This window comes from Flavobacterium frigoritolerans, assembly GCF_025847275.1.
Classification (GTDB): domain Bacteria; phylum Bacteroidota; class Bacteroidia; order Flavobacteriales; family Flavobacteriaceae; genus Flavobacterium; species Flavobacterium frigoritolerans.
Window position 1 is genome coordinate 1 of record NZ_JAOZEV010000002.1, and the last position, 57,671, is coordinate 57,671.

A 57,671-nucleotide genomic window follows, 5' to 3' on the forward strand; every position below is an offset into this window, starting at 1 on the left:
CACTCCTGTTGCATTACTTGGCCCTGCATTTGATGCCGTGATAGTAAACGTTACATTACTGCCCACATTAGGAGTAGCATTGTTTGACACTTTTATAACTTTTAAATCAGCGTTACAACTTTCTGTCTGAAAATCTTTTGTAGTCACCGATGTGCCACCACAGTCTGTAGCTACCGAATACTGAACTTTAACGACACCTACTCCAGTAAAATTCAAAGTATTGGTCACCAAATTACCTGGCCCACTTAAAACTGTCAATGTACCTCCAGCTGGAGATGGCTCCAATACTACTGAAGATCCTACACAATAATTAGAATTAGGCCCTCCTCCTGTTGAGGCAGGTTGTATAACTGGTATAGATTCTACTCCACAAATTTGTACAGCAGCTGTAGCAAAATTATAAGCAGCTTCTGTTGTGCTGGCATTGGTACCATCTCCCATACTTCCTCTAATTCTGTGGCCCGCATAACCAAACTTTAGATCACATTTTCTCACAATCATAGAAGTGTGTCCACCAGTTTCAACAGCTAAAATATTGTCCGTAATAGAAATCCCATTCGGCATAACAGGATTAGCAGGATCTGCTACAACCCCTAATAAAGAATTATTATTATCACCAAAAGCATAAAGATTTTTGGCATTATTAATAATATTGACACTCGCATATTGTCTATCATGTTCTTGTGAACTAAACCATTTGATGTTATTCATAACTTGACCAGCAGCCGAGGTATAACGTGGTTGCACCCAGCTTAATCTGTCAGTTGTTGTCCAATCTCCTAATTGTCTTGATGAATTCTTTCCTAATGCATACAAATTTTCATCAGTTGACAAAATATAATATGACCTACTAGTAATACTTCCAGTAGATCCAATCATTTTTGGTATTACTCCTGAAGGCAAAGTCATTTGAATTGCTCTATTTTGAATTGGAATGATTGCTGAATTATTTCCTAACAATACATTTTCACCCCAAACATATACTGTACCATCAGATTTTAATGCCATTAAACCATTGACATTTCCTCTGCAGGCAACCACATTATCTAAAAACGGATTTCCACTAACAGCAGTAGTAACTTTATACCAAGTTAAGGCATCCCCGACACCTCCATTACCTCTTACATTAGCATTTTGAGAAATCACCCAAACATCTCCACTACAAGTTGTAATGACAAGTGTCTGGTAAGTAGCAAACATCATTTTAACATCACCTGGATTCACTCCTGCTGGCAATCCGTTTGCATTTCCTTGGATTTGTATTTTCTGAAATGTTGTACTCGAAGTAATAGATGCATCCAAAACAATTCCTTCCTTAGACCATGCATATAATCCATCAGTTGCCAAAATAACTCCCTGAACATTATTTGCTGAATTACTTCCCAAACCAGCCTTTAAAGGAATTGCAGTTCCCAATCCAGGGAAATTTGCACCATTAATTGTCAATGGTGCCAATACATTGGCGACTCCATCGTTTCCTACATTCTCACCCCAAGTTTGTAAAGATCCATCTGAAGTTCTTACAATCGTGGTATGAAAAGAAGATATAAAATTATCATATTCTATTGTCGCCGCATTATTATCCGAATCAACTCCAAAATTTGACAAATCTATATTTGGACACCCTACTGGTGGTGAAGAACACTGTGAATTTGCCGCATGGATAAACATGAATAACATGAAAAATACACATATTGAATATTTAGTTGCTGAGTAGTATTTTATCATAACTAACACTATTAATTTATTAATTGACGAAGATTATAGGTTTGAACCTGACTATTGAAGTCATAGAAATCGAACATTAGATATGTCTCCTTAGATATCCCCCCCGATACTTTGTACTTAAACAATTGAACTCCATTCTTAATCTCAATTGTTTCATTTAATGCTTTAGCCGTTAGCGAGGTCCCAATTCCTGTTATTGATAAAGCTGGCGCTGTTAAATTTGTAATCGAATTATCCTTTGTTGAAATTGTTATAGGGATACTGATTATAAAATCTTCATAATTTCGCCCTCTTTCCAATTTCTCTGTAAATTTTATTTTCGAAAAATCGAAAGATAATTTCACAGAACTCACCTTAACAATCATTTTATCCTTAAACAGAGGATGGCTGCATTCTTCATTATTTTTTTTGATTTCAATGAATTCTATTTCATATTCTCCAGGTTCTTGAAATACATAATCATTAATCTGACTTCCTGTTAAAGCCATCGCAATTCTCTCTTTCGAATTTATAATTGTCCATCTAACTGAAGAATCGAAATTTCCAAAATTGATCTTCTCTCCAAATGAAATTATCTTATAGAATTGCTTATTCGTTCTACTATTAAAATAATTATCATTACTTCTCTCGTTTTGCGCTCCAACCTGAAAACTTATCATAAGTAAGTTGAAAAGCAAAAAGTACTTCATCATAGTTTGCATAATTTAAGCTTTACATTTTGAATTAATAATTTTGATCATTTTACCGCATTTTTGTTCAACACCATAGCTGTTTGTAACATGCATACAAAGCTTATGATTTGTAGTTTATGAAAACATTGGAACTCTTTATCAATTACGTAAGAAAGAAATTATTCGTAATTGATAAAGAAATCAATACGCTAAAAATCAATTAGTTACAAGAAGCAAAAAGAAAATTACCCTCAACTAATTGAGACAGAAGGTTACTTTAAACACAGTAAAAAGCCATTTTATACTATAATAAATACATGGAGTTTATTGAAAAATGACTTGTAATTCCTAAAAAGTATGTTTAACCGGAATTTTCAATTCTTTCTTACAAACCTAAAATTCAAAAGACAATTAGACGAGATTGATAAGAATTCTACAAGAGAGATTGTTATATTATAAAATAAAAACTCGTTAAATAGCATAATACTATTTAACGAGTTTAACAGGCTGCGCTTCTCCATCTCAATCTTGACCGACACAATACTAAATCTCCAATTCCTGTGTATCATTAAAAAATCTAAGTTTCGATAAAATATATCTCTACTTTTAAACCATTCGCACCTTCTATTGAATTAAAACTTTTATTGATTTTTTTAAAGATCATCGACTATTAGAAATTTTAGACCTAATAATTTTTGATCTGGCAATTTTAGATAATGCTATTAATTTTTCCCAATTGGCCAAACTAAGAGACATTTCATAACCATTATGACTAATGTTCAGCCAAATTCCACAATGGTCATCTACACTAATAAAAACTTCTTGTTCTCCTAGATCATCCTGATCACAAAACAATTTTACTTTTTGAACTACTGTTATTCCTTTCATATGAAAAGTTTTTTATTAATCTCCATTACAACTTTCTATTAGTTGATCTATTCCTTTTGATAGTCCAAAATCACTTCCATTAAACTATTTCTACTTTTCATTAATACTCCATTTTGAGCTTTAAAATTGTTAGAATTCTATTTTAACGAAGAAAATAAATCGCACTCCATTTTACAAAACTTACTATTTTTTTATTGCGTAATTTAGAAAACAGCGATCCCTTAATCGTTAATTTATGTAGTGAAAATGTGGTTCTAATCCAAAAAATAAAGAAATTCCATAAAAAAACATTCCTAAAAACATAAAATCGCGCTAATCCTTTCTTTTTTTTAACACGAATTATACGTTAAAAAATGAGATATTCTTAAAATTTTATCCAAATATTGTTTATATTGCGCAATACGTAAAAAAACAAAGCATTTTAAAAGCTTTCATTAGATAGCTTTGTGAAGTATTTTCCGTAAAATAATTAAGTAGAATCAAAAACTTTTTAATTAAACTATTCCTCCTCAAAACAGACTGAAACAAAGCATTCAAAAATCAAACTCAGAGATGAAAATATTTTGTAATACCGATGCCTACCAATTTAAACAAAGACAATATTTCATAAAACATCCTAGTATTTGACACACATATAATATCTAAAATTCGTTTAATTTATCCCCTACCGTATGCGCCTAAAAATAGTATTCTACTTTTTAATTGCTAACTTATTACATTTTCAATGCTACGCACAAGACTCAGAATATGATAAAATTTATTCTGAAACTGCCCAAGTATTGGTGAGTACAAATCCAAAAAAAGCACTCACCAACACGAATTTATTATATAGAATTTCCAAAAATAATTCCGAGCGTATCAAAGCATGCATGCTCAGAGCTACTGTTCTACGACAATATGACATTAACAATGAAGCCATACGTTCACTAATGAAAGCAGATAGCTTAGCAACTATTGACAAAAATTATGCAATGTTATCACGGATCAACGGATTCTTATCTACACTCCATCGCGAGATTGGTATCCCCAGTTTGGGTAAAACATTTTTAGAAAAAGCACTTAATTCTAGTAAAAAAATAAAAGACAAAGATGAAATGTTCCGTTTTCAAGGAAACTTACATCAAGAGTTAGCCTATTATGAAATAGATGATCATAATTATAACAAAGCCAACGCATACCTTAGAAAGGGAAACAAATTATTTGAAAAAATAAGTTCCAACATAGACAAACCTTTTCATTTAGCTGTAAACAGTGAGGTCATAGCCAAAAACTATCTTGCAATGCATCAAGTAGATTCAGCACTAGTTTTATATAAAAAAGCTCTAAACCTACTCAGTGAATCGCAATCTCCAGAGAGCCCTTTAAAAGGATTCATCTATAATGGTTTGGGCAATGTCTACACTGCATATAAAGAATACCCAAAAGCAAAGGAAAACTATATCGAAGCTGAAAAAATAGCAGAAACTTCTAAATTTCACACCTTACAACATGAGGTATACAATTCACTTTTAAAATACTACAAACAAACTAAAAACAACCAAAAATATGTCTTTTACAGTGAAAAGTACAACGAATTCACCGACAATGAAGAAGGTAACCGCAAGCTCATTGCGGATAATTTAATTTCAACACTCCACGCCAAAGAAAAAAACAGCAACTCAAAATATAAAAAAATCAATTTGATTATTATTACTATTTGTATTCTAGCAATTCTAGTTACATTAGGGATTTACGCCTATAAACGAAAACAGGATTACAAAAAGTTCAAAGATTATATTTCAAAAAAAGATATACCACATCAGATCAAATTAGTAGCTACTCAAATTGACTTTGAGCCCAAAAAAGACACAACCAAAGAATACATGTCTCAAGAAACTGAAGAAAGTATTTTAAAAAAGATAGAAGAATTAGAACAACAAGAATATTATCTTGGGAAAGAGACATCATTAAATGTAATGGCAGCAGAACTAGGTATCAATCACCGCTATTTATCCTATGTAATCAACAAACACAAAGAAAAAGATTTCGCTAATTACATCAATGAACTAAGAATTAATTATATTGTAGACCGCCTACAAGCTGACCCCAATTTCCTTAAATACAAAATTAGCTATCTAGGTGAAAAATGCGGTTTTTCGTCTCATAGTCGTTTTACCATTATTTTCAAAAAAGTCACAGGCCTGTCTCCTCTAGCTTTCATTACCTATCTTAAAGAAGAACCAAAAGCAGATTCGAACAAAATAAGCTATCAAAACCAATTATAACAAATAATATAGAATTAGTTTAATCAACAAAAACTATATTGATCTAGCATAAATTTTACAAATGTTGACTCAATGGCAATCAAAAGTCTTTTCATAAGTTTGAAAAGACTTTTTTTTATGCTTCAACAGTGTCTTATATACAGATATAAACTACCTAAACATATTATATAGTATTAAAATGTTATCATTTTTACCTCCTACAATGCTCCATCCATTTGCCAATACATTTTATACAAAGATTTGATTAAATCTTATTACATGAAGAAATCAGCATAAACTCCCCCTCCCGATTACTAAAGAAAGAAGAATCTAGTAATAGTTACTAAAAAAACCTCCGTCTTTCGAAGTTTCAAGAATATACTATCATCAAAAGCCGAATCCTGAAAAGAACAATTAACTAACCTAAATCATTCTTTAAAATGCAATACAACTTATATCATAAAGACTCCCTTTCAAAACATTAAACAACAATCGATTGACAATCAGCTCTCTCTAAAAAGTTATTATTTCAAACCACACACAAATAAAAAAACAAAACCCGGAACAAACAAATTGAAATCATCTTTTGAGAATAATGCATAATTTAAAAATAGTACGCTGTCAAACGACGATTAATCAGGGTTTAACAAATGTTAACAAAATAGATTTTCAAAAACCATAAATAATCGTATTTTTACGGTTCAAAATTCAGAAAATAAATGGGCAAAATCATTGCGATTGCTAATCAAAAAGGAGGCGTTGGAAAGACTACAACATCTGTAAATCTTGCAGCCTCATTAGGTGTTTTAGAAAAAAAAGTATTACTAATAGATGCTGACCCTCAAGCAAATGCTACATCAGGACTTGGTATTGACGTAGAAGTTGTTGAGATCGGAACCTATCAAATACTGGAACATAGTCATACACCAAAAGAAGCTATTATTCAATGTACGGCTCCAAACGTGGATGTGATTCCGGCTCACATTGACCTTGTTGCTATCGAAATCGAGTTGGTCGATAAAGAAAACAGAGAATATATGCTAAAAAAAGCATTAGAAAGTGTTAAAGACGAGTACGATTATATCATTATTGATTGTGCTCCTTCATTAGGGCTTTTAACTTTAAATGCTTTAACAGCGGCTGACTCTGTAGTTATTCCAATTCAATGTGAATATTTTGCACTTGAAGGTTTAGGAAAATTACTAAACACGATTAAAAGCATCCAAAAAATTCACAACCCTGACTTGGATATTGAAGGATTGTTGCTAACCATGTACGATTCGAGATTACGATTATCAAATCAAGTTGTTGAAGAGGTTCAAAAACACTTTAATGATATGGTTTTTGATACCGTTATCCAACGAAATGTAAAATTAAGCGAAGCTCCTAGTTTTGGCGAAAGCATTATAAACTATGACGCTACGAGTAAAGGAGCTGTTAATTACATAAACTTGGCTCAAGAAATTATAAAGAAAAACAGTAAATAGTTTTTATGACAAAAGCGATTAAAAAACAAGCCTTAGGAAGAGGATTGTCTGCATTATTAAAAGATCCGGAAAACGATATCAAATCCGTAGATGATAAAAATGCTGATAAGGTTGTTGGAAATATCATAGAGCTTGAAATTAGTGCTATCGAAATAAATCCGTTTCAACCCCGAAGCAATTTTAATGAAGAATCGTTACGCGAGCTAGCCACTTCTATCAAAGAACTTGGTGTGATTCAACCTATAACTGTTCGAAAATTAGACTTTAATAAATACCAATTAATTTCTGGAGAACGTCGTTTACGAGCTTCAACATTAGTTGGCTTAAATACTGTACCTGCATACATCCGAATTGCAAATGACAACGAGTCGTTGGTTATGGCATTAGTTGAAAACATTCAACGTCATGACTTAGACCCGATAGAGATTGCACTTTCTTACCAACGTTTAATTGATGAAATACAGTTAACTCAAGAACAAATGAGTGACCGTGTTGGTAAAAAACGTTCTACAATTGCAAACTACTTACGTCTTTTAAAACTAGATCCGATTATCCAAACTGGTATTCGTGATGGTTTTATCAGTATGGGACATGGTCGTGCAATTATAAACATTGAGGATTTAGATGTTCAAACCGACATTTATCAAAAAATCGTTAGCCGTAATTTATCTGTACGCGAAACAGAAGCTTTGGTAAAAAATTACCACGAAAGTTTAAAACCAAAACCTGAAGGAAAGCCAAAAGCTTCTTCATTTGATATTGAAGAAGATCAAAAAAGTACATTTACAAATTATTTTGGCGCAAAAGTTGACATAAAAGTAGCTGGAAATGGAAAAGGAAAAATTACAATTCCGTTCCATTCAGAAGAAGACTTTGCCAGAATCATCAAATTAATTAACGGGTAGTGAATAAGATAATTCCCATAGGTCTATTATTTTTTCTATTAGGAAGCGCAACTGTTTTTGCTCAGTCAAAAAAAGAAGATGCTGCCTTGATAGCAAAGGACACCTTAAAGTCCAATGATATAGACCCGCTTACTCCTGCAAAAGCAGCTTTTTACTCAGCTATCTTGCCAGGTTTAGGACAAGCATACAATAAAAAATACTGGAAAATCCCCCTTGTTTATGGAGCCATCGGAACAAGTTTATATTTCTATATTGATAACAACAAGAAGTATCATCAATATAGAGATGCTTATAAACGAAGACTAGAAGGCCACAATAATGACGAATTTCAGTATCTAGACGATAGCAGACTTATTGCAGGTCAAAAATTTTATCAACGTAATCGAGATCTATCTGCCCTGGTAACCTTGGGCTTTTATGTTTTAAATATAATAGATGCAAATGTTGACGCAGCATTGATACAATTTAACGTCAACGAAAGATTATCATTACGCCCAGAAATTTATCCTGACGATGTAACATTAAGACCAAACGTCGGACTAACATTTAATTACCACTTTTAGATTGCAGTATTAAACTACACTTTTAAAATATAAAACAAACACACAAATGAAAATTGCGCTTTTAGGATACGGAAAAATGGGGCAGGTAATCGAAAGAATTGCTTTAGAAAGAGGCCATGAAATTGTCTTAAAAAAAGACGAATTCAATACTTACGAAGGACTTGAAACCGCCAATGTAGCCATTGATTTTAGTGTTCCAACAGCTGCAGTTGCAAACATTTCAAATTGTTTTAACAACAATGTTCCTGTCGTTTCTGGAACAACAGGCTGGTTAGAACATTATGATGAAATGGTTACTCTTTGCAATGAAAAAAAGGGAGGATTCATTTCTAGTTCAAATTTTAGCTTAGGCGTAAATATCTTCTTTGAAGTTAACGAGCATTTAGCCAGAATCATGTCTAAATTTGATAGCTACAAAGTAGAAATGGAAGAAATCCATCATACTCAAAAATTAGATGCTCCAAGCGGAACCGCTATTTCATTAGCCAAAGGTGTAATCGAAAATAGCCCCTACACCAACTGGACTCTAGACGAGGCAAAACCTACAGAAATTCATATCGAAGCCAAAAGAATTGGTACTGTTCCCGGAACACATACTGTAACATACAATTCAGGCATTGATAGTATAGAAATCAAACATACAGCACATAATCGAGAAGGTTTTGCTCTTGGAGCAGTAATCGCTGCAGAATGGCTTGCTGGAAAACAAGGTATCTTCACAATGAAAGATGTCTTAGAATTTTAAATAAATAACATTAGAAATATAAAAATTCGTTTATCGAAAATCTATATTTTAAACTTTAAAACAAATTAGTATGACACTATATTTATGGTTTGTATTCTTCTTAGCAGTGCAAGTTATTCACTTTATAGGGACTTGGAAATTATATGAAGCTGCAGGAAGAAAAAGTTGGGAAGCAGCAATCCCTGTATATAATGCGATCATACTAATGAAAATTATTGGCCGACCAACTTGGTGGACAATATTACTTTTTATTCCAATCATTAACTTGATTATGTTTCCTGTTATATGGATTGAAACCTTAAGATCTTTTGGAAAGAAATCTACTTTAGATACCGTCCTAGGTCTTGTAACTTTCGGTTTTTATATCTATTATGTAAATTACACTCAAAAATTAGTTCATAATCCAAATAGAAGTCTAGTTCCTGAAAGCAAAACTGCTGATACAGTTAGCTCACTTCTTTTTGCTATAATTGTAGCTACTTTAGTTCATACTTATATTGTACAACCTTATACAATTCCAACTTCTTCATTAGAAAAATCATTACTTATTGGTGATTTCTTATTCGTAAGCAAGTTAAACTACGGTCCCAGAGTTCCCATGACAACTGTTGCCTTACCAATGGTTCATGACTCTATACCAATGACTAAACAGAAATCATATCTAAAATGGCCACAATTACCATATTTTAGACTTCCTGCTTTTGAGCAAATAAAACGAACTGATATTGTTGTCTTTAACTGGCCAATGGATACAGTTTATAAGTTTTTTGATACTTCTGGAAGAAGAGCAGACAAACCAATTGATAAAAAATCAAATTATGTAAAAAGATGCGTTGGTATTCCTGGCGATAGCCTAGCGATAAAAGACGGAATCGTTTACATTAACGGAAAAGTATTAGTTTTACCAGAGAGAGCAAAACCACAATACTCTTACGCAGTTGCTTTGGATGGAAAAACTCCTATCGATTTTGAATCTTTATTAAGAGAATTAGACATTACTGATGGCACAGGTTTTAAAGATGATGTAAAAAAAGACACCCTTTATTTTAGAGCTTTAACTGAAGCCAGCGCAGCAAGATTAAGAAATGTTCCTGGTATTACTTATGTGAAAAGAGAAATTGCAAGAGGTGTAGATCCAGGTATTTTTCCACAATTGGATAATTGGAATGCAGATAATTTTGGTCCGATATACATTCCTCAAAAAGGAAAAACTGTTGCATTAACAACCAAATCTTTACCTTTTTATAAGGCGATTATAAAAGAATACGAAGGAAACGATTTGCAAGTAAACGGTTCTGAAATAAGTATTAATGGCAAAGTTGCAACAACATATACTTTTAAACAAGATTATTACTGGATGATGGGAGATAACCGTCATAACTCAGAAGATAGCCGTTACTGGGGTTATGTTCCAGAAAATCATATTGTTGGAAAACCAGTATTCATCTGGATGAGTTGGGACACTAATGGCAAAGGAATAAATAAAGTTCGTTGGGACAGAGTTTTCACTACTGTAAATGGTGATGGCCAACCACAATCGTACTTCAAATATTTCTTATTTGCCCTTGCAGCCTTTTTCATTGGAGAATATTTCTGGAAAAAAAGAAAAGAGAAAAAGAACCTATAGCAGCTAGGACTTAAAAAAATAATCTTGACTTAAAAAAATTGATATGACATTTTATTCGTGGTTTATATTCTTCCTAATTGTTCAAGTAATCCATTTTATAGGAACATGGAAATTATATGTGGCTGCCGGAAGAAAAAGCTGGGAAGCTGCTATTCCTGTTTACAATGCCATTGTATTAATGAAAATTATCAGTCGACCTACTTGGTGGACGTTGTTACTTTTTATTCCGATTATTAACCTGATTATGTTTCCTGTAGTTTGGATTGAAACGTTACGAACTTTTGGAAAAAAAACGACATTAGACACTATTCTAGGACTTGTTACCTTTGGATTTTACATCTATTATGTAAACTATACTCAAAAACTAGAATACAATGCCAATAGAAGTTTAAAACCCGAGAATAAAACCGCTGAAACATTTAGCTCGCTTCTTTTTGCTATAATTGTTGCAACTTTAGTTCATACGTATATTATTCAACCATTTACGATACCAAGTTCTTCATTAGAAAAAACATTGCTAGTTGGCGATTTTCTATTTGTAAGTAAACTGAATTATGGTCCAAGAGTACCAATGACAACTGTAGCTTTGCCTATGGTACATGATACAATTCCAGGATTAAAAAAGAGATCGTATTTATTTAATGATGATGTAACTCAAAAAAAGACTTCATTATTAAACAAGCTTCAACTACCCTATTTAAGGCTACCTGGTTTTCAAGAAATAAAACGCAATGATATTGTTGTTTTTAACCAACCAGCAGATACGCTTTTGGACATGAATAATTTTTCGCCAGATAGAAATTATTACAAACCAATCGACAAAAAAACCAACTTAGTAAAAAGATGTGTTGGAGTTCCTGGAGATACCTTAGAAATAAGAAATGGACTTGTTTTTATTGATGGAAAAGAAATGAAACAAACTGAAAGAGTTAGACTACAGTTTTCTTACACTATTAAATTCAAGGTTAAGTTCTCTTCATATGAAGAAATCGCTAATCTATTAAGACAATATGATATTACTGATGATGTAGGTTACGACCCTAAAACCGATAGCTATTACGTACAGGCAACTCCAGAAGCAGTTAGCAAGGCCAAAAACAATCCTTACATAGAAAGCCTAGAACTAAGAAAAGAAAACAAAGGCGATAGAGATCCTAAAATATTCCCACATAACAAAAATTACAACTGGAACAATGATTTTTTTGGACCACTTTATATTCCTGAAGAAGGAAAAACGATTGACATCAATTTAAATGTTCTTCCTGTTTATAAACGCCTAATTACAGAATATGAAGGCAATGATTTAGAAGTAAAAGTAAATCAAATTTTTATTAATGGTAAGGTTGCTACAACCTATACCTTTAAGCAAAATTACTACTGGATGATGGGTGATAACAGAGACAACTCAATCGATGCCAGATATTGGGGTTTTGTACCTTTTGATCACGTAATCGGAAAACCTGTATTTATATGGATGAGCTGGGATACTCACGGCAAAGGACTTAATAAAGTTCGTTGGGATAGAGTTTTTACTACTGTAGATGGTGAAGGACAGCCACAATCATACTTTAAGCATTTCTTGTTTCTTTTGGCTGCCTACTTTATTGGCGAGTACTTCTGGAAAAAAAGAAAAGAGAAAAAAGCATAATCCATTTATTCGTTGAACTGGTTAATTGTTTACTTAAATTAACCAATCAAACAAAAATCACATGAATTCACTATTACTTCCAACCTATTTCCCATCAATTAGTCACTGTGCTGTAATGGCACAATCTGAAACCATTACGTTTGAAATAGAAGATAATTTCCAAAAACAAACTAACAGAAATCGCACTTACATCTATAGCCCAAACGGAATACAATTACTAAACATACCTGTAAAGCATTCTAAAAATGCACATCAAAAAACCAAAGAGATTCAAATAGAAAATGAATTTGATTGGCAAAAGCAACATTTTAAATCATTAGAAGCAGCGTATAGAAGTTCACCCTTTTTTGAGTTTTTTGAAGATGATATCCGTCCTTTTTTTGAAAAAAAACATCAATTTTTAATCGACGTAAATTTTGAGACCTTGGATATTGTTACGAAATGCCTACGAATGAAATTAGACTACAATAAGACTACCGAATACTTTCATGATACAGATAGTGCTATTTTAGACTTTAGAGCCTTAGCAAACGGAAAAAAGGACACTAACGCATTTGAAACCTATACTCAGGTTTTTGATGACAAACATGGTTTTATAAATAACCTAAGTGTATTAGACCTAATTTTTAATGAAGGAAAGTATGCAATGGAATATTTAAAGAATCAGAAAATATAATTTTCTGTACTATTCCATAGAAAGTGTTGCTAAAACAGGAAAATGGTCTGAGTTCTCAAAATCTGAAAAACTTTCAAATTTCTTTACTTTCATTTTATTATCGGCAAAAATATAATCGATTCTCGCAGGATAGTAACGAAACTTATATGTAGCTCCAAATCCTTCACCTGCTTCTTCAAAACTATCCTTTAGTTTCCCTTTTATATTACGATATACGTATGAGAACGGACTATTATTCATGTCCCCACATATTATAAGAGGGTAAGTGCATTCTTTTTTATTCTCTCTAAAAATTTCTGCCTGCTCTTGCTGTTGCTTGAATGCCTTACTTATTCGAGAAAGAATACGTTGTGATTTTTCCTGATTCATCACATCAATATTTTCAGAAATTTCATCTACATCTGGCGAGATCTTAATCGACTGCAAGTGCATATTATAAACTCTTATAATATCCTTACCACGCTTAATATCGGCATAGATTACATTATTATTCGAATTAGGAAAAACAATATTCCCTTGATACAATATGGGAAACTTAGAAAAAATTGCCTGACCGGTTTTAATTTTATTCCCTTCCATAAATATGTATCTATGTGGATAAGCTTTTAAATCAATATGAGCTGAATTTGAAAATTCCTGAATACATAAAATATCAGGATTTTTTTCATCTATAAAAGCTTTTATATCAAGAGGGACGTCTTCTCTGTCAATCCATTTAAAAACATTAAACAATCGCACATTATAACTCATTACCGTAAAATCCTTTTCGTTTTTAACGTACTCTTTAGTCGAAAATTTATAGAATTTATTTATAAAAGTAATTCCCATCAAGAGAACTAATCCCGATAGAATCATTCGTTTCTTAAACTGAATTGCCCAATAAAAAAAGAATAACCCATTGAATACAAAAAACAACGGCATGAATAAAGTCAATACCGATAAAAGAGGAAACATCTTAGGAGCTAAAAATGGTAAAATATAAGCACTGAACGTCAATACAGTAAGTACTATATTCAAAAAGAACATTATTTTATTAAACCATGAAAGATTTTTCATCATCCTCTAATTAATAATTTTTATTTCCCAGCTTTAAATAAAAATTCTTTTTCTTCCTTTGTTAAACAATCATAACCTGACTGGCTAATCTTATCTAAAATTTCATCTATTTGCTGTTGCGTTTTGTCTTTAGTAACAATTTTAGAGGTCGTTCTTTGAGTAGGTACATTATTGTAATTTTTATGCACCTTTTTAAAAGGCGTCGATGAAGATTTCTTAAATAAATTAGTAAAAAAATCTAAAACACGAGTTACAATCTTACTTAAATCAAAACCACTTTGCAATAATTTAATAAAAACGAATCCAAAAACAGCACCAGCAAGATGAGATATGTGACCTCCCATATTACCTAATCGAAACTGCATTAAGTCTAATACTAAAATAACAACAGTAATATGCCATAACTTAACATTACCAATGAGCAACAAGCGAACCGGCATTAATGGTTGGTAAGTCGTTGTAGCAACTAAAATTGCCATAATAGCAGCCGAAGCTCCAACTACAGAAGAACTAAGACTTAAAAAATAAAAACTAAGCGCAAAGACTACTCCTGCAAAGATTGCACTTAAAATATACAATCCCAAATATTGCTTGTCGGTAAAAAAAGTCAAAAATAAAGAACTAGCAAAATTTAAAACCAACATATTAAACAACAAATGCAAAAAACCGTCATGGAAAAAAGCATAAGTAAGAAACGTCCAAGGTTTGAATAAAAAATCCGAAGGTTCTGACGACAGCGCCAGCCAACTCGGAAAAGCAAATTGCCCTATCGAAAACTGGTAAAAAAACACCAATGAAACTAAAAAACAAGCAATATTCCAATAAATTACTCGCTGAGCAATACCGCCCATTTTATATTGTAACTTTAAATCGTCTAATATATTCATATGTGTTTTTTATGTTTAAAATTTAGATAATGAAGCTAAAAAATTAATTCCAACGATTATTATTAAACTGCGTCTTTTTCCAATACCACATCATCAAATATCCTACAAGTGCTCCACCAACGTGAGCGAAATGAGCAATTCCTGTACCTCCGCTACCAAACAATGAATTTCCTTGGAAGCCTAAAAACAAATCGACTGCAATAATTCCTGGTACAAAATACTTAGCTTTGATTGGCACCGGAATAAACATAAGAGCTAACTCAGCATTAGGAAACATGAAAGCAAAAGCTACCAAAAGTCCGTATATTGCTCCAGACGCTCCAACCATAGGAGTCTGATTAATTATTGATGCATCAAATAAACTTTTAAAATTAACCTCGTTTAATAAATTAATTTTTCCTGCTTCCTCTAAAATTGGTTTAATACCATCCATAAACAAATCCCCACGATAACTCATACCATCGGAGAAATTAACGTTTAATACCTGGTGCAATGAAGTATCTGATAAACCTAAACCAGACGCTCCTTCTAAAGCACTCTGTATTTCATAATAATTAAAACCCAATTGTAGTAAAGCCGCACCTAATCCACATGAAATGTAAAAAAATATAAACTTTTTACCACCCCAAAAATGTTCTAAGGCCGAACCGAAAGAAACTAATGCAAACATATTAAATGCGATATGCATAAATCCTCCATGCATAAACATATGTGTAATAGGTTGCCAAAGTTTAAAATGATAATTCTCTGGAAAATAAAGCGAGAAATACTCATAAGAAACGGGTACTAGTTGTGAGCCCAGGAAAAAGATAATATTAATTATCAATAATTGTTTTACAACAGGAGTCATATTCATCATAAGGCAAATTTTTTATCTATATCTTCCACACGCATGGTGATGAAAGTTGGTTTTTGAAATGGAGAAATATTTGGATCCTTACAAGCAAAGAGTCCGTTTACTAAATTATCTTGTTCTTTTTCTGTTAAGTAAGTTCCTGTTTTTACGGCCATACTTTTTGCCATCGATTTGGCGATTGTATCATTTTGAGAAAAACTACTTTCAGGAATTCCATCTTGCAAATCACTTAACAATTGTTCTATAACCAGCGAAACTTCACTTTCGGTACTGTTTATAGGTATTCCCGAAATTACAATATGCTCTTCGGTTGTAGATTCAAATACAAAACCAGTATTTACAAGCGATAATTGCAATTCTCTTATAATTTCCATATCCGTAGAAGAATAAAACAAATTCAAAGGAAACAACAATTGTTGGCTTGAAGCCTGATTAACGGTCATATTATGCAAAAACTGTTCGTATAAAATACGTTGGTGCGCACGTTGTTGATCCACAATCACCATTCCGGATTTTATAGGCGAAACAATATATTTTTTATGTATTTGATAGGTTTTATGAACCGTTTGTTCAATTTCATCATCATTAAATAAAGACGAAGTTACCTCTTCATTCTCAAAAGACATCATTCCAATTTCCTCGGTGTCTTGCTTTAAACCTACATATAAACTTTCCCAACTAGCTGTTGGCTCAGGTTTCTTGTAACTAGAATATGAATTAGAGCCTGAGCTACCTGAACTAGATCCGCTACTAAAGCTAGATCCAGCATTAGAATAATGTTTATTTGTTTTATCATCAGTAAAGGGATTAAAAGTACCATCAACCTGAATTGTTGGTGTTTCTCCTTCTAAATCTTTATAATGATAAGGTGTATCTAAATTAGCATCACGATCAAAATCCAAAACAGGCGCTACATTAAACTGCCCCAAACTGTGTTTAATTGAAGCTCTTAAAATAGCATATAAAGCCTGCTCGTCATCAAACTTAATTTCAGTTTTTGTCGGATGAATATTAATATCAATAGTATTAGGCGGTACAGACAAATACAAGAAATAGCTCGGCTGTGCACCATCTTTTAAAATTCCATCATAAGCTGCCATAACTGCATGATGCAGATAACTACTTTTAATAAAACGATCGTTAACAAAGAAAAACTGCTCTCCCCTACTTTTTTTAGCAAATTCAGGTTTACTTACAAATCCTTTTATGGCTACGATTTCTGTTTCTTCATTTACAGGAACTAATTTTTCATTTGTTTTACCTGCAAAAACCCCAACAACCCGTTGCCTAAAGCTAGAAGGTGGCAAATTAAACATTTCACTTCCGTTATGATAAAAAGTAAAATGAATATTAGCATGTGCCAAAGCTACACGCTGAAACTCATCCATAACATGACGGAATTCAACCGTATCCGACTTCAAAAAGTTTCTTCGGGCAGGAATATTAAAAAACAAATTCTTAACCGCAAATGAAGTTCCTACTGGCAAGACAGCTACTTCCTGCGAAACAAACTTACTGCCTTCGATAACAATATGCGTTCCTAGTTCTTCCTGATCTTGCTTCGTTTTCATTTCCATATGAGCAATCGCAGCAATAGATGCTAACGCTTCTCCACGGAACCCTTTGGTATGTAACGAAAATAAATCTTCGGCCTGACGTATTTTGGAAGTTGCATGACGTTCAAAACACAAACGTGCATCAGTAACACTCATCCCAGAACCATTATCAATGACTTGTACCAACGACTTTCCAGCATCTTTGATGATTAATTTAATATCTGTTGCTTTAGCATCAACTGCGTTTTCTAAAAGTTCTTTCACCACCGAAGCAGGTCTTTGAACCACTTCTCCAGCAGCAATTTGATTGGCAACATGATCAGGAAGTAATTGTATAATACTCGACATTAAAAAAATTTTGGGTTTATGGTTTGGGTCCTTGGTTTAAAACCAAAGTGTACAAATTTAATGAATTTCTGCTGTCTTTTATGACTTAATGAATCATAAAAAAAACAAAAAACCTATACTATTTTTACACAGTATAGGTTTCAGTATTCTTACAAATGTGTTTTTATTTTTCTAGTTCCAATGGCTTGTCTTCTATTTGAAGTGCCCCAGTTGACAACAACGGTTGGTCTTGAAACTGATTTAAAGATGCTTGCTGACGGATGTACGCCATTTTTATAGCTGCAATAGCAGCCTCGGTACCTTTGTTACCATGAATACCACCACTTCTATCAATAGATTGTTGCATGTTATTATCTGTTAATACACAAAAAATAACTGGAATATCCGTTTGAACATTCAAATCTTTAATTCCTTGCGTCACACCTTCACATACAAAATCAAAATGCTTTGTTTGCCCTTGAATTACACATCCAATAACAATTACAGCATCAACATTTTGAGTTTGCAACATTTTTTTTGCTCCATATATCAACTCAAAACTCCCAGGAACATTCCATCGAATAATTTGTTGTGCAGGAACATGATTCTCAATGAATGTTTCAAAAGCGCCATTATAAAGGCCTTCTGTTATAGTGTCATTCCACTCAGAAACAACAATCCCAAATCGAAAATCTTTCGCATTTGGGACTGTGTTTTTATCGTAATCAGATAAATTTTTATTTTCGGTAGCCATCTTTACTATTTAAGATTTTAGTCCCGATAGGATCGGGATAGATTTCAGATTGCTAAAATACAAATCTTAAATCTAATTTTCTAACTCTATAAATTATTTATTGTGCTAATCCAATCAAAACATCTACAGAAGCTGCTTCTGGAGTCGCATCGTAATTCTCTTTAATATCTGTAAAATATTTAAGAGCATCTGATTTTTGACCTAAAGCCAAAGCTGTTTTACCTGCCTTAAGCAAGAAACGTGGCGTAGTAAAATCATTTTTATTTGATTCAGCCGCTTTTACATAATAATCTAAAGCTTCTTTTTGTTGATTTTTTTGAGAATACGCATCACCTATTGCACCTTTTGCCAAAGCACCTAAAATTAAATCTTTAGACTTAAATTTACCTAAATAAGAGATTGCTTCATCATATTTACCAGTATTTAAATAGGCAATACCTGCATAATAGTTTGCTAAGTTACCTGCATCAGTTCCAGAATATTCATCTGCAATTTTCACAAATCCAAATTTACCTTCAGATCCATTCAATGCTAATTTATACAAAGAATCACTAGCTACACCATTAGTAGCTTTTTCAAAATTTTGTTGAGCAACAAACATTTCATTAGCAGCCTCTTCTTGTTTAGGAGAAGCGATAAATTTTTGGTAAACCAAATAACCTATAGTTCCTACAGCAATAGCAGCAACTAATCCAATAATAATTTTTTGGTTTCTAGCAACCCAGTCCTCAGTTCTAGAAGCAGTTTCATCTAATTTAGAAAAAACTTCAGCAGTTGTACTGTTTTTTCCATCAAGAATTACTTGTTGTTCTTCATTAACAACTTCATCTTTAACTTCTTTTTCTTTTGGTGCTTTATATCCTCTTTTATTGTAAGTAGCCATTTAAAATTAATTTAGTGAACGGCAAAAATAAAATTTTTATTGAAACTTACATGAAAAAAATCAATTTTAAATTAATTTTAAAAAAATATCCCTCAAAACAGGGCTTTTTTATATATAAAAACCAAAATAATTCACACTCAAGCCCCTAAAAAACGGTTTATATCGATATTTTTCAATAATTTGCACCCTTAAATTTTACAACAATTAGTAGTGACGAAAATATATAAATGAAACTTAGAGAAGGAGAAGTATTAGTTCAAGAAATTAGACATACTAAAGAAATACCTTTTAGGCTTGAAGATTTATTCACAATACCCATTTTTACAATAAATTTTATAATTCTAATAATTCTATTAAAACCCTCCGAAGATTCTGAGATTAATAACCATAAAGAATTGTATTACTATATTATCGTACCAATTCTTATTTCTTTTTATCTATTTTTAACAATTGGAAGAATTTCAATCAGATTATTTAAAACTAAATCAACAAAATTCTTTTTAACAAACCAAAGAATAATTTTTCGCGATTTAAATTCTGAAATAATAAATGAAAGCTTCAAATTAGAAAACTTAATTTTAAATTATAAGGAAAAAGCAAACGATAGTGGATATATCATTATTAAAAAACAAGAAGAAATAGCTAAAAGCGAAGAAACATCTTTCATATCTCAAAGAGGAATCAATTTTTTCGAAGAAAAAAATGTAATCTACAATATTGCAAATGTAAAATCTGTTTTCAATTTAATAATCGCAACAAAGAACGAACTCACAAAAAACAAGTAACAGTCCAAAATTATAAATTTGTGAGCTTGCTTTTTTTTTAATTTATCATTACCATTGATTAAAAATGTATTTAAAAAAAATTTCTTTATTCAACTATAAAAATTTCTCTGAAGCCAATTTCGAATTTGACAAAAAGATAAATTGTTTCGTTGGAAAAAACGGTATTGGAAAAACAAATGTACTCGATGCTATTTACCATCTAGCTTACGGAAAAAGCTATTTCAATCCTTTGGCTGTGCAGAATATCAAGCATGGAGAAGAGTTTTTTGTGATAGATGCCGAGATAGAAAAAAACGAACGAAATGAACAAATCGTCTGCAGTTTAAAAAAAGGACAAAAAAAAATCCTAAAAAGAAACGGCAAAGCCTATGATAAATTTTCCGACCACATAGGTTTCATTCCTTTAGTAATAATTTCGCCAGCCGACAGAGATTTAATCGTTGAAGGAAGCGAAACACGTCGTAAATTTATGGATACTGTGATTTCACAATTAGATCCACATTATCTGCAACAACTTATCCAATACCAAAAAGTAATTAGTCAGCGCAATGCATTACTTAAGTACTTTGCATTAAATCATGTTTTCGACAACGACACTTTGTCTATATACAATGAGCAATTGGACAGCTACGGAAAATCTATTTTTGAAAAAAGAAAACAATTCATCGAAGCTTTTATTCCAATTTTCAATGCGCACCATCATGCGATAACAGGTTCCGAAGAAACAGTTCAATTAGTTTACGAAAGTCATTTGTTCGAAAAAGACTTACTCACACTATTACAAGAAAACATTAATAAAGACCGCGCCTTACATTATACAAGTGTTGGAATTCATAAAGACGATTTATCTTTTGAAATCGACAATCACCCTATTAAAAAATTCGGCTCACAAGGGCAGCAAAAATCATTTTTGATTGCTTTAAAACTGGCACAGTTTGAATTCCTAAAAAAACAAAGTGGTGTAAAACCAATTTTACTTTTTGATGATGTTTTTGATAAATTAGACGAAAGTCGAGTAGCCAAAATTATCGAAATGGTTAACAACGATACTTTTGGACAACTTTTTATTTCAGACACTCACCCAGATCGAACTGAAGCCATTGTAAAATCAACACATCAAAGCTATAAAATATTTAATTTATGATTTTGTACAGCTTTCTAAATTGAAAAAAACTTAAATTAGCCTACACATTTAAATTATTAAGATTATGAAATTCCCACAAACACTTCTTATTTTAATCGCATTCGTACTTGCATCCTGCAACGGACAATCATCTAAAAACATCGAAGTTATTGAGCCAACTGCTTTCTCAGAAAAATTAAGCACTACCCAAAACCCTCAAATTTTAGACGTAAGAACTCCTGAAGAATTTGCATCAGAACATATTGATAATGCGGTAAATGTAAACTGGAACGACAAAGACTTTGCTACAAAAGCAGCAACCTTTGATAAATCAAAACCAGTTTTTGTATATTGTTTGAGTGGCGGAAGAAGCAAAAAAGCATCTCAAAAACTACAAGAATTAGGCTTTACAAACATATATGAGCTTGATGGCGGAATTATGAAATGGAACGCCGAAGGACATTCAAAATCAGACCCAAATGCTAAAACAATAGGAATGACAAGTCAAGACTATGCCGCTTTGTTAAACACAGATAAAAAAGTCCTGATTGATTTTTACGCAGAATGGTGTGGTCCTTGCAAGCAAATGACTCCATACCTTACCAAAATGCAAAAAGAACTAGCTGATAAAGTGGTCATCATTCGTATTGATGTTGATCAAAATAAAACCTTGGTAAAAGAAATGAAAATTGACCAGCTTCCGACTCTACTATTATACGAGAACAAAGAAGTAAAATGGAAAAACACAGGATTTATCAGCGAAACTGATTTAAGAAAACAACTATAATAAAAACTAAAAATATGCTTACCAAAGAAAGTTTACAGTTTTTAGATGATTTAAAAGCAAACAATAATAGAGATTGGTTTTTGGAAAACAAAAAACGTTATGAAATCTTCAAAAAAGACTATCATCAGCTAGTTGCTGATTTTTTGGACGCAATGAAACCCATGGATCCTTCATTGGAGCTATTAGAAGTAAAAAATTGCACATTCAGAATTAATCGTGATATTCGTTTTTCTAAAGACAAATCACCATACAAAGCCCATCTTGGCGTTTGGCTTTCTACTGGAGTAAAAGGGCAAAACCGTTCTGGATATTATGTTCACATCGAAAAAGGTGCTAGTTTTATAGCTGGTGGTTTATACTCTCCAGAAGCCGAAGACTTAAAAAAAGTACGCAAAGAGATTGCTTTCTTTCATGATGACTTAGAAGCAATTATAGCTGATAAAAACTTCAGCAAGGAATTTGGAAACTTAGATGTTACCGAAACCAATTCGCTTAAAAATCCACCACGCGGATACGAAAAAGAACATCCTGCAATTGATTTTTTAAAATTAAAAAGTTTTACTGCTACTCAAAAATACGACATCAAAGAAGTAACTCAAAAAGATTTTGTTGCCAAAATGAGTCAGAAACTTATTGCATTAAAACCATTAAATGAATTCATCAATCGTGCTTTGACCACTGATGAATTCTAATTAATAAGAATGAAAAAAAGGAAAATACTTTTTCTTGGCGAATCCTACCGAGCCGATGCCATTACATGGATGAAAGGCTTAAAAGAGTTTGGCGATTTTGAAATTTGTACTTGGGAACTCAAAACTCCAAACAACACTAATTTCAATCGTTTTAAAAGAATAGCCGAATACCTATTTTCCCCATTCTCGATAAAAAAAATCATTCAATTAGAAAAACCCGATATGGTTATTGCCGAAAGAACGACCAGTTATGGTTTTCTAGCTGCATTATCGGGAGTAAATACAATTGCAATTGCACAACAAGGCCGAACCGATTTATGGCCTGAGGGCTCAGTATTATTACCTCTTAAAAAAGTCATTCAGAAATACGCATTCAAAAAAGCACATTTAATACATGCTTGGGGACCTGTAATGACAATTTCTATGAAAGCCATTGGGGTCGATATGAATAAGGTTTTAGTCATACCAAAAGGAATTGATCTATCACTTTTTGAAGCATCAGAAAACAAATCAAATCGAATTGACGCCATTGTTACCCGATCCTTGCAACCCGAATACAGACATGATTGCATCCTAAAAGCTTTTTCTATTTTAGATAAACAAAACATTGATTTCAGTTTAACAATTGTTGGAGACGGAACTAGATTAGAATACCTCAAAAACCTAGCTATAGAATTAGGCATCCAAAACAAAGTAATCTTTACGGGGCGAATAGCAAATATCGCATTACCACAATTATTACAACAAGCCAATTTTTATATTAGCATGCCAAGTACCGAAGGTGTTTCGGCCTCGTTATTTGAATCAATGGCGTGCAATTGCTATCCCGTTGTATCGGATATTTCCGGAAATCAAAGTTGGATACAACATCGCAAAAATGGACAATTAATCCCGATTGATGATTACTCCAAACTAGCCGAAGAACTTATCTGGTCATTTAAAAATCCCGATTCAAGAAACAAAGCGATTATACAAAACAGGAAGTTTGTAGAAGAAAATGCTAATTACAATATCAACATGAAAATTATCGCAGATAAATATCATGAATTACTGGATTTGCGTGAAAATTAACCGCAAAGCGCACAAGGTTTTCACATAGGTGGTTTTACAAAAAACACAAAGTTCGCAAAGCTTGGTGTTGATCCAACTTTGTGAACTTTGTGTTTTCTATGCGTAGTGAGGTAAAAATCTTTGCATACTTTGCAGTAAAATTCTATTTTGTCCAACGCGTAACATTTCTTCAATTCCAACGTCATACCGTTTCACTGAATCGTTTAATTTAATTCTGAAATAGAGATGAACAATAGAAGAAACTGGCTGAAACAAATAGGTTTAGGCACAATAGGATTAGGCTTTTGCCAACTTGAAAGCTTTGCAAATACTCCATCAGATTACATTTTGCCCAATTTTGATGACTCCCCTATAGTATTAAGGTCAAATGAAAATCCTTACGGTCCGTCTCCGCTTGCTCGTGCAGCAATGACAAAAAGTATAAACAGCAGTAATAGATATGGGTGGAGTCTTTGGACAGAATTAATTTCTCTTATTGCAAAAAAGAATAATGTTTCAGATACTAATATTTTATTAGGCGCCGGTTCAACTGAAATTTTAGATTTAGTCCTTCAATACGCAGCTTTAAACAAAGGCAATTTTGTAATAGCAGAAACCACATACGATTACTGGATATCACCTTATGACAAATTAGGCTTAAAAAAAATCACTATTCCATTAACTGAAGACAAAAAACATGATTTAACAGCAATGTTAAAAGCAATTGATTCAGATACAAAAATGGTTTATATCTGCAATCCCAACAATCCGACAGGAACAATTTGCGACAGAGAAAAATTGGTGTCTTTTATAAACCAAGCAACCAAAAAAACAATGGTTTTTATAGACGAGGCTTATATCAATTTTACTACCGAACAATCATTAAGCAATCTTGTTACTGAAAACAAAAACCTGATAATAACCAAAACTTTTTCAAAACTTTACGGATTAGCTGGTGCTCGTATCGGCTATGCAATTGCACATTCTGCTACTATTGAACAATTAAGCAATTTAAAATCATCTACAAATATGTCAGTTAGCGTTACCTCGGCTTCTGCTGCCATAGCATCTTTAAATGATGATAATTTTATTCAGCAGGCATATTCTTCAAATCAGGAAGTAAAGAAATTCACTATTGAACAGCTTACACAATTAAATATAACTTGTATTCCATCCTATTCAAATTTTATTTATTTCTCTTTAGACAATTACAAAAAAGATTATTTCAAGCAATTAGAAAATCATAATATAATGGGAACAAAAATCTATGAAGAGAATGGAAAGTGGACAAGAATTACAATTGGCACAATGAAAGAAATGCAACTTTTTATTGCGGCTTTAAAATAAAACTTTGTCCATAGAAACCATCTAAATCTTTTACAGGATATTATAGTCCCAATTATTTTTTTTAATGTATTTAATTGACGGTTATTTTATAGAAACTAAACTTAAAATAGATTATAATCCTTACTTTTGAACTCTCGATTAATTCTACAAAAAAGTTTCGCATTTATGGAAATTCTATCTCAATTTTCTTTAAAAAATCACAATACATTTGGCATTGAAGCCAAAGCAAAACAATTTATTGCTGTACATTCAATAGATGAATTGAAAAAGGTATTAGAAGAAAATAAAAATCAGCCAAAATTTATTTTAGGAGGCGGAAGTAACATGCTTTTAACCAAAGACATTGATGCTCTGGTAATTCATATAGATTTAAAAGGAAAAAAGATAGTTGACGAGAATGATGATTTTGTTTGGGTTGAAAGTCAAGCTGGAGAAACATGGCATGATTTTGTACTCTGGACAATCGAACAAAATTTTGGCGGATTAGAAAACATGTCGCTTATTCCTGGCAATGTAGGAACCACTCCTGTACAAAATATTGGTGCTTATGGAACCGAAATAAAAGATACGTTTGTTTCCTGCGAAGCCATAAATATCGAAACTCAGGAAATAAAAACTTTTACTCATACTGAATGTAATTTTGGATATCGCGAAAGCATTTTCAAACATGAAGTAAAAGACCAATATATCATTACATCTGTAACTTACAAACTAACGAAACGCAATCACAAAATCAATACTTCCTACGGAGATATTACTGCTGAGTTAGCCAAAAACAATATTACAAACCCTAATTTAAAAGACGTTAGCAATGCTGTAATTGCTATTAGACAAAGTAAATTACCAGACCCTAAAGAACTAGGAAATAGCGGTAGCTTCTTTAAAAACCCAATCCTATTAAAATCAGATTTCGAAAAGATACATCAGAAATTTCCAGAAATGAAATATTACGATGTTTCCGAAACCGAAGTAAAAGTTCCTGCTGGCTGGCTTATCGAACAAGCTGGATTTAAAGGAAAACGTTTTGGCGACGCTGGAATTCACAAAAATCAAGCTTTGGTTCTGGTTAATTACGGAAATGCAACTGGACAAGAAATTCTCGCAATCTCAAAAGACATCCAAAAAACTGTATTTGAAAAATTCGGAATACATATAGAAGCAGAAGTAAATGTAATCTAAATCTAAAAATATGAGTATAACTCTATCTATCAAAACAATAAATCCTGATAACAAAAATGTAGCTCCTATTATTAATGAGTTATGTAAGAATCTTCAGGAACGTTTTGGCAGCGACGGGAAAAACTCATTTACAGATTGGAACAATAACAACTCCAAATATTTATTTATTGCCGCTGAACTCGATAACGAAATCGTAGGTTGTGGTGCAATACGACCAGTTACAGAAACTACAGGAGAAGTAAAACGGATGTATGCCAAATATCCCCGAAAAAGAATCGGACAATCTATTTTATCTTTCTTAGAAACAAAAGCCAAAGAAATTGGCTACGATGAATTAATTCTGGAAACTCGGGTTAAAAATCTGGAAGCAACACAATTCTATCAAAAATCAGGTTATAAAATCATTCCAAACTACGGCAAATATGTAAATAATGCTGAAGCCATTTGTTTTGGAAAAAACTTACTATAATATGCATACACCAAGTATATTCAAAAATGAAGACCCTGAAGCAATTAGAGCTTTTCTTAAAGAAAACAGCTTTGGTATTTTAATCAATCAAACCAATGGAAAATTATGGGCAACACATATTCCATTAGAGATAGAAACCAAACCAGATGGAAAAGAAGTATTATGTGGGCATATTTCCAAATTAAACCCACAGGGTGAAGGATTCGTTCAAAACGATCAAATCTTAGCTGTATTTTCTGGAGCACATAGCTACATCTCCTCATCATGGTATGACCATGAAAATGTACCTACCTGGAATTATAGTGCTGTACATATATATGGTCGGATAAAAATCTTAGACCATGAAGCTGCGATTGAATCGCTAAAAAAATTAGTCGACAAATATGAAGCTAGTTCAAAAAAACCTGTTCGAGTAGAAGATTTATCTGCAAAAACAATGCGACAAGCACACGGAATAATTGCTTTCGAGATTGAAATAGATGAAATTCAGGCTACTAAAAAAATGTCTCAAAACAGAGACGATGTTAATTACAAAAATATAATCACAGCCTTAGAAAAAACAGAAAACCCTCAGTCTATTGCGGTTGCAAAAGAAATGGAAAAAAGCAGAAAGTAATTACAATTTAAGGGTTGAAAATCGAGAATTGATAATTACATTTGCACTCGCAAGATTCAAAATTAAAAGACATTAAAATCAGATGCTTACAATTATTTTATACTTTTTTATTGCTATCGTTGTAGTACAGCTTTCTTATTATTTGGGTGTATTTAGTAAATTTTCATTTGCTAAAACACAGAATATCACTACAAAGAGAATTCCTATTTCAGTTATTGTCTGCGCAAAAAACGAAGCAGAAAATGCAATCAAATACATTCCGTTATTAATTGAACAAGATTACCCAGATTTCGAAATTGTTCTAATAGATGACGCTTCAAGTGACGAAACATTAGAAATTTTCGAACTTTTTGAAAGTCAATACCCAAATCTTATTCGTTTAGTTAAAGTAAAAAACAACGAAGCCTTTTGGGGAAATAAAAAATACGCTTTAACATTAGGAATAAAAGCAGCAAAAAAAGAATATTTATTATTTACAGATGCCGACTGTTATCCTACATCTAAAAATTGGATTACAGCTATGAGCTCTCAATTTACAATGAACAAAACCATTGTCTTAGGATATGGCGCTTATGACAGAATTGAGAAATCATTCTTAAATAAAATCATTCGTTTTGAAACTTTACTCACTGCAATCCAGTATTTCTCATGGGCAAAAGTAGGTTATCCATACATGGGAGTTGGTCGTAATTTAGCATACAAAAAAGAAGAGTTTTTTAATGTAAATGGTTTTATAAGTCATATTCAAGTTCGCTCAGGAGACGACGATTTGTTTATCAATCAAGCTGCCAATAGCAATAATACAACCATAGCTTATTCTCCAGAGAGTTTTACTTATTCTAAACCAAAAGAAAAATATAAAGACTGGTTTATTCAAAAAAGAAGACATGTAGCAACTGCCAATTACTATAAAACTTTTGACAAAATACAATTAGGAGTTTTTTACTGCTCTCAATTATTATTCTTTATATTAGCTATTATCCTATTGTCTTTCCAGTTCCAATGGATTATCGTTTTAAGCTTATTCTTAGTTCGATACATCGCGGCGTGGCTAGTTGTAGGGTTTTCTGCTGGAAAATTAAAAGAAAATGATTTGAAATTTTGGTTTCCTATTGTAGAAATTGTGCTTATATTCACTCAAATTAATATCTTTATAACTAATATTTTTTCAAAACCAGTACATTGGAAATAAATTCTAAAATAGAGAAGGCAAAAAATGGAGACCAAATCGCCTTCACTTTTTTGTTGGACCATTATTGGAATGAAGTTTACAGCTTCATGCTTAAACGCACTGAAAACGAAACTATTGCAGAAGATATCACTATCGAAACTTTCTCTAAAGCTTTTGACAAAATAAAGACTTACAATCCTGAATTTCAATTCAATACTTGGCTTATAGCAATTGCAAAGAATGTCCATATTGATTTATTACGCAAAAAAAGAGCCAACCTCTTTATAGAAATTACCGATCAGGAAAACCAACAAGCTTATAATATTGCCGACACTACTCCGTCGGTAGAGGATGAATTAATTACCGAGCAGAATTTATCCCGATTGTTACATTGCATTAAAGAATTAAAACCACATTATCAGGAAGTAATTCAATTGCGCTATTTTCAGGAAATGAGTTACCAGGAAATTGCAATCAAAATAAATGAGCCTTTAAGCAATGTAAAAATAAAACTACTTCGTGCTAAAAAATTATTAGCAGAAGTAATTAAAAACAAAAGATAATTTACTATCTTTAGTCAAAGGATAAAATATCTACACATTTATCCTTAAATAAATAAAAATTCCGCATAACAAAGTTCTTATTATTAACGTTAATTAGGTAAACTATTTTTGCTTATGATTTAAACAGCTACTTAACCTTTAAAACCATGAATTATGTCAACATCAAGCATCTACGAAAACAAATGGATTGACCTTGTATTCGAAAACAGAAACAAAGAGTATGGCGCGTATCAGTTACGACATGAAAGCTCAAAAAACTCCATCAAAGCTCTTTTCATGGGATTATTACTCATTACGGCTGCTGTATGCGTTACAATGTTAGTTAGCAAACTAAATCACGTCAATGTCTCACCAACACTACCCGATATTCCGGTAGTAGAACTAAAATTAACTGACATTCCGTATGTGACTGAGAAATCGGCAGCAATGCCTGCAGTAAAATCACAACCTACAGAAACTGTTATTGAAAAAAGCCAACTTACTAACCCTACAATTGTAGAAGCAAGTCGAGCTACTCCTGAAATTGCCAAAAATACAGAGAACACTGTAGTAGCACCAACAACTGGCGAAACTAATGGAACACTAACTAATGTTTTAACAACTGGCGGTAATGGTGGAACTGAAATTGCAAAAACACCAAGTATTGGTAATGAACTTGTAACACCTGGTTCTCTTGATAAACTACCAGAATTTCCAGGAGGGATAAACAAGTTCTATACTTACGTAGGAAACAATTTTAATCGTCCTGAATTAGACAGTGAAAGAACGGTTCGTATCTATGTTTCATTTGTAATCGAAAGAGACGGAAGCATGACTGATATTATTGTAAAAAACGATCCTGGTTATGGATTAGGGAAAGAAGCTGTTAGAGTCTTAAAATCCTTAAGAACCAAATGGAGCCCAGGAATGGTTGATTCTAAACCTGTTCGTACTGCCTATAATTTGCCGATAACAATAAAAGCAGAATAAATATAAAATTAAAAAGCAGAATTTAAATTCTGCTTTTTTTATGTTTTTTTGTTTCAAAAAAAAGTGATTCTTGCCTAATAATCCAAAGCAAGTCTTTTATAAAAAGATGTATCTTTACTGATTAAAATCGCTTTTTTGAATCATCAAAACAAACAATAAATTATGGGAATATTTTCAGCAATACTTGGTAATGCAGGTACAGTAAGCCAAGACGAATTAATCAAAAAATATGGTTTACTTTTAACCGATAATGAAGAAATTGAATTAGGTTTTAAACTTATTCGTGATACTTTTATCTTTACTACAAAAAGATTAATTCTGGTTGATAAACAAGGACTAACTGGTAGCAAGACAGAATACAAATCGATTTCATACAAAAGCATCACACGATTTAGTGTTGAAACAGCAGGAACTTTTGACCTTGATGCCGAATTAAAAATTTGGGTTTCCAGCGAATTGCACCCAAGTATCATAAAACAATTTAACAAATCAGTAAATGTTTATGAAGTTCAAAAAGTATTAGCACACCACGTTCTAAAATAAAACAAAAAAGCAGAACCTAGGTTCTGCTTTTTATATTTAAATCAAAAAAATAAATTTAATTATTTTTTAGTAGTTTTCTTAACTGGCTTTTTTACTGTAGTTTTCTTTGCAGCTGGCACAGTATTTACTATTTTTTGTTGAACATATGGCTTGTACACCCCGTCTTTTTCAGCTCTTTTTTTAGCATCTTCAGCTCTTTGTTTAGGATCTGGATGTGAACTCATCATTTTATCCAAGAAAGACCCTTCGGCACCTTCACTCATCTTTGCAAGAATTCTAAATGCAGATTCTTCGGCATTAACATTATAACCATTCTTTTTCAAAAAATCATATGAAAACGAATCTGCTTCTGATTCTTGTGTTCTACTGTGCTTACTATCAATCATAGCACTTCCAATTTTTCCTAGTTGAGTTTCGGTAAGCGCTGCAATTTTTCCTGACTGTGAAGATACTGCATCGATTAAAGCCTCTTTTTTATAAGCTGCTTTCATTCCATCTCTTGAATCATGATTAGCTACGTGACCAATTTCATGTCCAATAACTGCAAGCAATTCATTATCATCCATAATATCCATTAAACCTGAATACACACGAACGCTACCATCAGCAGTTGCAAAAGCATTTACTTCCTTTAGCATATAAACTTTATAATTTAAAGTATATCCATTACCTGAAGTATGTTTTCCAAACAGTCTGTTTAATCGTATTGCATACCCATCTGTCGCTGGTGCAACTTGATTTTTGGTATCCATTTCAGTAACTGCTGCTTTTGATAAAGCTGCAGCATCGGCATCACTAAATGTAAATCCTGCATACCCTTTTTGAACAGCTCCTAAAGCTTTCTCTCCTAAATTTATTTGTGCATTAGCTTTTGTAAATCCAAAAGTTGCAAGCAATACAATTAATGCTATCGATTTTCTTTTCATCTTTTTAATGTTAAATTAACCATAACAAATATAATACATCTTTAAAATACTCCTCTAATGAGAAACCAATTAATTTTAGAAAAAAATTCATGTATTTTTTTTCTAATAATTCATAAAACAAAATTAAACACTCTTTTTGCTATCATTTTACAAATTAAAGCATAAACAAATCTACAAATAAACAACATTGCTTATCTTTGTACTTTGAATATTGAATATGGAAAGCGTTATAGATAATAATTTACCTGTTGGAAAACCAAAATGGTTAAAGGTAAAACTCCCAATTGGACAAAAATATACCGAACTACGTGGTTTGGTAGATAAATATAGTTTAAATACAATTTGCACTTCTGGTAGCTGCCCAAATATGGGTGAATGCTGGGGAGAAGGTACTGCTACTTTTATGATTTTAGGTAACGTTTGTACACGTTCTTGTGGCTTTTGTGGTGTAAAAACTGGAAGACCTGAAACTGTAGATTGGGATGAACCTGAAAAAGTAGCTCGCTCTATTAAAATCATGAACATCAAGCACGCTGTTATAACAAGTGTTGATAGAGATGATTTAAAAGATGGTGGTTCGATTATTTGGATTGAAACTGTCAAAGCAATACGACGTATGAATCCGAATACGACTTTAGAGACGTTAATTCCTGATTTTCAAGGAATAGAAAGAAACATTGACCGAATTGTAGAAGCTAATCCTGAAGTGGTTTCTCATAACGTAGAAACCGTTCGTCGATTAACTCGTGAAGTACGCATACAAGCTAAATACGACCGTAGCCTAGAAGTATTACGCTACTTAAAAGAAAAAGGAATCAACAGAACCAAGTCTGGAATCATGCTTGGACTTGGAGAAACCGAAGAAGAAGTATTTCAGACTATGACCGATTTACGTAATGCAAACGTAGATATAGTTACGATTGGACAATATTTGCAACCAAGTAAAAAACATTTACCTGTAAAAGAATTCATCACCCCGGATCAATTTGCTAAATATGAAAAATTCGGACTAGAATTAGGCTTTCGCCATGTCGAAAGCGGTCCGCTAGTACGTTCATCTTACAAAGCGCAAAAACATATTCTTTAGTTACTAAATGTTGAATATTTTATTTTAATGAATAAAAAAACACGAATTGCTATTAATGGTTTCGGAAGAATTGGTCGAAACTTGTTTAGATTACTTTTAAATCATCCCGAAATTGAAGTTGTTGCTATAAATGATATTGCCGACACTAAAACAATGGCACACCTAATTAAATACGATAGTATTCATGGTGTATTACCATATGTAGTGAGTAGTGATGAAAATGGAATAATCGTTAACGAAAGACACTTTTTGTTTTTCCACGAGAAAAACATTTCAAGCTTAAATTGGAAAGACTGTGATATAGATTATGTCATAGAATCAACTGGAAAATATAAAACGTATGAAGAAATTAATGCGCATATTATTGCCGGAGCAAAAAAAGTAATTCTGTCCGCTCCTTCTGAAGTTGATACCATTAAAACAGTTGTTTTGGGTGTAAACGAAGAAATATTAGACGGAACTGAAACAATAATATCTAATGCGAGCTGCACAACAAATAATGCTGCTCCAATGATAAAAATAATCGATGATCTTTGTGGTATCGAGCAGGCCTACATTACCACGATACACTCATACACAACAGATCAGAGTCTGCACGATCAACCCCATAAAGATTTGCGCAGAGCTAGAGGTGCGAGCCAATCAATTGTTCCTACAACAACGGGCGCAGCTAAAGCATTAACAAAGATTTTCCCTAAATTGCAAAATAAAATTGGTGGTTGCGGTATTCGCGTTCCTGTTCCCGATGGTTCATTAACCGACATTACATTTAATGTAAAACGTGCCGTTTCTATTGAAGAAATTAATGAAGCATTTCAAAATGCTGCTAAAACTAGTTTAAAAGGAATTTTAGATTATACTGAGGATCCTATTGTATCTGTTGATATTATTGGAAATCATAATTCCTGTTTATTTGATGCGCAACTTACTTCTGTAATCGACAAAATGGTTAAAGTTGTAGGCTGGTACGACAATGAAATTGGCTATTCGTCTAGATTAATCGATTTGATTTTGCTGACAAAAAAAAAATAAACTAAGTATAAAAAGTATTACAACTCATGAAATATCTTTTTATTATAATCAGTTTTTTCAGTTCATTTTTGTATTCCCAACTCATCCGGAATACAGATAGCGCCGTGTATTATGACGAATTGGCCGATTCTAGTCTTAAGTCTAACAAATACAGCCAAGCACTTGTTTTTACCGAAAAATCAATTGTTTTTTGCAAAGCTAATCATAAAACTGAAAGCCAAGCCAATCAAACTTTTAAGCTTGGAAAAATTTACTATAATCAAAAAAAATACAACGAAGCTTTAACCAACTTCAACAAAAGTCTTACTTTACTTAAAAATAAGCCTTCTACAATTACTAAAGCGCTTACTCTTCATTATATTGGAATAACAAATACCGAAAAAGGGAATCATCATCTCGCTCAAGCTTATTTTAAAAAATCAGAATCTATTTTCAAACAATTAAATATTGTTGATTCAACTCAAGCACTAAACCTTCAAAAAGGAATAGCTCTAAAAACCAATAACGAATACGACTTAGCTATCGCCACTTTTAAAAAAATAATTGAGCAGCCAGACAGCAAATCTTTATTAAGAACAAAAACTGATGCATATTATCAGCTTGGTCTTATAGAAAAACATCTAAATAGAAATAAAACTGCTATATCCTATTTTGACAAAGCACTAGAACTAACTGCAAAGAGTAATGACCTTAATCAAAAATCAATTATTTTATTAGCACTTAGTCATTTTTACAAAACACATCAAGACTACGATAGAGCTTATACCTATCTAGATGAGCATTACCAATTAAAAAACTATATTTACAAATCAAAAAACTCAAAACTTGATTTTGATGATTTTAAAAAATTTAAGGATAAAGAGGTTATAAACAATGCTCTTCAAAAAGAAAAAAAAGATCTTGAAGATAAAAAAACATACAAATATTCTAAATTAATAAGTATCCTTGCTATTGCATTAATTTCTATTTTATCGCTTTTAAGTTTATCACTTTACAAAAACAACATTATTCGAAATCAGAATAACATACTTTTAAGAGAGAAAAACAATGAATTGATTGTTGCAAAAAACAAAGCAGAAAAAGCATCAAAAGCGAGATCTGAATTTTTATCAACTGTTAGTCATGAACTAAGAACTCCTCTTAATGCAATTAACGGAATCACTCATTTATTAATAGAAGACAATCCTAAAAAATCACAAAAAAAATACCTAGAATCATTAAAATTTTCTGGAAATTATTTAACTACATTTATCAATGAAATCCTTGAAATTAATAAAATCGACTCTAACAAACTCGAAATAGAATCTATAAGTTTTAATCTAAAAGAATTATTAATAAACATACAAAGTTCCTTAAAAGAATTAGCCACAGCTAATAGAAACTACTTTAATCTAGACATTGACGAAAGTATTCCTGACAATTTAATTGGAGATCCAACCAAATTGTCTCAAATAATAATGAACCTAATTAATAACGCCTTAAAATTTACTGAAAATGGGCGCGTGAATGTAATCGTAAAACTGCATTCATTAAAAGACGAAGAAGCAACTGTTTATTTTGAAATAGTTGATACTGGAATAGGAATCCCAGAAGACAAACTACAAACCGTTTTTGAAAGTTTTTCGCAAGGCTCAATAGAAGTCAATCGAAAATATGGAGGAACTGGTTTAGGACTTACAATTGTAAAAAAATTAACCGAAATGCTAGGTGGTGAAATCAATCTTAAAAGTGAAGTTGGCAAAGGCTCTACATTTACATTTAAATTAAAATTTCAGATAGATAACGAACCATTAGCTATTAAAGAAGAAACCAAATTGTATAACGACTACGAACTAAAAGGCAAAAATATTCTGTTGATAGAAGACAACAGAATCAACCAAATGATTACTCGAAAGATGCTTGAAAACAAAGGCATAGCTTGCGAGGTAATCGACAATGGAGAAGAAGCTATCGAATTATTAAAAATCAAACGATTTGATATGATCTTAATGGACGTTCATTTACCAGGAATAAATGGAACTACTGCTACAAAATATATTCGTGAATTTGACAAAATAACACCAATTATTGCCTTAACTGCTATTTCTTTAGATGAGAACAGGGAAATGTTATTGTCTTTCGGAATGAATGACGTAATAACAAAACCCTTTGTCCCTGATGAATTTTATAGTATTATCGCTAAATGTTTTAATGCATGCACCAATTAATACTCTAAAATCAAGTTTTTTATCAAAGCTCTTACTTTAGGCTCAGCCATTTTTGCTGCCTCAAGAACTTCATCATGTGAAATTGTATCTATACTTTCTTCATTACCCATATCAGTAATAACTGAGATACCAAACGTTTCAACGTCCATATGACGGGCTACGATAACTTCTGGCACAGTAGACATTCCTACGCAATCTGCTCCAAGAATTTTTACCATTTTATATTCAGCCAAAGTTTCAAAAGTTGGTCCTTGCAAACCAAAATAAATTCCATCATGAATTTCAATATTTAATCTTGATGCAATTTCTTTAGTTTTAATAATCATTTTTCTCGAATAAGGCTCACTCATATTTACAAATCGAGGCCCAAAACGCTCATCATTTTTACCACGTAAAGGATGTTGTGGTGCAAAATTAATATGATCTTTAATGATAACAATTGAACCTACTTTATAATCTGCATTTACTCCTCCCGAAGCATTTGAAACTAATAATTTATTAACTCCCAAAAATTTCATTACACGAACTGGAAAAGTAACTTCCTCCATTGTGTATCCTTCATAAAAATGAAAGCGACCTTGCATTGCAACTACTTTTTTATCTCCAATTGTTCCAAAAACTAAAGCTCCTTTATGCCCTTGAACTGTAGATACTGGAAAATTAGGGATTTCATTGTACGGCAATGTAAATTCTATTTCAATATCATTTGTAAAACCACCTAGTCCTGAACCTAAAATCACACCGTATTCTGGCGTAAACTGCGTTTTTGATTTTATATAACTAACTGTTTCTTGAACTTTTTCCCACATAATTTAAAATTGTTGTATCAAAATTATTTTGATAATTAATAAAAGAACTTTTTATCGGCAAATAATATAATTGCGGCGCAATATTAGTGTCTTTTAACCGAACATAATCCTTTTCGGTTGTAATAATTTTATCTTCTTTTGCTTTATTCGCAATCGTTGTAATATCTGCCTCTGTAAAATGATGATGATCAGGGAATGTAAGACATTCGTCATCATTAGATTTTAAAAACTTAAAAAATGGAGCTGGTTTTGCAATTCCTGCCAAAAGCAATTTTTTTTCATCCTTAATTGCTTCAACATCTAATTTTTCTTTTTGAGAATAAATACAATCATCATAATCAATATAAGTAAAATAGAGTTCTTGCGAAGCTTTTAATTTTAATTTTCTACGAATATTTTCTTGCTCAGACTCCTCAAGATTAGATGGGCATTTGGTCACTACAACAATGTTAGCCCGTTTTGCTCCGCTTCTACTCTCTCGCAAATTCCCAGTTGGCAACATCCAATCATCTACATACAAATCACCATACGAAGTTAGCAAAATATAAAATCCTGCTTTAACTTTTCGATGTTGGAAAGCATCGTCAAGTAAAATAATCTCAGGCTTTTTAGATTGCGAAAGTAATTGCTGAATTCCATTTGTTCTATTTGCATCGACTGCAACTTGAATATTCTTAAACTTTTGAAAAAACTGAAAAGGTTCATCCCCTAATATGACAGCATTTGAAGTTTCATCAGCAAGAACAAAGCCTTCTGATTGCCTCTTATATCCACGACTAAGAGTTGCAACCTGATATTTATTTGACAATAATCGAATTAAATATTCAATTTGAGGTGTTTTCCCAGTACCTCCCACACTAAGATTCCCAACTGCAATAATCGGAATATCAAATGAAGTTGATTTTAAAACCCCTTTATCGAAAAGAAAATTACGAATGCTAGTGATGATTCCATATAAAATGGCAAATGGAAAAAGTATTTTTCGAAGTAAATTCATAATACGAAAGTAAATTTTTTATTTCAAAGTTGATTTGTTTATTCGTTAATTTGTTGTTCAGAAATTTGATTGGATTGTTTCATAATTACAAAATTCTAACAATCCAATCATCTAAAAATCTAAAAATGAAAATACAAGAAATACTTTCTGTTCTTGAAGAAATGGCTCCTTTAGGCTATGCCGAAGATTTTGATAATGTTGGATTATTAGTAGGTAATTCGTCAACAGAAGCTACAGGAGTTTTGGTTTGTCATGATGCGCTTGAAAATGTAATTGATGAAGCTATTGTTAAAAGTTGCAATCTTGTTGTTTGTTTTCACCCCATTTTATTTTCTGGTATCAAAAAAATAACTGGCAAAAATTATGTAGAACGTGCTATTCTTAAAGCTATAAAAAATGATATTGCTATTTACGCTGTTCATACTGCATTAGACAATCACTCCCAAGGTGTAAATAAAATATTCTGTGATGCTTTAGGTTTAATAAATACTAAAGTTCTGATTCCGAAACAAAACTACATTCAAAAATTAGTAACCTATACCGTTCCTGATAATTCTGAAAAAGTCCGTAATGCTTTATTTGAAGCTGGAGCAGGAAATATTGGTAATTATGACAATTGTAGCTTTAATACGGAAGGTTTTTTTACTTTTAAAGGAAACGAGAACAGCAATCCTGTAATTGGAGAAAAAGAAAAACTACATACTGGGAATGAAATAAAAATTGAAGTTGTTTTTGAAAAACATTTACAATCAAAGATTTTAAAGGCTCTTTTTACTTCTCATATTTATGAAGAAGTCGCTTATGAAATTTACGATTTACAAAATGCGCACCAAAACATAGGTTTGGGTATGATTGGAGAGTTTGAAATTCCGATGAACGAAACCGATTTTTTACCTTTTGTAAAAGAAAAAATGATAGCTAATGGCATTAGACACTCGGCCTATATCGGAAAAAAAATCCACAAAGTAGCTGTTCTTGGTGGTTCGGGAAGTTTTGCCATAAAAAATGCAATTCAGGCTGGAGCCGATGCTTTTTTAACAGCTGATTTAAAATACCATCAATTTTATGAAGCCGAAAATCGATTACTATTAGCCGATATTGGACATTTTGAAAGCGAACGCTATACAAAAAATTATATTGTTGATTATCTTCGGAAAAAAATCCTTAATTTTGCAATCATTTTATCAGAAGAAAATACAAATCCAGTTAAGTACTTATAGAATATGGCGAATACGAAAGAATTAAGTGTTGAGGACAAGTTAAGAGCAATTTACGATTTACAGCTAATTGACTCTAGAATTGACGAAATCAGAAACGTAAGAGGAGAACTTCCATTAGAGGTGGAAGATTTAGAAGATGAAGTTGCAGGTTTAGGCACACGTTCAGAAAAATTGAAAAGCGAACTAGAAATAGTTGAAGAGCAAATCAAAACTAGAAAAAATGCTATTGATGATCATAAAGAAGCCATCAAAAAGTATACAAAACAACAAGAATCAGTTCGCAACAATAGAGAATTTAACTCTTTGACAAAAGAAGTTGAATTTCAAGAATTAGAAATTCAATTGGCTGAAAAGCAAATCAAAGAAATGAAAGTTTCTATTGAGCATAAAAAAGAAGTTATCACTGGCTTAAAAGAAAGACTTGAATCTAAGAGTTCACATCTAAAACATAAAAAGTCTGAATTGGATGCGATTATGGCTGAAACTCAAAAAGAAGAAATCTTCTTATCTGAAAAATCAGCTGAGTACGAAGGTCTAATCGAAGAGCGTTTATTAGCAGCTTACAAACGAATCAGAACTAGTGTTCGTAACGGTTTGGCAGTAGTATCTATTGAAAGAGGTGCATCAGCAGGTTCTTTCTTTACTATCCCACCACAGACTCAAGTTGAGATTGCATCTAGAAAAAAGATCATCACTGATGAGCATTCTGGAAGAATCCTAGTTGATAGTACATTAGCAGACGAAGAAAGAGAAAAAATGGATCAATTATTTTCTAAATTCTAAATAATATAAAGCCTCGAAATTCGGGGCTTTTTTTATATTAAAAATTACAATTTTGGGACTTAAAGAAAGTATTCGTTTCATAACACTAAAATCTGTTGGGCAATATATTAACTTTTTGAGTTATGTTCGTCCGCAAAAAGCAGCTCAAATTTCTTACGCTCTGTTTAGCCAACCAAGAGAAGGCAGATTAAATAAAGACAGCTTACCTCAAATATTACAAAATACTAAAACAGAGACTTTTTATCATAACGAGCATCATTTTCAAACTTACATTTGGGAAGGAAATGAAACTAAAATTCTACTCGTTCATGGCTGGGAAAGCAATGCTGCACGCTGGCAAAAAACACTACCTCACTTACAAAAATCCGGAAGTACTATTATTGCTATCGATGCTCCTGCTCACGGACAAAGTAGCGGCAAAGAGTTCAACGTACCTCTTTATGCTGAGTTCATTAACAAAGCGGTACAAAAATACCATCCCACAATTATAATTGGCCATTCTATTGGAGGAGCAGCGTGTGTCTATCATCAACACTTGTTCCCTGAAACTAGTATTCAGAAAATGGTTATTCTAGGAGCTCCATCCGATTTACAAACCCTTATTAATAATTACATTGCGATGTTAAGTCTAAACGAGAAAATGATTTCTCTTTTGGAGAATCGTTTTGTCAATCGTTTCAACTTTAAACTAGAAGATTTCTCTGGAAAAAAGTTCGCTTCAAATTTTACTGTAAAAGGACTAATCGCACACGATACTGCCGATAATGTTGTTGCTTTTGAAGAAGGAGAAAAAATAGCCAGCACATGGAAAAATAGTGAATTCATCGCTACAAATGGACTAGGTCATGGTATGCATGATGATGAGTTATACCAAAAAGTAGTTAATTTTTTGTTTTCAGAAGTTTGATTTGAAGGTTCTAAGGTTCTAAGGTTCTAAGGTTCTAAGGTTCTAAGGTTCTAAGGTTCTAAGGTTCTAAGGTTCTAAGGTTCTAAGGTTCTAAGGTTCTAAGGTTCTAAAAAAGCATTCTGCTTTTTTAGTTCTTCTAATAATCCATCAGTCAAAAAGGTCTAACAATCTAAGAAGTCTAAATTCTAAAAGTTCTAAAATCCAAGATGTCTATTTTTTGATTACTTTTGCACTATGGAAGAAAATCTAAAACGCCTCAACAAATTCATTGGAGAAACTGGATATTGTTCTCGTCGTGAAGCTGACAAACTAATCGAAGAAAGACGCGTAACCATAAACGGAGTTGTACCCGAAATGGGAACGAAAGTTTCACCTGATGATGAAATACGCATAGACGGAAAGTTAATCGTAGAAAAACACGAAAAACCCGTTTATTTGGCTTTTAATAAACCTGCCGGAATAGAATGCACCACTAATCTAGAGGTACGTAATAATATCGTAGACTACATTAACTATCCTAAACGTATTTTTCCAATTGGAAGATTAGATAAAGCGAGTGAAGGGTTAATTTTTATGACCAATGATGGTGATATCGTAAACAAAATTCTACGCGCAAGAAATAATCACGAAAAAGAATATACTGTAACTGTAAACAAACCTATAACGGATCGTTTTATTGAACGAATGGGAAATGGAGTACCTATTCTTGACACGGTAACCAAAAAATGTAAGGTAGAACAAATAAGCAAGTACATTTTTAAAATTATCCTAACTCAAGGTTTAAATCGTCAGATTCGTAGAATGGCTGAATATTTAGGATATGAGGTTACTGCCTTAAAACGTATTCGTATTATTAATATTTCTCTTGATGTTCCTGTAGGTCGCTACCGTGATTTAACTGATGCTGAGATTAAAGAATTAAATGAGCTTATTGAGCCATCAAGTAAAACTGAAGAAGCAAGTTTACCTAAGATTGAAACTCCAAAAAGAAGAACAGAATTCATAAAAAAAGAGGATCCCCGATTTAAAAAAAGAGGTGATTATTAATCTGGTGTTCTTATAAATCTATAATACAAAAGCCTGAAACTTAAATTTCAGGCTTTTTTTCTACATTTTTTTTTAACTAACGAGTAATAATTACTTAATGCTATTTGGCATTTGATTCCATTACTATTCTTTTAATACTCTTATATTTTAAAAGTACCTCCAGCTCTTTTTCCAGTATTAAATCCTTGTTATTTTAACAAGATGCGGATTCCCTACTAATGGTTTAAAAATCTTTACTATAGCTTCATAAGCAATCTCAGAAGACAGAGTCGATGCAGTACATCTAAAACGATAATTCGTTCCTGCTAGCTCATGTGTAGCAACTGCACTGGGAATATACTTTACTCCTGCACAACCTTCCAAGACCTGTTTGAATATTAATAAATCTGCAGTTTTAGGTTTACGGAAATCTGTCCATTCACCAATTATTGGCTCATGGTTTATTAGGGCTTGACTTGACATAATATTGTAATTTAATTGTTTTTCGTCCTACTCATAAGGCTTTTCGGATGCGCCACGTTTTTAAAGCGGATACTAGATTCCACATTAACCCATTTACTTATTTAATAAACATCAATCAAGTAAAAAGTCTTTCGAGAAGTTGAATTATGCTAGCCTTATTCAATTCCCTAGAATAAAACTACTGTACAATTAAACCTGTAAATACAAAAATGTCATGAGAACGGAAATCATTGTCATGAAAAGCAAAAAAAGCGGTACAGAAATTTTACTATGTACCTAAATAAGCAAAAAAAGCCTCATTCATTAGTATGAAAGAGGCTGTAGTTATGGAGTAACATATGAAATAAAACTACCTCAATATGCGAAATTTTTTCACAAAGTCTTTGTATTTATCACTTAATACAACTTTATGATTTCCTTTTAAAACAACCAGATTATCATTAACTACTATCTCTTCTATCTTACTTAAGTTTACAATATAATTACGGTGTGTTTGACTAAATTTATTCGGATCCAAAAACTGAATTATTTTAGTTAGCGATATTAAGATTACAAATTTTTCAACCTCAGTTATTATATTACAATACCTGTCTTCTACTTCTATGTATACAATATCTCCTATTCGAACTTTTTTTAACGATTTATTTTTTTTAATAAAAAGATAATCGTCACTTATAACAGTATCTTGCTCTTCGCTAACAAAAACATTAGTTTGACCGTAAAATTTCTCGACTGCCATTTCCAGCGCATACAAGATTTCAAGCTCATTGAATGGCTTTAATAAAAAACTAAAAGGCTTGGTAAGTTTAGCCCTTTCAAAAATCTGACGATCCTTAGAACTCGTCAGGAAAACAAATGGCTTTAATCCGTTAGGAACAATATTAATTGTTTCTGCAAAAGTAACTCCGTCTGGTTTTCCGTCTAAAAAAACATCGATAACCACAACATCAATCGCATTATTATAAAACAACGTTAATGCTTCATTATAAGTAGGTGCAATGCCCACAATATTATAATTATTAGCGGTAAGCACTTTTACAAGCGCATCGCTTTCTGCTGGAGTATCTTCGATAATAAGTACATTTATATTATCCATGATTTTTAAACTTTTGTAATACTATAATTATTTTAGTTCCAACATTTTCTTCACTCTCAATTTCTAATCTACCGCCATTTTTATAGATCATACTTTTGCATAATTGCATTCCTAATCCAGTTCCTATTGTATCATCGTTTTTCTTTTTAGAAAGCAATGCCGTTTTTTTCAATAGTTCTTCTTGCGTAGAAGCGCTCATTCCTAATCCAGTATCTTCGATAACTAAATAACAAAAATCATCGTCTGAATCTCGTGTATAAATCGAAATCTTGCCATTGTCTTTAGTAAACTTAATTGCATTGTCTAATATATTACGAATGATTATTTTAAGCGAATCCATATCGGCAAATACATAATCGGTAGTTGAAACTCTATTTTCAAAACTGATGTTTCTATTTATCATTAATGGGTTGTAATTATATTCTACGTGTTTCACAATTGTCGCCAAATGGAGCGATTCCTGAGAAAAATAAGTTTGTTTCGTTTGTAATAAAGCCCAATTGAGTAAATTGTCTAATAAATTATAAGCTCCATTGGCAATCGCACTATTATTATGTAGTTGTGTATCTAACTCAGTATAATTCTTGGTTTCCAGATTTTCGATTAATTTACTGTTACTTGTTTTTAAAGCATTAACCGAAGATCGTAGATCATGACTAACTATAGAAAATAATTTGTCTTTTGTAGCGTTCAATTTGTCTAACTCATCTTTTTGAGCTAGTATAATTTTGTTGTTTCTTATCTTTTGTCTGTAATAATAAACTCCTGTTCCAAATAAGATTAGTAATAACACTGAAGAAAACAACAAACCATTTCTCTCGGCTACTTTTACCTTATTCTCAGCCTCGAGTACATTGACTTCTTTTTGTTTTTGCTTTATTGCAAATTTCTTTTCGAGTTCGGCTATTGCCCAGACTTTATTCTGATCATTTAAAGAGTCTTTCCACTTTTCGTATTCTTTACGATATGTCAATGCTAAAGGAAAATTTTTCCTATTTTCCTCCACTACTGCCATATTCATTGCAGCAGTTTTCTTTATTCCGAATGATTTCACTTTCTTAGAAAGCTGATATCCCTTCTCAAAATAAGGAATTGCAAGATTATCTTTATATTGATTATAATATAAATTAGCAATATCCATATAAGACCCTATTAATAATAAAGTATCTTTTTCGATTTCTTGTAATTTAGCACCTTTAAACAAATACTCCTCTGCTTTATTGAATTTATCAAGATGTAAATAACACAATCCTATATTGTGTAAAACAGTACTTTTTTTAAAATCGTAATTAGATACATTGGGTAATTTCTCTATCTCTTCAAAATATTGCAAAGCATTTTGAAACTCATTTTGCGCTAATGTAATTTCACCTAATTTCATTTTCACTTTATAAAAAAACTGAAAATTATTAGAAATTTCATTCAACTCCTTTTTAGATTCATTGAATAGCTTTTTTTCTTTAAAACTAATCCCTCTAAAATAATGACAATAATCTATAAGTTCTTTATTTTTTGCATCACTTATCTCTTTCATTGAATAAACAAGTGTTGAATCCCAATTACTCTGTCTGAAAAATATTTGAGCTTTTTTAAAATTGACACTCTCTTTAAACTTTTCAGATTTTGCTTTAATTATTATTTCCATTAAACCTCCAACATCTTGCTGCTCTTGAGAAAAAAGAGATAAAGTAAAAAAAAATAATATTGAAGCAGCAAATAATCTAATTTTAGTCATTATACTCTTAACCTTTATGTTTTATAGATTAGAAATTATATAAAAGCGATATAGAACTTATCTATCCCGCTTTATATATCTTAAATAACAAATCTTTACTAGTTATCCAGCCTGCACAGTTGTTTCTGTTCCTCTAGATGTTATTGGATCTGTATTCCAAAGAAAAGTTTCTATTGTAGTTATCTCAGAGAAACTATCAAATGGTATTGGAATAGCATTAAAACTAACTTCATAAATATCGAATTTCTTCCCTACTATTTCAAGCATATTATAACATATAAAAAATTGTAAGTGTGGAGTTCCCTCAATATCAACATAGCAATTTTGATAAATATCAAAAGATAAAGAACCTTGCAATTCGTGAGCTACAAAAACTACAGCTCTAACAAGAAGTTCTTGATTATTATCCACCAAATATGCTTCAACAATTGGCGATAAAAGTGCTGTTGTTTTTCTCTCAGGAAAAGAAACAGCACCAACATTATTTCTTGTCACTTGTTTAATCAATACTCCAGGAGGAATTTTTGTATCAACCCCATGAATGCTAGAATTTGTTGTACTCATAATTTTAAGTTAGTTAGATTATAGGTTTGGGACCTATAAATAGTTAGTAAATAAATTTATTCGGCTAAAAATGCGGGATGAGCATCCCTTTTTTCCCATTTCAAATATAACAAACATTTTCTGAATAATTTTTAACATCCTCAAATAATAAGCTAAAAACAAGCAGTTTATCCTTTTTATTAGCAGATCATACAAACAACCTCTTTTACGCCAGATGTTAATTCTTACAAAATTTATCAAAAAACACTGCACAAAAAAAGCCTTAAACAAAAGTTTAAGGCTTACTATATAAATCTGTGATACTATTATTTTAGAGCTCTCATTTTTCTTGCCAATAATGTATTTTTAAGTAACATTGCAATTGTCATTGGTCCTACTCCACCAGGAACTGGTGTTATAAATGATGATTTTTTACTTACCTCAGCAAAATCAACATCCCCAGTAATTACGTAGCCTTTTGGATTTGTAGTATCCTCTACTCTTGTGATTCCAACGTCGATAACAACAACTCCATCTTTTACCATATGTGCTTTTAGGTAATTTGGAACTCCTAATGCTGTAATAATAATATCGGCATTTTTTGTAAATTCTTCTATGTTTTTTGTTCTACTGTGTGTTAGTGTTACTGTAGAATCTCCCGGATTTCCTTTACGGCTCATTAAAATACTCATCGGTCTTCCTACAATATGGCTTCTGCCAATAACTACTGTATGCTTCCCTGCAGTTTCTACTTTATAACGTTCTAACAACTGCATTATTCCAAATGGTGTCGCTGGAATAAAAGTCTCCATCTCCAAGGCCATTTTTCCGAAGTTTGTTGGATGAAATCCATCTACATCTTTATCAGGATCTATTGCCATTAAAATCTTTTGCTCATCGATATGTTTTGGCAAAGGCAACTGAACAATGTATCCATCTAGATTATCGTCTTCATTTAATTCTTTGATCTTAGCTAACAATTCTATTTCTGTAATTGTTTCGGGTAAACTTACCAAAGTTGAATCGAAACCTATTTGCTGACAAGATCTCACTTTGCTTCCCACATAAGTTAAGCTCGCTCCATCATTACCAACAATCACAGCTGCCAAATGAGGTACTTTTCCTCCTGCATCTTTGATCGCTTGCACTTCTATTGCAATTTCGTTTTTAATATCCTCAGCTGTTTTTTTACCGTCTAGTAGTTGCATTGTTTTAAAAAAGTTTCAAGTTTAATGTTTCAAGTTTCAGAAATAGAAACCCATATTTATATTATTAAAAAAGTTTCAAATTTCAGTCTCAAAAATTTGAAACCTGAAACTTGAAACTATCTTTATTATCTCGGCATTCCTCCTGGCATTCCTTTCATGCCTCCCATCATTTTCATTAAATTCTTTCCGCCTGGTCCTTGCATCATTTTCATCATCTTGCTCATTTGCTCAAACTGCTTCATCAGTTGATTTACTTGCTCGATTTTGGTTCCTGAACCTTTAGCGATTCTGGCTTTCCTTTTTACATCGATTACTGCAGGCTTGCTTCTTTCTAGTGGCGTCATCGAGTGTATGATTGCTTCAATATGTTTGAAGGCATCATCTTCAATTTCTACATCTTTCATGGCTTTTGAAGCACCTGGTATCATTCCCACCAAGTCTTTCATATTACCCATTTTCTTTACTTGCTGAATTTGTGACAAGAAATCATCAAAACCAAATTCGTTTTTCGCGATTTTCTTTTGAATTTTTCTTGCTTCTTCTTCATCAAATTGTTCTTGCGCTCTTTCTACCAATGACACAACATCACCCATACCAAGTATACGCTCTGCCATACGAATAGGATAGAACACATCGATTGCGTCCATTTTCTCTCCAGTACCTACAAACTTAATTGGTTTGTTTACTACTGATTTAATTGAAATGGCTGCTCCCCCACGTGTATCTCCATCCAATTTGGTAAGGATAACCCCGTCGAAGTTTAATATATCGTTAAATGCTTTTGCTGTATTTACTGCATCTTGACCTGTCATGGCATCCACAACAAATAAAGTCTCTTGTGGCTGTATTGCTTTGTGTACACGTGCAATCTCATCCATCATTTCCTGATCTACTGCTAAACGACCTGCTGTATCGACAATTACAACATTAAACCCATTAGCTTTAGCATGTTTAATTGCATTTTGTGCAATTTCAACAGGATTTTTATTTTCTGGTTCTGAGTATACCTCAACACCTATTTGATCTCCTACAACATGTAATTGGTTTATCGCCGCTGGACGGTAAATATCACACGCTACTAAAAGCGGTTTTTTATTCTTTTTTGTTTTTAAATAATTAGCCAGTTTTCCAGAGAATGTAGTTTTTCCTGAACCTTGCAATCCTGACATTAAGATTACACTTGGTGTTCCTGACAAGTTTATTCCTGCTACATCACCACCCATTAATTCGGTAAGTTCGTCTTTTACCAACTTCACCAATAATTGTCCTGGTTGCAGTGTAGTCAAAACATCTTGACCGATTGCTTTTTCTTTTACTTTGGTAGTAAAATCTTTAGCAATTTTAAAGTTAACATCGGCATCAAGTAAGGCACGACGAACTTCTTTTAAGGTTTCGGCAACGTTTACTTCTGTAATTTTACCGTGTCCTTTTAATATATGGAAGGCTTTATCTAACTTATCACTTAAATTATCAAACATACTATTTTCTTTATTTGAAGTGCAAAGATAATCTAATTAGACATTTCAGGCAATTTTTATTTAACTGCAAAGTACGTTTTGATTTCACCGCAAAGTTCACAAAGTATTACGCTAAGTCCGCAATGCTTTTTCTTCAAAAAGACGCTAAGTTTATTATCTACATTGTGTAAATTTCACCGCAAAGTGCACAAAATTTTTATATGAAGTACGTGATGTTTTTCTCACGCAGATTTAGCAGATTTAAAATAATTTCATAATTATCTGCGTGAAACAAAAAAGCGCAAAAGAATAAAACCTTTGCGCCTTTGTAACTTTGCTCCTTTGTGCCTTTCCTCCTAAAATTGAAAATAAATAAAAGGCTGTGAACCTGCGACTGCTGTTGCATAAACTATCCAATATACAAATCCTAAAACAATTGCTTTTCCTATTAGTGGAGTTTTATCAAAAATTAATTTCATTTTGGCTGTAACAACTTCTGGTAAAAAGTGCCATACATAACCAAATAGCATTAATAAAAATACGTTTTTATACCCTAATATAATTGTTTGCCAATGATCTGGCTCAAATGTTAACTGCCCAATATTGTTTATTACTTGTATTGCTGTATCGAAATCTTTTGCTCGGAAGAATATCCAACAGAATACCACAAAATGAAATGTTAGTACTATTGAGAAAAATTTCCAGATTGTACTTAATCCGTTGCTTTCTTTTTTAGAAGGAAACAACTCAACGAATATTTTATGAACCGCCAAAGCTAATCCGTGTAATGCTCCCCAGATTATGAACTGAGCTCCTGCCCCGTGCCACAATCCCCCTAAAAGCATTGTTGTAAAAAGGTTGAAATTCGTAACCATTGTTTGCTTTAATTTGCTTGAAAGCAAAAATGATAAACAAAAAACAACTATTCCTCCTACCGCAATTACAAGCGGAATTATACTTTCGGCTGAGTTTGTAATTCCCCAAAGCAACAATCCGAAGAAGAATAAACTCGGGAATAAAAACCCTGCAAATGTTCCTTCTCTGTTTCCTCCTATTGATATATATAAAAAGTCTTTTAACCAAGTTGACAATGAGATATGCCATCTTCTCCAGAAATCAGTAATCGATACGGATTTATATGGTGTTCTAAAGTTGGCTGGTAATTTAAATCCTAGCAACAATGCGATTCCGATTGCCATATCTGAATATCCAGAGAAATCACAATAAATTTGAATTGCATAACCGTAAGACGCCATTAAATTCTCAAACGAGGTATAACTCATCGGTGTATCAAAAACACGATCTACGAAGTTTACTGAGATATAATTAGAGATTACGGTTTTTTTAATTAATCCTCCAATAATTAAAAACAATGCATTATTTACATCTGCCTTTGTGAGGTTTAATTTTTGGTATATCTGTGGTAAGAAATCTTTTGCTCTTACAATTGGACCTGCTACTAATTGCGGAAAGAAAGAAACAAAGAATAAATATTCAATGTAATTTTTCGTTGGTTTAATCTCTTCTCTATAAATCTCGATGATATAACTCATCGATTGAAAGGTGTAAAAAGAAATTCCGACTGGAAGGAATATATCATGCAACTCAAAATTACCATGAAACATATCATTGTATGTAACAATCATAAAATTCATGTACTTGAAATAACCTAGCAGCCCCAAATTTAGTATAACACTTATTATGAGGTATATTTTTTTTCGGGTCTTTACACTTTCATTATAGATTATCTGACTCAATCCATAATCTACAACCGAGGAAAGTAGTAATAACAAGAAATATATTCCGCTTGACTTGTAATAAAAGAAAAGCGAGAATAAAATAACGTATGTTAATCTTAGATAAAATGTCTTGCGTAAAAAGGCATACACAAAATAAAAAACCAAAAACAATCCTAAGAATAAGCCTGTATTGAATAATAATTTTTCTTCTGGATTATATATAAACCAACCTTTAACCTGTTCTAATGTAAGCGCACCAAAATTTTGAACGAACCAATCGTTAATGCTATCAATTGTTATCAACTTATTTTTTTAATTTAAAATTATCGTATTCGTTTAATAATGCTTTCGAAAACAAGTCCCCTTGTTTCTCATATCCGTTTTTTGAATAATGTACCCAATCTGGACCAATTAATCCTTGGGCTTTTAATTTCCCAATACCATTCATTCCTCCAAACTCGTTATACAAATCCCAAACTGCTAATCCATCAGCCTGAGCTGCTTCATATATATGTTTTGTATAATCAGCCACAAACGTATTTGGTTTTCTTCCTTTTAATAACGATGGCGGTGGCGTCATAACAATTATAGGAATATGAATATTTTGTGCTTTTAGATTACTAATAAACTCACGTAGTTGTTTTATGTAACCCGAAGCTTCTAATCTGTCATAACTTTCATTTGTTCCCAATGACAAAACAATCATATCCGGATGCAATGCTCTTAGTTGCTCAAAGAAAACGGGGTATTTGTTATAATCTGAAAACTTCGCTCCATTTACTCCTATACCACTATAAATTACTCCCGGTGAATTTTTCTCAAGAATCAATCCGTTAAGCTCATATTTCTTAGCATCCTTATTTGGAATAAGATAGATTTTATCTAATGCTTTTTCGGTATTATAATAATGTGAGAATGAATCTGACTCTATATCTAAAGGAACATATTCTGATTGTGAGATTGTTTTGGGACGTGTTTCATTTGTTACAATTTTTAATGTCCTTCCTGCTCTAATCGCATTCGATTTTAAATGATTGGCTCTCTTTATCTCTGCAATCGAAACCTTGTATTTATCTGCAATAACCGAGATCGCTTCTCCTTTTTTTATTTTATGTGTAATTACCTTTCGCTCCGAAGATTGAATCATATTAGTTTGAATGCGATTTGCCAAGTCAAACATGTGCTGATTTTTTGGTGTAATTATCTTAATTGTATTAAACTTATACAGCGGATCTTTTATATTAACCTCGATTACAAATCCATCAGTATTCCTCCAAAGTGCAATTCCACTTAAGCCCATCGGACAGTCTTTTACTGGAAGAATATTTCGATAACTTTCCCAAGCTTTATTTGATCGAAAACGTTCGTTATAAGAACCATTTGTTTTTGCTAATGAATATGGAAAAATCAATCCTCTTCCTGCATTTCCTAATTCTTTCTGGAGGTTTTTCCGAATTTCATTAGTCATCAGATCGCTCTGAATGTGCGAATCTCCAATATGAACAATGTTTATTTTATGGTTACTTTGATTTTCATTGTCTTTTAATTTCTTAAAAAAGTTCTCTAAGACTTTTGCATTATAAATTTGATTTCCTGCCAAAGGCTCTACAGTTGTTGTATCTATATTGCTAATCATCTTTTTAGTCATTAAAATTGGCTCCACCTTTTGCGCTTTATTATTGGACGCAAAAAGAAGACAACAAAAGAAAATAATAAGTTTATTCATCTACACTATCGTTTATTACAGACATGGAGTCTGTATTTGTTTTCCTGACTGTTTTTCCTTTTTTTATGCCTGCTTCTCTTTTTTCGCGCAAAACTTTATATTGTTCGTATCCTTTATTTAATTGTTCATAAAGTAGTCCTCCAATTGCTTTGGCTCCTCGTTGATTAAAATGCGTATAATCTTTATTGGCTCTTGCTGGCACCTCATCAACCCATTTCACCATTGAACCGTCTCCGCCCATCAAGGTATATAAATTCACGAATCCAGATTCTGTTTCCAGAGCATAGCGTTTTTGAGCTTTCACTAAAGGAACAACTGCTGAATCAGTTTTCATTTGCATATCATATTTTGTCGATTTATCGGCAGTTGAAATAATCAAAATAGAAACTCCTGGAAAAGATGCTTTTATTTTATTAACTGCTTTGGTCATACCTTTTCCGTACCAAGAATAGTTCTTTGTACCATAATTCAAAACGTTAGTTCCGTAATGAAGTATAATCAAGTCATATTTTAAATTAGCATTAAAACTCTGCATTACATTGGCATCAAAAATAGAAATCGGCATTCCCGAATTTCCTCTTTGTGAGAAGTTGTCTACATGAACTCCTCTTCCGTTATCAAAATTAAAGCCATAAATAGGAATTGAATCTGCATGTACAAAATTAGCTTTAAATCCTTTTACACTTTTAGAAGTTACTTTTATGGTGTTGACCAAATTATTAGGAGCAAGATTTTTAGATATAGTATCTTTACCAATTATGAAATTTACTTTTCCTGATTTTGATGATTTCCCGTAATACAAAGTTGGATTATCCAAGCTAGTCGCAAATTTACTTAAACCTGCTTCATAAGAAACCCACGTTGTATTTGACTTATCATTTGCAAAAAACACATGCCCGTTTACTCCAAAAGGGCTTAGTGGTTTCTTTACATTAAGATACGATTGCGCCTTCCAGTTTTTAGAAGATAATGATTTTACCGAAGCTCGCGATGCTGATGACTCCGAAGAAATAGAAACAAATCCAACTCCTGTTCCTCCAAATCGTTCTTGGTAATTATTTCGAACATCTTGCACGATTAAATCACCATCAGTCATAGAATCTCCATAATATGCAATTCTTACTTTTGCTTCTGGATGTTTTTCTAATTGGTATAATTTATCGTAAAAAGAAATCAAGTATTGATATCCTTTATAGTCATCGAAAGTTTCTGAAGGAAATTCTATTCCTTCATTAGAATTAAAAACGATGTTTTGCTGTGCCTGTTTATCGGCATCGGCACTATCTCCTTTTTTAGATACTGATTCTTTTTCAAAAGATTCTAAAAGTAGACTATCTACAAGTACGTTTTTGGAATCTACTTTGCTTTCAGGAAAAATTTTATCTGGTAATATCTGTTTAAAACCAATGAAAGCTACAAATGCTAAAGCAACAATTGCAAAAGACTGAAAAAAATAAGATTTTGTATTCACTTTTAATTATAAATTTTGAAGAATAAAATCAATAGGAAGCCCAGAATCCAAATTTCCTATTAATTTAATTAAAACGTTTGCAAAGATAGAATAAACAATAATCTATTATTCTTTTTTTGCGATTAAATAAAAAATAAAAAAGAGGCTAGATAAATCCAGCCTCTTTCCAAAAAAAAATAAAAAAAAACCAAGTTACTGTCTAATTGAATTTAAACATAGTTTTGTTTGTAAAGATTGATAAGCCATAACTCTACCATTTGAAATAACTTATCATTTTTTTTTAATTAAAAAGGAATCTAAGTAAAACACTAAGATTCCTTTTCTTAGATTATTTTAATAACGCATATTCAAATGATACATTACCTCTTTCTCCTGCAGTATTTGTCATAGTAAGGAAGTTAACTTTATAATAATTCCCATCTACATCTTTAATCACATAAAAACGATCTGTTCTAATACTAGGTAATGACCCATTTTGACCACCACCATTTCTCCAGTTAGCACCAATAATTCTTTGATCTGTTAGAGAGATTTTAAAATTAGCCTCATCAACTTTTGCTTTTGTAAAATCGGCATAAGAACCTCCAGTTGCAACTAAAACCTGATATACTTGAGTCCCACCTTTCATATTTGAAACCGTGAAATCTGAATATCCATAAGTCACCGCTTTATCTTTACCTTCGGCATCTTTACCTGTTACTAAATAATTTGTAAAAGTTGTAAAAGCTAAATCCCATTTCGTTTTCTGTGGCTCAACAGATACTGTGTTTCCTTTCGTTAAACTGAAAAATGCAAAATTAAAATCAGCTGTTTTTGCAATAGTTTTTTCTTGAAAAGTTGCAGAAGCTAAATCGGCATATTGAATTTTATATCCATTACCACTTCTTAAAATTCTAACTTTTTTCCATCCTCTTGCAGCTCCATCAACTTCAACACTACCTACACTTGGTTTTACTGTACTTACAGCAGCTCCTAAATTTACTAGATACACTTTATTATCAGCATCTATCGCTGAAATTTCTGCAATTGCAGTTCCAATTCCTGCTCCAGCTCCAGCCAAAACTCCAGTCGGATTATCAACATATCCATTAAACGCACTAGTCTCTCCTTGCCCAACGGTCACATCAAGATTAATTTCTTGTTTTAAAGTTATATCTGAAGTCTCTAATTTCTTCACAGCCATTTTAAGAGAACCGTTAATTACAACTCTAAAATCTGAACTGTTAGAAAATCCGAAATCCCATGTTTCTCTATTCACCGACTCTATCTTTCCTGTACTTAAATCTACAAAAACCTGATTTGGCTGATTTGGCCCGCCCACACTTGGCTGTAATACTTGCCCAACAGAAGGACCAACAGGCGTAGTTGTATCATTGTTGTCATCGCTTGAACAAGATCCAAGTGTCAATAATGCGAATGATAATAGTAAAAATGTCTTTTTCATTGTATTTGATTTTATATTTAAAGATTAAGGTTATATGCTAATTTTATAAAATAAGAGCGTCCATATGCAAGCATCAGATCAGAAGGTCCAGCATGCCCAGCAGATTGACTTGTTTTGGTCTGATTAACATTAGTTACATTACATATGTTTCTAGCTCCAATTGTAGCTTCCAACTGCTTTTGTAAAAAAGTTTTTCGAAGAGATGCATCAAGCCAATTACTCGCTGATATATCTGATATCACATAAGCTGAAGTTGTCTCTATAAATTGTTGTGATTTTCCGTTGTATTTATAATAAGCAGAAAGAGTTGTCCCCCATTTTGGAATTAAATAAGAAACACTACTATTTATGTTAAATGAGTATAAAAATTTATCATCTGAAGAAAACTTTTGATTCTCTATTTTACGAGAAACACCAACCAAAGATGCCCCAAAATTGAATGTCAAATTATCTATCTTAAATTGATTCATTGTCGATAAATTCCACATTTTGTATTTACTAATATTAAAATATTGATATTCTGGATTTCCTGTATCTGGATTAAATCTTACCAAAGCCATATCAATACGATCATTTACATCAAGAAAACTTCCTGCTAACGTATTCGATATTTGTAAACCTGAAGCTAAAAATGATGTCTTTTTCAAACTAGCTTCAAAAGAATTACTAGTTTCTGGAATAAGGTTTTCATTGCCAATAAAGAAATGTCCATCAAAAATTAATTTTGAATACAACTCTTCAAAAGTTGGTGTTCTAAATGAAGTCCCATATGAGCTACGAAGCTCAATACCTTTATCAAATAAATACCTTAAACCAAGTGATGATGCATATTGATTCTTAAATTTTGATTGAGCTGAAAAACGTAATCCTGGGCGAATTGAAAATCTTTCGGTTGCCATAATTTCTGAAGAAGCAAAAAAATCATAGTTCTCAAGTCTTTTACGAACTGGAGAAAACTTATTACTTGCTTCCTGAACCAATGAATAACCTTGATTATTTACAAACTCATAACCTAATTGCAAATCAACTTTCTTATCTGAGAAAAAATTACTCAAAGTTCCTGTAGAATAAAGGACTTCCATTGACTGATCTTTAGTAGTCACATTATCTCCTTCATTTTTAGTAAATAAATAATATTTAAATGATTCAACATCTCTTTGTTGCTTTTGATGCGAAAGCGAAACATTATAATTCAATTTTGAAAATAATTTACCAGTAGCATTTAAATTATGAAAATACCTATTGGTAAAATATCTTTTATCATCTGAGTATCTATATGAGCCTAACGCTGGATCATATTGCGATTGTACTGTAACATTATAATAATCCACATCTTCATTCAAATATTCAAATTTGTAGAAAAATCGAAAATTATTTTTATGATAAGCAATTAAAGCTGTACTGTTTAATTGTTCTTTCGGCAACCATCTATATCCACGAGACTGATCATTTTCAATATAATCTTTCCCTTTTTTATCATCTAGAAAGCCTCTAAAGTCATTTCGATTAGCTCCTAAACTTACAAACCAGTTTTCATTAAATGTGTGAGAAAGTTTAAGTGATTGTATATGGCGTCCTTCATTAAAAAGTGCATATTCATCTTTAACTGTTTCCTCTTGTACTGAAGCTGTCATACTCCATTTATACTTTGAAGATTTTTTTGTAATTATATTTAAAACTCCACTAACAGCATTACCGCCATAAGCAACTCCCATCGAGCCTTCCACAATTTCTATTTGCTCAACATCATTTAAATTAATTTGAGATAAATCAGTATTATTTCCCAAACCTGATTCATTTACCAAAGGCACATTATCTACCAAAATCTTGAAATATTGTGCATCTAATCCAAATAACGATACTGTAGAACGGCCACTTGTTCCGCTTGGCCTTACATTAATATTCAAATACTGATTTAAAACATCTGATAAATTGTTGGCAGCCAAATTCTGAATGTCTTTATTTGATATAACACGTACATTAAAAACTGATTTTTTTATAGATTGTGGTTCAAATTGCCCAGTAACAACAACTTCTGATAATTCGTTGGCACGAATGCTATCTTTTTGCTTTTGCTGAGCAGAAAGCGTTTTACAAAATACAAGGGCAACAAATAGGATGATTTTGATTTTCATTGTTTTTAATTAGTCTTAATAACTTTGGCAAATATATAATTATTTTAATTCATTCTAAATAAAATTTATATATTTGCTGAAAATTTTAAATCAAAAAAAAACTAGTTATGATTACAAAAACCCTCTGTTTATCAGCCGCTATGGTGTTATCAGTAAATTTTGGATTTAGTCAGGAATCAAAAAAACAACAAGACATTAAATCTATAAAATCGATGTGTGGTTGTTATGAAGTGAAATTTAATTTTGCTGAAACTTTTAAGTATCCTAAAGATACTCTTACTTACAAACCTTCAGAAACAAAGCACGAATCTGCTTTAGAATGGGTAGAGTTATTAGAAGATACTCCTAACAAGATTGTAATGCAGCACTTATTAATCGTAAGTGATGATATGATTATTAAACACTGGAGACAAGACTGGTTATATGAAAATACTGACTTGTATTTATTTGATAAAGGAACTTCTTGGAAATATAAAAAATTAGATAAAAAAGACGTAAAAGGACAATGGTCTCAAAAAGTATATCAAGTAGATGATAGTCCAAGATATGAAGGTTCTTCTTCGTGGGTACATGTCGATGGACAAGATTACTGGGTAAATACTACCGATGCTCCGCTACCTCGTAGAGAACAAACAAAACGTAATGATTATAATGTTTTAAAAAGAAGAAACATTCATGAAATTACTGCTACTGGATGGAATCATGAGCAAGATAACGACAAATTAATTCGCGGTGATAGCGGAAAAGATGTTTTGTTGGCACAAGAAAAAGGAATGGATGTGTACACTAAAGTTGCAGACATTAAATGTATCGCTGGGCAAAAATGGTGGAAAGAGAACAATGCAC

52 protein-coding genes (1 of these 52 running past the window's edge) are annotated in these 57,671 nt (G+C 32.1%); 29 read left to right on the forward strand and 23 right to left on the reverse strand.

Features of this window, described 5'->3' with window-relative positions:
• From OIU80_RS02490 to OIU80_RS02500, 3 genes are all read right to left on the reverse strand, one after another.
• The coding region (locus tag OIU80_RS02490) for a DUF11 domain-containing protein (protein ID WP_264285517.1) at positions 1-1,728 on the reverse strand (1,728 nt) is incomplete at its 3' end.
• Between the two features lie 11 nt (positions 1,729-1,739).
• On the reverse strand, positions 1,740-2,420 hold the full coding sequence (locus tag OIU80_RS02495; RefSeq protein WP_264285518.1) for a hypothetical protein: 681 nt from the start codon (positions 2,418-2,420) through the stop codon (positions 1,740-1,742).
• A gap of 639 nt (positions 2,421-3,059) precedes the next feature.
• Positions 3,060-3,287: a hypothetical protein gene (locus OIU80_RS02500; RefSeq protein ID WP_264285519.1), complete on the reverse strand. Its 228-nt coding sequence runs from the start codon at positions 3,285-3,287 to the stop codon at positions 3,060-3,062.
• A gap of 671 nt (positions 3,288-3,958) precedes the next feature.
• On the opposite strand from OIU80_RS02500, the gene OIU80_RS02505 reads away from it, so the two are divergent.
• From OIU80_RS02505 to OIU80_RS02540, 8 genes are all read left to right on the forward strand, one after another.
• Positions 3,959-5,551 carry a helix-turn-helix domain-containing protein gene (locus OIU80_RS02505; RefSeq protein WP_264285520.1) on the forward strand — a complete coding sequence of 531 codons (1,593 nt, stop codon included), beginning with the start codon at positions 3,959-3,961 and terminating at the stop codon, positions 5,549-5,551.
• Between the two features lie 698 nt (positions 5,552-6,249).
• Positions 6,250-7,017 (forward strand): ParA family protein, encoded by a 768-nt coding sequence (locus OIU80_RS02510; RefSeq protein WP_035627818.1) that lies wholly within the window; start codon positions 6,250-6,252, stop codon positions 7,015-7,017.
• Between the two features lie 5 nt (positions 7,018-7,022).
• Positions 7,023-7,922, forward strand: coding sequence for a ParB/RepB/Spo0J family partition protein (locus OIU80_RS02515; protein WP_264285521.1), 900 nt, complete (start codon positions 7,023-7,025; stop codon positions 7,920-7,922).
• A complete protein-coding gene (locus OIU80_RS02520; protein ID WP_264285522.1) occupies positions 7,922-8,485 on the forward strand; it encodes a DUF5683 domain-containing protein in 564 nt (187 codons plus the stop codon). The genes OIU80_RS02515 and OIU80_RS02520 overlap by 1 nt, the downstream gene beginning before the upstream one ends.
• Positions 8,486-8,531: 46 nt before the next feature.
• A complete protein-coding gene (gene dapB / locus OIU80_RS02525; RefSeq protein ID WP_264285523.1) occupies positions 8,532-9,230 on the forward strand; it encodes a 4-hydroxy-tetrahydrodipicolinate reductase in 699 nt (232 codons plus the stop codon).
• A 70-nt stretch (positions 9,231-9,300) separates the two neighbouring features.
• The gene (gene lepB / locus OIU80_RS02530) at positions 9,301-10,857 is read left to right on the forward strand and encodes a signal peptidase I (RefSeq protein ID WP_264285524.1); all 1,557 of its coding nucleotides are present in this window, start codon (positions 9,301-9,303) and stop codon (positions 10,855-10,857) included.
• 43 nt (positions 10,858-10,900) lie between these two features.
• Complete coding sequence (lepB, locus tag OIU80_RS02535) at positions 10,901-12,505, forward strand: signal peptidase I (protein ID WP_264285525.1); 1,605 nt, start codon at positions 10,901-10,903, stop codon at positions 12,503-12,505.
• 61 nt (positions 12,506-12,566) lie between these two features.
• The gene (locus tag OIU80_RS02540; RefSeq protein ID WP_264285526.1) at positions 12,567-13,181 is read left to right on the forward strand and encodes a WbqC family protein; all 615 of its coding nucleotides are present in this window, start codon (positions 12,567-12,569) and stop codon (positions 13,179-13,181) included.
• A 9-nt stretch (positions 13,182-13,190) separates the two neighbouring features.
• Here OIU80_RS02540 and OIU80_RS02545 read toward each other — a convergent pair whose 3' ends face one another.
• The 6 genes from OIU80_RS02545 to OIU80_RS02570 all read right to left on the reverse strand — a co-directional run bounded on the left by OIU80_RS02545 (position 13,191) and on the right by OIU80_RS02570 (position 19,500).
• Positions 13,191-14,237, reverse strand: coding sequence for an endonuclease/exonuclease/phosphatase family protein (locus tag OIU80_RS02545; protein ID WP_264285881.1), 1,047 nt, complete (start codon positions 14,235-14,237; stop codon positions 13,191-13,193).
• A gap of 20 nt (positions 14,238-14,257) precedes the next feature.
• Positions 14,258-15,124, reverse strand: coding sequence for a rhomboid family intramembrane serine protease (locus tag OIU80_RS02550; RefSeq protein ID WP_264285527.1), 867 nt, complete (start codon positions 15,122-15,124; stop codon positions 14,258-14,260).
• A 43-nt stretch (positions 15,125-15,167) separates the two neighbouring features.
• Positions 15,168-15,983 carry a rhomboid family intramembrane serine protease gene (locus OIU80_RS02555; protein ID WP_264285528.1) on the reverse strand — a complete coding sequence of 272 codons (816 nt, stop codon included), beginning with the start codon at positions 15,981-15,983 and terminating at the stop codon, positions 15,168-15,170.
• The gene (gene mutL / locus OIU80_RS02560; RefSeq protein WP_264285529.1) at positions 15,980-17,884 is read right to left on the reverse strand and encodes a DNA mismatch repair endonuclease MutL; all 1,905 of its coding nucleotides are present in this window, start codon (positions 17,882-17,884) and stop codon (positions 15,980-15,982) included. The genes OIU80_RS02555 and mutL overlap by 4 nt, the downstream gene beginning before the upstream one ends.
• A gap of 163 nt (positions 17,885-18,047) precedes the next feature.
• The gene (gene ribH, locus OIU80_RS02565; RefSeq protein WP_264285530.1) at positions 18,048-18,617 is read right to left on the reverse strand and encodes a 6,7-dimethyl-8-ribityllumazine synthase; all 570 of its coding nucleotides are present in this window, start codon (positions 18,615-18,617) and stop codon (positions 18,048-18,050) included.
• 97 nt (positions 18,618-18,714) lie between these two features.
• Positions 18,715-19,500 carry a tetratricopeptide repeat protein gene (locus OIU80_RS02570; RefSeq protein ID WP_264285531.1) on the reverse strand — a complete coding sequence of 262 codons (786 nt, stop codon included), beginning with the start codon at positions 19,498-19,500 and terminating at the stop codon, positions 18,715-18,717.
• A gap of 227 nt (positions 19,501-19,727) precedes the next feature.
• Between OIU80_RS02570 and OIU80_RS02575 the strand changes: the two genes are divergently transcribed.
• From OIU80_RS02575 to OIU80_RS02635, 13 genes are all read left to right on the forward strand, one after another.
• Positions 19,728-20,285, forward strand: coding sequence for a hypothetical protein (locus OIU80_RS02575; protein ID WP_264285532.1), 558 nt, complete (start codon positions 19,728-19,730; stop codon positions 20,283-20,285).
• A gap of 64 nt (positions 20,286-20,349) precedes the next feature.
• Positions 20,350-21,429: a DNA replication/repair protein RecF gene (recF, locus tag OIU80_RS02580; protein WP_264285533.1), complete on the forward strand. Its 1,080-nt coding sequence runs from the start codon at positions 20,350-20,352 to the stop codon at positions 21,427-21,429.
• Between the two features lie 64 nt (positions 21,430-21,493).
• On the forward strand, positions 21,494-22,195 hold the full coding sequence (locus OIU80_RS02585) for a thioredoxin domain-containing protein (RefSeq protein ID WP_264285534.1): 702 nt from the start codon (positions 21,494-21,496) through the stop codon (positions 22,193-22,195).
• A 14-nt stretch (positions 22,196-22,209) separates the two neighbouring features.
• Positions 22,210-22,887: a DUF2461 domain-containing protein gene (locus tag OIU80_RS02590; protein ID WP_264285535.1), complete on the forward strand. Its 678-nt coding sequence runs from the start codon at positions 22,210-22,212 to the stop codon at positions 22,885-22,887.
• A 9-nt stretch (positions 22,888-22,896) separates the two neighbouring features.
• Positions 22,897-23,958: a glycosyltransferase gene (locus tag OIU80_RS02595; protein WP_264285536.1), complete on the forward strand. Its 1,062-nt coding sequence runs from the start codon at positions 22,897-22,899 to the stop codon at positions 23,956-23,958.
• A 225-nt stretch (positions 23,959-24,183) separates the two neighbouring features.
• Positions 24,184-25,284 carry a pyridoxal phosphate-dependent aminotransferase gene (locus tag OIU80_RS02600; protein ID WP_264285537.1) on the forward strand — a complete coding sequence of 367 codons (1,101 nt, stop codon included), beginning with the start codon at positions 24,184-24,186 and terminating at the stop codon, positions 25,282-25,284.
• 165 nt (positions 25,285-25,449) lie between these two features.
• Positions 25,450-26,463: a UDP-N-acetylmuramate dehydrogenase gene (gene murB / locus OIU80_RS02605; protein ID WP_264285538.1), complete on the forward strand. Its 1,014-nt coding sequence runs from the start codon at positions 25,450-25,452 to the stop codon at positions 26,461-26,463.
• Between the two features lie 10 nt (positions 26,464-26,473).
• Positions 26,474-26,932, forward strand: coding sequence for a GNAT family N-acetyltransferase (locus OIU80_RS02610; protein WP_264285539.1), 459 nt, complete (start codon positions 26,474-26,476; stop codon positions 26,930-26,932).
• A 1-nt stretch (position 26,933) separates the two neighbouring features.
• Entirely contained in the window at positions 26,934-27,548 is a 615-nt protein-coding gene (locus tag OIU80_RS02615) for an FMN-binding negative transcriptional regulator (RefSeq protein ID WP_264285540.1), read from the forward strand.
• An 82-nt stretch (positions 27,549-27,630) separates the two neighbouring features.
• The gene (locus OIU80_RS02620; protein ID WP_264285541.1) at positions 27,631-28,740 is read left to right on the forward strand and encodes a glycosyltransferase; all 1,110 of its coding nucleotides are present in this window, start codon (positions 27,631-27,633) and stop codon (positions 28,738-28,740) included.
• Positions 28,731-29,282, forward strand: coding sequence for an RNA polymerase sigma factor (locus OIU80_RS02625; RefSeq protein ID WP_264285542.1), 552 nt, complete (start codon positions 28,731-28,733; stop codon positions 29,280-29,282). The genes OIU80_RS02620 and OIU80_RS02625 overlap by 10 nt, the downstream gene beginning before the upstream one ends.
• 153 nt (positions 29,283-29,435) lie before the next feature.
• On the forward strand, positions 29,436-30,251 hold the full coding sequence (locus OIU80_RS02630; RefSeq protein WP_264285543.1) for an energy transducer TonB: 816 nt from the start codon (positions 29,436-29,438) through the stop codon (positions 30,249-30,251).
• Positions 30,252-30,413: 162 nt separating this feature from the next.
• Positions 30,414-30,794 (forward strand): PH domain-containing protein, encoded by a 381-nt coding sequence (locus OIU80_RS02635; RefSeq protein ID WP_039112370.1) that lies wholly within the window; start codon positions 30,414-30,416, stop codon positions 30,792-30,794.
• Positions 30,795-30,853: 59 nt separating this feature from the next.
• Here OIU80_RS02635 and OIU80_RS02640 read toward each other — a convergent pair whose 3' ends face one another.
• Entirely contained in the window at positions 30,854-31,720 is an 867-nt protein-coding gene (locus tag OIU80_RS02640) for a M48 family metalloprotease (RefSeq protein WP_264285544.1), read from the reverse strand.
• 217 nt (positions 31,721-31,937) lie between these two features.
• On the opposite strand from OIU80_RS02640, the gene lipA reads away from it, so the two are divergent.
• From lipA to OIU80_RS02655, 3 genes are read left to right on the forward strand one after another with little or no spacing between them, the layout of a single operon-like run.
• A complete protein-coding gene (lipA, locus tag OIU80_RS02645; protein WP_264285545.1) occupies positions 31,938-32,807 on the forward strand; it encodes a lipoyl synthase in 870 nt (289 codons plus the stop codon).
• Positions 32,808-32,834: 27 nt separating this feature from the next.
• Positions 32,835-33,839: a type I glyceraldehyde-3-phosphate dehydrogenase gene (gene gap, locus OIU80_RS02650; protein ID WP_195735450.1), complete on the forward strand. Its 1,005-nt coding sequence runs from the start codon at positions 32,835-32,837 to the stop codon at positions 33,837-33,839.
• A 26-nt stretch (positions 33,840-33,865) separates the two neighbouring features.
• Entirely contained in the window at positions 33,866-36,046 is a 2,181-nt protein-coding gene (locus OIU80_RS02655) for a tetratricopeptide repeat-containing hybrid sensor histidine kinase/response regulator (protein WP_264285546.1), read from the forward strand.
• Here OIU80_RS02655 and OIU80_RS02660 read toward each other — a convergent pair.
• A complete protein-coding gene (locus OIU80_RS02660; protein WP_264285547.1) occupies positions 36,043-36,855 on the reverse strand; it encodes a purine-nucleoside phosphorylase in 813 nt (270 codons plus the stop codon). The two genes, OIU80_RS02655 and OIU80_RS02660, sit on opposite strands and share 4 nt — an antisense overlap.
• Positions 36,827-37,852, reverse strand: coding sequence for a tetraacyldisaccharide 4'-kinase (lpxK, locus tag OIU80_RS02665; RefSeq protein ID WP_264285548.1), 1,026 nt, complete (start codon positions 37,850-37,852; stop codon positions 36,827-36,829). Before lpxK ends, OIU80_RS02660 begins: the two co-directional genes overlap by 29 nt.
• A gap of 125 nt (positions 37,853-37,977) precedes the next feature.
• Here lpxK and OIU80_RS02670 point away from each other — a divergent pair, with 125 nt between their 5' ends.
• From OIU80_RS02670 to rluF, 4 genes are all read left to right on the forward strand, one after another.
• Positions 37,978-39,072, forward strand: coding sequence for a Nif3-like dinuclear metal center hexameric protein (locus OIU80_RS02670; protein WP_264285549.1), 1,095 nt, complete (start codon positions 37,978-37,980; stop codon positions 39,070-39,072).
• Between the two features lie 3 nt (positions 39,073-39,075).
• A complete protein-coding gene (locus tag OIU80_RS02675; RefSeq protein WP_264285550.1) occupies positions 39,076-39,855 on the forward strand; it encodes a zinc ribbon domain-containing protein in 780 nt (259 codons plus the stop codon).
• 52 nt (positions 39,856-39,907) lie between these two features.
• The gene (locus OIU80_RS02680; protein WP_264285551.1) at positions 39,908-40,762 is read left to right on the forward strand and encodes an alpha/beta fold hydrolase; all 855 of its coding nucleotides are present in this window, start codon (positions 39,908-39,910) and stop codon (positions 40,760-40,762) included.
• 234 nt (positions 40,763-40,996) lie between these two features.
• Complete coding sequence (gene rluF / locus OIU80_RS02685) at positions 40,997-41,809, forward strand: 23S rRNA pseudouridine(2604) synthase RluF (protein ID WP_264285552.1); 813 nt, start codon at positions 40,997-40,999, stop codon at positions 41,807-41,809.
• 177 nt (positions 41,810-41,986) lie between these two features.
• Here the strand turns inward: rluF and OIU80_RS02690 are convergent, their stop codons facing one another.
• The 11 genes from OIU80_RS02690 to OIU80_RS02740 all read right to left on the reverse strand — a co-directional run bounded on the left by OIU80_RS02690 (position 41,987) and on the right by OIU80_RS02740 (position 56,825).
• Positions 41,987-42,271, reverse strand: a complete 285-nt coding sequence (locus OIU80_RS02690) for a hypothetical protein (RefSeq protein ID WP_264285553.1) — start codon at positions 42,269-42,271, stop codon at positions 41,987-41,989.
• 349 nt (positions 42,272-42,620) lie between these two features.
• Positions 42,621-43,367: a LytR/AlgR family response regulator transcription factor gene (locus tag OIU80_RS02695; protein WP_264285554.1), complete on the reverse strand. Its 747-nt coding sequence runs from the start codon at positions 43,365-43,367 to the stop codon at positions 42,621-42,623.
• Positions 43,360-45,102 carry an ATP-binding protein gene (locus tag OIU80_RS02700; protein WP_264285555.1) on the reverse strand — a complete coding sequence of 581 codons (1,743 nt, stop codon included), beginning with the start codon at positions 45,100-45,102 and terminating at the stop codon, positions 43,360-43,362. The genes OIU80_RS02695 and OIU80_RS02700 overlap by 8 nt, the downstream gene beginning before the upstream one ends.
• Before the next feature lie 102 nt (positions 45,103-45,204).
• The gene (locus tag OIU80_RS02705) at positions 45,205-45,666 is read right to left on the reverse strand and encodes a hypothetical protein (RefSeq protein ID WP_264285556.1); all 462 of its coding nucleotides are present in this window, start codon (positions 45,664-45,666) and stop codon (positions 45,205-45,207) included.
• Between the two features lie 305 nt (positions 45,667-45,971).
• Positions 45,972-46,853, reverse strand: a complete 882-nt coding sequence (locus OIU80_RS02710; RefSeq protein WP_264285557.1) for a bifunctional 5,10-methylenetetrahydrofolate dehydrogenase/5,10-methenyltetrahydrofolate cyclohydrolase — start codon at positions 46,851-46,853, stop codon at positions 45,972-45,974.
• A 125-nt stretch (positions 46,854-46,978) separates the two neighbouring features.
• Positions 46,979-48,331 (reverse strand): signal recognition particle protein, encoded by a 1,353-nt coding sequence (ffh, locus tag OIU80_RS02715; RefSeq protein WP_264285558.1) that lies wholly within the window; start codon positions 48,329-48,331, stop codon positions 46,979-46,981.
• Positions 48,332-48,666: 335 nt separating this feature from the next.
• Complete coding sequence (locus OIU80_RS02720; protein WP_264285559.1) at positions 48,667-50,352, reverse strand: MBOAT family O-acyltransferase; 1,686 nt, start codon at positions 50,350-50,352, stop codon at positions 48,667-48,669.
• A 1-nt stretch (position 50,353) separates the two neighbouring features.
• A complete protein-coding gene (locus OIU80_RS02725; protein WP_264285560.1) occupies positions 50,354-51,685 on the reverse strand; it encodes a GDSL-type esterase/lipase family protein in 1,332 nt (443 codons plus the stop codon).
• 82 nt (positions 51,686-51,767) lie between these two features.
• The gene (locus OIU80_RS02730) at positions 51,768-53,246 is read right to left on the reverse strand and encodes an SGNH/GDSL hydrolase family protein (protein WP_264285561.1); all 1,479 of its coding nucleotides are present in this window, start codon (positions 53,244-53,246) and stop codon (positions 51,768-51,770) included.
• 328 nt (positions 53,247-53,574) lie between these two features.
• On the reverse strand, positions 53,575-54,690 hold the full coding sequence (locus OIU80_RS02735; protein ID WP_264285562.1) for an HmuY family protein: 1,116 nt from the start codon (positions 54,688-54,690) through the stop codon (positions 53,575-53,577).
• Between the two features lie 17 nt (positions 54,691-54,707).
• The gene (locus OIU80_RS02740) at positions 54,708-56,825 is read right to left on the reverse strand and encodes a TonB-dependent receptor plug domain-containing protein (protein WP_264285563.1); all 2,118 of its coding nucleotides are present in this window, start codon (positions 56,823-56,825) and stop codon (positions 54,708-54,710) included.
• A 107-nt stretch (positions 56,826-56,932) separates the two neighbouring features.
• Between OIU80_RS02740 and OIU80_RS02745 the strand changes: the two genes are divergently transcribed.
• On the forward strand, positions 56,933-57,671 hold the 5' portion of the coding sequence (locus tag OIU80_RS02745) for a DUF6607 family protein (protein WP_264285564.1). The gene runs 170 nt beyond the window's last position; the window shows 739 of its 909 coding nt (coding positions 1-739); its start codon is at positions 56,933-56,935; the stop codon falls past the right edge of the window.

Bases quoted from the DNA above. Each gene is read 5' to 3' on its own strand.
- OIU80_RS02735 (WP_264285562.1), bottom strand. From the start codon at position 54,690: ATGAAAAAGACATTTTTACTATTATCATTCGCATTATTGACACTTGGA.
- OIU80_RS02740 (WP_264285563.1), bottom strand. From the start codon at position 56,825: ATGAAAATCAAAATCATCCTATTTGTTGCCCTTGTATTTTGTAAAACG.
- OIU80_RS02555 (WP_264285528.1), bottom strand. From the start codon at position 15,983: ATGATGAATATGACTCCTGTTGTAAAACAATTATTGATAATTAATATT.
- OIU80_RS02545 (WP_264285881.1), bottom strand. From the start codon at position 14,237: ATGAAAAATCTTTCATGGTTTAATAAAATAATGTTCTTTTTGAATATA.
- OIU80_RS02510 (WP_035627818.1), top strand. From the start codon at position 6,250: ATGGGCAAAATCATTGCGATTGCTAATCAAAAAGGAGGCGTTGGAAAG.
- OIU80_RS02725 (WP_264285560.1), bottom strand. From the start codon at position 51,685: ATGATTAGCAATATAGATACAACAACTGTAGAGCCTTTGGCAGGAAAT.
- OIU80_RS02610 (WP_264285539.1), top strand. From the start codon at position 26,474: ATGAGTATAACTCTATCTATCAAAACAATAAATCCTGATAACAAAAAT.
- OIU80_RS02705 (WP_264285556.1), bottom strand. From the start codon at position 45,666: ATGAGTACAACAAATTCTAGCATTCATGGGGTTGATACAAAAATTCCT.
- OIU80_RS02635 (WP_039112370.1), top strand. From the start codon at position 30,414: ATGGGAATATTTTCAGCAATACTTGGTAATGCAGGTACAGTAAGCCAA.
- OIU80_RS02550 (WP_264285527.1), bottom strand. From the start codon at position 15,124: ATGAATATATTAGACGATTTAAAGTTACAATATAAAATGGGCGGTATT.
- OIU80_RS02595 (WP_264285536.1), top strand. From the start codon at position 22,897: ATGAAAAAAAGGAAAATACTTTTTCTTGGCGAATCCTACCGAGCCGAT.
- rluF (WP_264285552.1), top strand. From the start codon at position 40,997: ATGGAAGAAAATCTAAAACGCCTCAACAAATTCATTGGAGAAACTGGA.
- OIU80_RS02540 (WP_264285526.1), top strand. From the start codon at position 12,567: ATGAATTCACTATTACTTCCAACCTATTTCCCATCAATTAGTCACTGT.
- OIU80_RS02640 (WP_264285544.1), bottom strand. From the start codon at position 31,720: ATGAAAAGAAAATCGATAGCATTAATTGTATTGCTTGCAACTTTTGGA.
- OIU80_RS02590 (WP_264285535.1), top strand. From the start codon at position 22,210: ATGCTTACCAAAGAAAGTTTACAGTTTTTAGATGATTTAAAAGCAAAC.
- OIU80_RS02505 (WP_264285520.1), top strand. From the start codon at position 3,959: ATGCGCCTAAAAATAGTATTCTACTTTTTAATTGCTAACTTATTACAT.
- lepB (WP_264285525.1), top strand. From the start codon at position 10,901: ATGACATTTTATTCGTGGTTTATATTCTTCCTAATTGTTCAAGTAATC.
- OIU80_RS02615 (WP_264285540.1), top strand. From the start codon at position 26,934: ATGCATACACCAAGTATATTCAAAAATGAAGACCCTGAAGCAATTAGA.
- ffh (WP_264285558.1), bottom strand. From the start codon at position 48,331: ATGTTTGATAATTTAAGTGATAAGTTAGATAAAGCCTTCCATATATTA.
- OIU80_RS02670 (WP_264285549.1), top strand. From the start codon at position 37,978: ATGAAAATACAAGAAATACTTTCTGTTCTTGAAGAAATGGCTCCTTTA.
- gap (WP_195735450.1), top strand. From the start codon at position 32,835: ATGAATAAAAAAACACGAATTGCTATTAATGGTTTCGGAAGAATTGGT.
- OIU80_RS02660 (WP_264285547.1), bottom strand. From the start codon at position 36,855: ATGTGGGAAAAAGTTCAAGAAACAGTTAGTTATATAAAATCAAAAACG.
- OIU80_RS02585 (WP_264285534.1), top strand. From the start codon at position 21,494: ATGAAATTCCCACAAACACTTCTTATTTTAATCGCATTCGTACTTGCA.
- ribH (WP_264285530.1), bottom strand. From the start codon at position 18,617: ATGGCTACCGAAAATAAAAATTTATCTGATTACGATAAAAACACAGTC.
- OIU80_RS02700 (WP_264285555.1), bottom strand. From the start codon at position 45,102: ATGACTAAAATTAGATTATTTGCTGCTTCAATATTATTTTTTTTTACT.
- OIU80_RS02675 (WP_264285550.1), top strand. From the start codon at position 39,076: ATGGCGAATACGAAAGAATTAAGTGTTGAGGACAAGTTAAGAGCAATT.
- recF (WP_264285533.1), top strand. From the start codon at position 20,350: ATGTATTTAAAAAAAATTTCTTTATTCAACTATAAAAATTTCTCTGAA.
- OIU80_RS02710 (WP_264285557.1), bottom strand. From the start codon at position 46,853: ATGCAACTACTAGACGGTAAAAAAACAGCTGAGGATATTAAAAACGAA.
- OIU80_RS02575 (WP_264285532.1), top strand. From the start codon at position 19,728: ATGAAACTTAGAGAAGGAGAAGTATTAGTTCAAGAAATTAGACATACT.
- OIU80_RS02495 (WP_264285518.1), bottom strand. From the start codon at position 2,420: ATGATGAAGTACTTTTTGCTTTTCAACTTACTTATGATAAGTTTTCAG.
- OIU80_RS02570 (WP_264285531.1), bottom strand. From the start codon at position 19,500: ATGGCTACTTACAATAAAAGAGGATATAAAGCACCAAAAGAAAAAGAA.
- lipA (WP_264285545.1), top strand. From the start codon at position 31,938: ATGGAAAGCGTTATAGATAATAATTTACCTGTTGGAAAACCAAAATGG.
- lpxK (WP_264285548.1), bottom strand. From the start codon at position 37,852: ATGAATTTACTTCGAAAAATACTTTTTCCATTTGCCATTTTATATGGA.
- murB (WP_264285538.1), top strand. From the start codon at position 25,450: ATGGAAATTCTATCTCAATTTTCTTTAAAAAATCACAATACATTTGGC.
- OIU80_RS02620 (WP_264285541.1), top strand. From the start codon at position 27,631: ATGCTTACAATTATTTTATACTTTTTTATTGCTATCGTTGTAGTACAG.
- OIU80_RS02500 (WP_264285519.1), bottom strand. From the start codon at position 3,287: ATGAAAGGAATAACAGTAGTTCAAAAAGTAAAATTGTTTTGTGATCAG.
- OIU80_RS02695 (WP_264285554.1), bottom strand. From the start codon at position 43,367: ATGGATAATATAAATGTACTTATTATCGAAGATACTCCAGCAGAAAGC.
- dapB (WP_264285523.1), top strand. From the start codon at position 8,532: ATGAAAATTGCGCTTTTAGGATACGGAAAAATGGGGCAGGTAATCGAA.
- lepB (WP_264285524.1), top strand. From the start codon at position 9,301: ATGACACTATATTTATGGTTTGTATTCTTCTTAGCAGTGCAAGTTATT.
- OIU80_RS02600 (WP_264285537.1), top strand. From the start codon at position 24,184: ATGAACAATAGAAGAAACTGGCTGAAACAAATAGGTTTAGGCACAATA.
- OIU80_RS02655 (WP_264285546.1), top strand. From the start codon at position 33,866: ATGAAATATCTTTTTATTATAATCAGTTTTTTCAGTTCATTTTTGTAT.
- OIU80_RS02690 (WP_264285553.1), bottom strand. From the start codon at position 42,271: ATGTCAAGTCAAGCCCTAATAAACCATGAGCCAATAATTGGTGAATGG.
- OIU80_RS02515 (WP_264285521.1), top strand. From the start codon at position 7,023: ATGACAAAAGCGATTAAAAAACAAGCCTTAGGAAGAGGATTGTCTGCA.
- OIU80_RS02630 (WP_264285543.1), top strand. From the start codon at position 29,436: ATGTCAACATCAAGCATCTACGAAAACAAATGGATTGACCTTGTATTC.
- mutL (WP_264285529.1), bottom strand. From the start codon at position 17,884: ATGTCGAGTATTATACAATTACTTCCTGATCATGTTGCCAATCAAATT.